Consider the following 42,228-nt stretch of genomic DNA (forward strand, 5'->3'; position numbering starts at 1 on the left):
ACCCGCCCTCCGACGGCGGCTTCAAGTACAACCCCCCGCACGGCGGGCCCGCCGACACCGACGCCACCTCCTGGATCCAGGACCGCGCCAACCAGCTGCTGGCCGACGGCATGAAGGGCGTGTCCAGGATCTCCTACGCCAAGGCCCTCGACGCGGCCGGCCGCTACGACTTCCTCGGCGCGTACGTCGACGACCTGCCGTCCGTGGTGGACCTCGACGCGATCAGGTCGGCCGGGGTGCGCATCGGGGCCGACCCGCTGGGCGGGGCGAGCGTGGCCTACTGGGGCGAGATCGCCGAGCGCCACCGTCTCGACCTGACCGTGGTCAACCCGCTGGTCGACCCCACCTGGCGGTTCATGACGCTCGACTGGGACGGCAAGATCCGCATGGACTGCTCGTCGCCGTACGCGATGGCGTCGCTGATTGCCCAGCGCGACAGGTACGACATCGCCACCGGCAACGACGCCGACGCCGACCGCCACGGCATCGTCACCCCCGACGGCCTGATGAACCCCAACCACTACCTGGCCGTCGCCATCTCCTACCTGTACGCCCACCGCGAAGGCTGGCCCGCCGCGGCGGGCGTCGGCAAGACGATGGTGAGCAGCGGCGTCATCGACCGGGTCGCCGCCTCGCTCGACCGGCGCCTTTACGAGGTGCCGGTCGGTTTCAAGTGGTTCGTCCCCGGGCTGCTCGACGGCTCGCTCGGGTTCGGCGGCGAGGAGAGCGCCGGGGCCTCGTTCCTGCGGCGCGACGGCTCCCCCTGGTCCACCGACAAGGACGGCCTCATCCTCGCCCTGCTGGCCTCGGAGATCCTGGCGGTGACCGGCGAGTCGCCGAGCGCGCACTACCGCCGCCTGACCGAGCGGTTCGGCGAGCCCGCCTACGCCCGGATCGACGCGCCCGCCACCCGCGAGGAGAAGGCGGTGCTGGCCAAGCTGTCGGCCGACCAGGTGACGGCGTCGTCGCTGGCCGGCGAGCCGATCACGGCGGTGCAGACGGCGGCCCCCGGCAACGGCGCGGCGCTCGGCGGCGTGAAGGTCTCGACCGAGAACGCCTGGTTCGCCGCCCGCCCGTCCGGCACCGAGGACGTCTACAAGATCTACGCCGAGTCCTTCAAGGGCCCCGACCACCTGGCCAAGGTGCAGGAGGAGGCCCGTTCGCTGGTCTCGGCCGCGCTGACCTGAGCGACTGAGCGGCGGGGCGGCTCAGCGGGGCAGTTCGCGGGCGGTGGCGGTGGGCATGCCGGTGCGTCCGAGGTCGGCGTGCCGGCCCGCCAGCACGCCCGCGCGGTAGCCCGTGCCGCTGGTCGTCGGGACGGACATGCGGATGCGCGGATAGCGGGCGGCCACCGCCATGTCGACCTCGGCCCGGCGGTCGGCCAGCACCAGAGCGGTGCCGGCCCCGGCGGCCTCGGCCTCGGTCGCGGCGCGCGACTCGGCCTCGCGCAGCAGCCGGTACACCTCGTCGGTGAACCCCAGCAGCCACGAGCGCCGGTAGGCCCGCGCGGCGGCGAGCTCGCCCGGCGGCCGTACGCGGGCCAGGCCGGAGGCCATCTGCAGCAGCAGCGACGTGGCCAGCACGTCGGCGCGTTCAAGGTCGGCGGCGAAGCCGAACACGTGCACCCGCTGGCCGCCGTCGCCGCGGCCGATCAGCAGCGGGCGGCAGCGGACGGCCTGGGCCACCAGGCTGACCAGGCGGGCCTTCTCCCTGGCCCACGGGGCGGGCAGGGTGACGATCCGGTCGCCGGGGGTCTGGCGGGTGCCGGGCGGCGGGAGGGTGTCGATGCCGTACTTGGCCATCAGGGCGGAGGCGGCCGCCAGGAAGGTGGCCCGCTCGTGCTCGTTGTCCGTGCGTTCGGCCTTGGCCAGGAGTTTCCTGACGCGTTCGAGCGTGCGCTCCCGCAACCGAGCTCCCCCTACTTGGCCAGCACCCGCCCGTCGTCGGCGATGGCCGGGAAGGCGCCGGTGTCGACGATGCCGTGCTGCTGGTACAGAGCCTCGATCAGGGCGTGCGCCTGCGGCTCCAGCTTCCACAGGGCACGATACTCGCGCGCGGTGGCCAGCGAGATGCCGATCTCCTGGGCGATGTCCACCGAGCGCGGCACGATGCGCTTGGCGATCTGCCGGTCCCAGAACTCGCGGGCGGCCCTGATCTGGGCGGCGCGCTGGGCGGTGTCGACGACCTGGGGGGTGGCGTCGAAGACCTCGACGTCCTCGTCCTCGTCCTCGACGAGCTGGGCCAGCGCCGGCGGCAGCGCCGGGCGGGCGGGCACGGGACGGTGGTCGGCCTCGGGCTCCCACGGCACGCGCGGGTCGGCGTCGATGAGGGCGGTGGTGTTGTACAGGGCGGCGATCTGGGCCAGCAGCGCCTCCTGACGCTGCTGGTCGACGGCCAGCCCGGTGTGCTCGACGGCCTGGTCCATGGCCTTGTCGAGCCTGGCCAGCGCGCCGCGCATCTTGCGCTCGGAGGCGCCGCCGTCGCGCAGCGCCTTGGCGCGCTTGGCGGCCAGGGCGACGCGGGTGAGCCGGCGGTGGGCGTCGACCTCGGAGGCGGTGCGGTCGCTGACCTCGGCCAGGCCCATGCGGACGAGCAGGCGTTCGGGGGTCAGGCGCCAGTTGATGCGGCCGGTGCCGCGGATGCGGTGGCGTTCGATGGCCATGCCGCGTTCCCAGAGCCAGGCGGCGACCAGCGGGGCGGCCAGGCGGAAGACGGCCTCGGGGAGGCTGCGGGCGTCCATGCTGGACAGGACGGCGGTCAGGCAGGTCAGCGCCCAGACCGCGATGCCGTCGATGCCGGCGGAGAAGTTCTCCCGCATGTTGCGGCGGGCGCGGACGGCCGAGGTGATGATGGCGACCTCGATGAAGGCGAACAGCAGCAGCCGGAGCGGTCCGTCCAGGCCCAGCACGTCTCCGGAGAAGCGCCACATGCCCTGGGCGGACACGCCGGTGGCGATGGAGGCGGCGACGACGGTGAGCACGTCCTCGACGGGACGGGGGGCGACGTAGCGGGCGAATAACCAGGTGCCCGCGCGCCAGGCCATCCTGAGCACCAGGAACGCCAGCACGAGCCCGGCCAGGCCCAGCAGGGCGATGACGGCGGTGGCGAACGGCTTCTCGGCGACGAAGGCTGCTATTTCCTCAAATGTCGGCATCAGTCACTATCCGCGAGGCTCAACTCCAGCTTGTCTTGGGACGAGATCATCGCAGACTGTCGCCCCCTTGTACGCCAAACGCCACCGATTTCCCCTGTCTCCCACCGGTTCCTGTGACACACGCCGTACCAGAAGGGGGTTGTGGCTAGTCGGCGGCCCGCGACCCGGCGCACAATGAGGCGCACCCCGGCCTCCCGCGCGGGATCACGCGGCGGGCGGCGGGACGCGCGGCCAGATGGACGATCGGGCGGGTGGCCAGGTGGGACGTGAGAGTGAGCGGCAATTTCGTCCTTTCGGAGGGCAACAGCCGCCTGTCCGGATGGGACCATCTACCGAGGGATTTATCCCAACATAGTGCGATGTATCCCAGCAGGACGGATATCCATGTCTGACTCAGAGTTCCCCTTCGTCCAGTTCATGCGCGAGGACTTCGACCCGGTCGCCGAGCTCGGCCGCATCCGGGCCGAGCACGCCGTCTTCCCCATGAAGATCCCCGGCGACCAGACCGTGCACCTGGTCACGCGCTGGGAGGACGTACGCGGTGTGCTCGGCGACCACGAGCGGTTCAGCAACGACTTCGCCGGCATCTCCGGCCTGGGCTCCAACCAGGAGGACCCCGGCGGCCTCGGCTTCCGGGACCCGCCCGAGCACACGCGGCTGCGCAAGTACCTGACCCCCGAGTTCACCATGCGCCGCCTGCGCCGGCTGGAGCCGCGCATCGAGGCGATGGTCCAGGAGCACCTGGACCGCATCGAGGCCAAGGGCCCGCCCGCGGACCTGGTCGAGGACTTCGCGCTGCCGATCCCGTCGCTGGTGGTGTGCGAGCTGCTCGGCGTCCCTTACGAGGAGCGCGCCGACTTCGTCAGGATCAGCAAGGACCGGTTCGACCTGTCGGCCGGCCCCGAGGCGTCCCTGCAGGCGATCAACGACGCGATGGCGTACCTGGTGGACCTGGTCGCCCGCGAGCGGCGCGACCCCGGCGAGGGCCTGCTCGGCCAGCTCCTGCGCGAGCACGGCGACGACCTCGACGACCGCACGCTGGCCAGCATGTCCGACGGCCTGCTCACCGGCGGGCACGACACCAGCACCAGCATGCTCGCGCTCGGCGCGCTCTGGCTCATGCGCCACCCCGAGCAGGCCGCGAAGGTGCGCGAGGTGGACGGCTACGTCAACGACGTCGTCGAGGAGCTGCTGCGCTACATGACGGTCGTGCAGGTGGCCTTCCCGCGCTTCGCCCGCGAGGACCTGGAGCTGCACGGCGTGCCGATCAAGAAGGGTGAGATGGTGCTGTGCTCGCTGACCGGCGCCAACCGCGACCCCTCGCTGGGCCCGGACATGGACGAGGTGCGCCCGGGCCGCGAGACCGCCCGCTCGCACCTGGCCTTCGGCCACGGCATCCACCGCTGCATCGGCGCGCCGCTCGCCCAGATGGAGATGCGCATCGCCTTCCCCGCCCTGCTGCGCCGCTTCCCGGACCTGCGCGTCTCGGGCGAGGTGCCGTTCAGGGAGCTGGCCATCGTGTACGGGGTCAAGGAGCTACCCGTCGCCTGGTAGAGCGGTTACGTTCACAGTGTGAACGAGCCCGTCATCGACCTGGCCTCGATCCGCGCCGTGGTGTTCGACATCGACGGCGTGGTCACCGACACCGCCCGGGTGCACGCGGCCGCCTGGAAACACGTCTTCGACGCCTTCCTGCGCGGCCGCTGCGACCCGTTCGACATCCGTGACGACTACCTCCGGCACGTCGACGGCCGGCCGCGGCTCGACGGCGTGCGCACCTTCCTCGCCGCGCGCGGGCTCACCGTGCCCGAAACCGTGCCCGAAGGCGGTCCCGACGACGAGCCGGGCGCGCCCACCGTCCACGGGCTCGGCCTGGCCAAGGACCAGATCTTCCTCGCGCAAGTGGACAAGTACGGCGTGGCCGCCTTCCCCGCCACCGTGGCCCTGCTGCACGAGCTGCGCCACCGGGGCGCCCGCACGGCCGCCGTCTCGGCCAGCCTGCACGGCCGCCGGCTGGTCACCGCCGCGGGCGTGGCGCACCTGTTCGACCTGGTCGTGGACGGCGGCGACGCGGCCCTGATGAACCTGCCGGGCAAGCCGGACCCCGCCCTGTTTTTGGAGGCCGTGCGCCGCCTGGCGCTGCCCGCCGGACGGGCCGCCGTGGTGGACGCGGCGCTGCCCGGCGTCCAGGCGGCCGGCAAGGGCGGCTTCGGGCTGGTCGTGGCGGTCACCCGGGACGGTCCGGGCGACGCCGCCGCGCTGGCCGGGCACGGTGCGCACGTCGTGGTGCCCGATCTGGGCGAGCTCGGCGTGCGCGGCAGGGTCCTACCCTTGAGGGCGTGACGGTTCTGATCGATCCCCCCGACTGGCCGGGGCCGCGCGGCCTGATGTGGTCGCACCTGGTGAGCGACAGCTCGCTGGAGGAGCTCCACGCGTTCGCGGCCCGGCTCGGGGTGCCGGGCCGGGCCTTCGACCGGGACCACTACGACGTCCCCGAGACCGTGCACGCGCGGGCGGTGTCGCTGGGCGCCGAGCCGGTCAGCTCGCGCGAGCTGCTGCGCCGCCTGATCGCCGCCGGTCTGCGCCGCCGCAAGCGCCACGACGCCGGCGCGCCCTAGCCTTCCGCGAGGCGGGCCAGCTCGGCGGTCATGTTGGCGCGGGCGGGTTCCTCCCACAGCTCGCGGGCCCGGTCGGTGCGGTAGAGCCGCGGCGCGGCCAGCAGCCTGCGCAGCACCTGCGTGCGGCCCTGCCGGAACAGGTCGTCGGGCACGTGCGCGTACTCGCGGCGGATGTCGGCGGCGTAGGCGTCGTAGCCGGGGCGGCCCAGCACGGCCAGGTCGGCGTCGCACAGCACGGCCCCGTCGCGGTCGCCGGCGGCCACCGTGTCGTGGGCGGCGGTCAGGCGGACCAGCCGGGCGGTCGCGGCGATCCGGCCGGGCGGCACCCCGCAGCGCGGCAGGCGGGCCTGGGCGAGCTGGGCGCTGCGCTCCTCGTCCCAGCCGGGCCTGCCGTCGTAGACGGCGTCGTGGAACCAGGCGGCCAGGCGCACGGCGGCGGGGTCGGCGGCCTCCTCTGCCAGGTCGTCGACGGCGGCCAGCACGGCGGCGAGATGGGCGAGGGTGTGGTAGCGGCGGTGGGGCTCGGCCCAGCGGGCGATCAGCTCGGCGCCGGCGGCCCGCGCGGCCGGGGAGCCGCCCGCGAGCGCGAGCCACCCGGCGGCGAGCCGGGCCCTCGACGCGGGGTCCGGGCGGTCGTGGATCACGCCTCCACCGTAGTGGCCGGAGCGGGGCGTCCCGGCTTTGTGTCCTTGAATACACCCGGTATTTACCCGGCTGTCCCACCGCTCTGCCTCTCCGTACGGGGACCTGGTTCCCCCCGGAAAGGAGACAGCGACATGGCGACCGGTGAGTTCCAGGTGATGAAGGTTCCGGCCGAGCAGTTGAGCGGCGTGCTGCACGGTCAGGTTGTCGACCCGGGCGCCCAGCCCACGAACGTCGTGAGATGCGGCGAGGGCTGGACCGTTGACGTGAGCTGGGAGGTCGCCGGCGAGCTGGTCGACTGGCTGGCGGGACGGTGGCATGTGGAGATCATCGCCGACCTGCTGGGAGGTGGTGAGACCCGTCATCCCTCGCCTCCCGTGGAGATGACGTTCACCCCTGGCTCGGGACGGTACACCGCGTCGGTCCCGATGCGCGGCCAGCTCGGCCCGGGCACCTATGACCTGGTGGTCAACCTCACCACGACGACGGCCGCCGGCTCCGCGGGGGCGCTCGGCGGCTTCGTCGTGATCAGCAAGATATCGGTGCGGGAATAGCCGGCCGCCGCCCCGGGCCCCTCCCGGGGCGGCGGGCGCTCCGGCAGGGGCTCGGATCGCCCTGCAACCGCACCGCAAGTCGCCCGCCCTACGCTCCGGGCGGCGGTCACGGGGAAAGCGGGACCGCCGCCCTGTATCTCACGTCACCGGACGCGCTCTGACCCGGTGAGGATCGACGGTCCCAGGGGGGACCACTGACGGGAGACCTCATGTCCGAAGTGGAACAAGCGCTTGCGCCAGGCGCTCCGATGACGGCGGACGACGTGCTGCGCATCGCCGCCTGCAAGGACAGGAACCCTGCGCTTGAGGCCATGGTCATCGCCCATGGCTACCACCGTGTCGCCGGGGACCTCGCCCAGCACCTGGGCCGGGACGCGACCAACTGGTACTGCTACGCCAAATGGACCTCCAAGGCGGTCGCCGAGAGCCTCGACCTGACGCCGGGCTCGCCCTTCCTGACCGGTTTCGGCGACCGGCTGCACGTGCCCGCGCGCCTGCGCCGCCTGTTCCGCGCCCTGTTGCTGACCCTGCTCGGCCCCAGCTACCAGCTCGGGCTGGCGCTGGCCAACCGGGCGATCTTCCTGGAGACCGCGAGCCTGGCGGCCAACCTGTGGAACGGCACGCCCGACTGCTACGTCAAGGTGAGCCCGGAGTCGGAGAACACGCCGATGCCGCCGGAGTTCCTGTCCGGGCTGCTGGAGGAGGCCGACGAGCGCTACCTGCGGGACGCCGCCCTGCTGCTGCGGCAGGCGCACGCGGCCACCGACCCCGACGAGCGGGCCGAGCTGATGTTCGGGGCGAGCGTGGCGCTGTCGGCGTACGAGCAGAAGCGCGCGCAGAAGGCTCTGGAGCTGGTGCTGTACCGGCCGGTGCGGTGGCTGACCCGGATGTCGTGGCGGTCGCTGCGCTCGCTGGTGACCCGGCGGCCCTACCCCCGCTTCCCGCTGTTCAGCGCCCGGCACGAGGACCAGCCGTGGCTGACGCGCGTGCTGGAGGCCAAGTGGTCCTCGCTGTACACCCGTCACCTGTTCGCCGTGCGCACGCCGCTCAGCGACGTCAGGGTCGGCCGGCCGCTGGCCCCGCCGCCGGGCGTGGACATGGCGCTCGCCTGGCGGCCGATCAGGAACGAGAAGGTGCGCAAGCTCGCCGAGGAGTTCATCCCGGACGACGTCGAGCAGGCCACGGCCGGGGTGACCGACTGGGTGTCCTACCCCGACCGCATGCGCTTCATCGTCGGCTACTTCCGCACCTACCAGCGGGTGGGCGCGCTCTACGACCCGCCATTCGGGCCGGAGCTCACCGCGGCCCTGGAGGCGGAGACGGCCCGCGGCACGCTGCCGGAGCCGGTCCCCGAGGCTCCGCGGGCCGACCGGCTGCTCCCCGGGATGCGGCGCAAGATGTACGCCTTCCCCGAGGAGACCGATCCCGACGCCCACGAGATGGCGCGCTTCGACTTCGAGCCCTTCCTGGAGGCGATCCCTCTTGACCGGTCAGGAAACTAGGACTCAGTCCAGGAAGTCCCTGGTGATCTCGCGGTCCTGCAGGAGCCCGCGCAGCTTGGCGAAGCAGCGGGCGCGGGTGGGGCCGATGCTGCCGACCGGCCGGCCCAGCCGGCGGGCGACGTCCACGTAGTGCGGCTCGGAGGTTTCCGTGAGTGCTCGAAACAGCACGCGCTGGGCCGCGGGCAGCTCCTCGACCAGCTCCTCCAGCGTGCCGGCCAGCCAGATCCTGGCCAGTTCCCTGTCCACGTCGTCCGTGCTGCCGAGCGTGTCGAGGTCGGGCGTGCAGATCTCCCGGGTGCGCCTGGTCAGCTTCAGGCACTCGCGGAAGGCGATCGTGGCCAGCCAGCCGGGCATGCGCTGGGGGTCCTCGACGCTCCTGAGGTTCTGCCAGGCCAGCAACCAGGTGGTCTGGAGCACGTCCTGGGCGTCCTCGTGGCCGAGCCGGAAGCGCCGGATCCTCGACCGCAGCATCGGCGTGAACTCCTCGACCAGCCGCTCCCACGCCTGGGCGTCGCCCTCCTGGGCGTCCGACACGAGGGTGGCGGTGTCGCGGCGCTCCAACGTATCCAACTGCATCATCGTCTCCCCGCCGGCCGGGGTCCATGGGGGTCAACCTCGTTCGACCGGCCCCCCAACGGTGCTCCCGGCGGCCTTCGCGCACTGTCGCGGACGACACAGTGCGAGTGTGGCGCTCGTCACATTCGGGAGATCGCTTACCACTTACTGCCCGATCGGCGTTCGCGTCCTAAAGTTCTTCCATGAGCGCCAGCAGCGGGGCGGTTCCACACGACGTCCAGGCGGTCGCCGCCGTGCTGGCGGAGGTCCCGCTGTTCCGTGTGCTCGGACCGGACGGGATCACGAGCACCGTGCGCGCCGGGGTGGCGCGCAGATACCGCAACGGGCAGATCATCCTGCACCAGGGCGATCCGGGCGAATCCCTGTACGTGCTGCTCGACGGCCTGGTGAAGGTCGTCTTCACCACCGAGCACGGCGACGAGATCGTGCTCAACATGCTGGGCCGGGCGGAGACCTTCGGCGAGATGGCGCTGCTGGACGACTCGCCGCGGTCGGCGTCGATCATCGCCGTGCGCCCCTGCTGGATCTTCGCGCTGCCCAGGGCGCGGCTGCTCGAGCTGATGCGAGAGCATCCCGGGCTCGCCGACGAGTTCCTGCGCATGCTCGGGCAGATGGTGCGCAGGCTCACCGGGCAGGCCGCCGACCTGGCCTTCCTCGACCTGGGCGGGCGCCTGGCCAAGCTGCTGCTGCAACTGTCGGTCAAGCGCGGCCAGACCCAGGGCCCGGTCGTGGACATGCCGGGGCTGACCCAGTCGGACCTCGCCGCGCTGATCGGCGCGTCCCGCCCGGCGGTCAACCGGGCCCTGCAGTCGCTCGCCGCCCGCGGCCTCATCGCCATGAAGGGGCGGACCATCACGTTGCTGGACGTCGAGGCGCTGCGCAAACGCGGAGGCCTCTGACCGGATCTGGAGTACGGGGAACATGAACGAGCACGACAACGCCCCCGCCGAGCGCTGGCCGGCGGAACGCTTCCGGCAGTTACGGCAGCAGGCCGACCCGGACATCGACAAGATCGTGGCCGGCTACCTGGAGACCAGGCCCGCAGGGGAGAACGCGCTGTCCCTGCTGCGCGCGGTCGTCGTGGAGCTCGGCCGGGCCAAGCGGGAGGCGCGGGCGCCCTCGGGCGAGACCGGCCCCTCGGCCATCTTCGACGCCATCGACTTCAACAAGGACCTGCCCGAGTGGGGCCAGGACGCCGAGCTGCTGGCCCGCGGCCAGGCCGTCTTCTCCGACTACGGGCTGTACCAGTCGGTCGCGCTGTTCTGCAAGTGCCTGCCCATGGCCTACGTCGAGATCTCCAGCGCCAAGGTGCTGGCCGGCGTGTCCGACCTGGCGACGCACAGCCTCACCCGCCGGGTCGCCGAGACCGGCCAGATGCTGGTGGACGTCATGGGCCTGAAGGCCACCGACAGCCTGACGCCGGGCCGTCCGGGGCACACGACGGCGATCGGGCTGCGCATCCTGCACTCGTTCGTGCGCGCGCTGTCCACCGAGCACTTCGGCGACGACTGGGACACCGCCAGGTTCGGCCCGCCGGTCAACCAGGAACTGCTGCTGGCCACCATCTTCGACTTCTCGGTCGTCACGTGGGAGGCTCTGGAGAGCATGGGGGTGCGCCTCAGCGACGACGACAAGGCCGCCCACCTGTACACGTGGAGCGTCTTCGGCCACCTCATGGGCGTCGAGGCGTGCCGCGACCGGCCGCTCACCCTCGACGACGTGCCGCCGGTCAGCGAACGGCTCGGCCGCCTGTACGAGTCGAGCGACGAGGGCCGCAGGCTGATGGCCGTGCTGCTGGCGGAGATGGAGGAGTTCATGCACCTGGGCTGGCGCAAGCTGCCGCGCAGCCTGGTGCACTGGGTCTTCCGCGACGCCCGCTACAACGCCGCCCAGGTCCCGGCGCTGCTCGACGTGCCGCCGCCGGCGTGGTGGTTCAACGCGCTGTTCGCCGCGGCCAGGGCCGGCAACCGGTACGGCCGCCTGATGGGCCCGGTCGACGCGGTGGTGCGCTGGCTGGTGCGCCGGGCGGGCAAGCACATCGTCATCGCCATGATCGACCGCCACTCGGGCGGCCACGCCGCCTTCCAGATCCCCGAGGAGCTGGCCGCCCACTGGCGCGTCCGGCAGTCGAAGACCGCGCGCCGCACGCGCAGGCTCCGCCACAGCGTCCGCAAGGGCGTGCGGAAGGGCGTGGGCAGGGCGGCCAGGGCCCCCGTGCGGAAGGAGGGACCACCCGCGTGAGCACCCCGCACGAGCCGGGCACGCTGACCACCGCCACCATCCTGTTCACCGACGTGGTCAGCTCCACAGCCCTGCGGATCAGGCTGGGCGAGGAACGCGCGAACGTCGTCTTCCGCCGGCTCTACCAGCTGCTGCACTCGGTGGTGACGGCCAGCGGCTCGACGTTCACCAAGAGCCTGGGCGACGGGCTGATGGCGGTGTTCGGCTCGGCCACGGCCGGGCTCGACGCGGTCATCGCCGTCGAGCAGGCCGTCGCGGCCGAGAACGAGCGGGCGCTGGAGAAGATCTCGATCAGGGCCGCGCTGGCGGCGGGCGACGTGTGCTGGGGCGCCGACGACGTCAGCGGGCTGCCCACGGTCGAGGCGGCCCGGCTGGTCGCGGTGGCCGAGGGCGGCCAGGTGCTCTGCACCGACCTGGTGCGCCGCCTGGCCCAGGGCCGCAGCCGGCACGAGTTCAAAGACCTGGGCCGGCTGCCGGGCAAGGGCCTGCGGGAGCCGATGCACACCTACGAGCTCCACTGGCAGAGCGCCGACAACCAGCACGCCGGCGGGCTGGCGCCCTGGCTGGACAGCGGGCACGTGCTGCCGTTCGTCGGCCGGGACGAGGAGCTGCGGGCGCTGGAGGAGGAGCTGGGGGCGGCCGAGTTCGGCAGCGGGCTGGTGATCCTGCAGGGCGATCCGGGCGTCGGCAAGACCCGGCTGGCCTCGGTCGTGGCGCGGCGGGCGCTCAAGCGGCAGTTCACCGTGCTGGCGGGGCGGTGCACCGATCCGGCGCGGCAGGCGTACGAGCCGATCGCCGGGGCGGTCGAGCGGCTGGCCCGCACCTCGCCGGCGCTGTTGCTGCGGGCCGGGGTCGACCAGCAGTGCGGGCAGCTCGTCCGGCTGGCGCCCTCGCTGGCCGCTCCCCCGCTGTCGCTGGCGGTCCCGCCCGCCACCGAGCCGGTCTCCGAGCGTTACCACCTGATGGCCGCGGCGCGCACGCTCATCGAGCGCCTGGCCACCGTGCGGCCGGTGCTGCTGGTGATCGACGACCTGCAGTGGGCGACGCTGGAGTCGCTGCAGATGCTGCACTCCCTGATGTGGGACGCCGACTCGCTGCCGCTGCTGATCCTGGCCACCTCGCGCCCGGTGCCCGTCGAGTCGGCGATGCCCGAGCTGCACAAGCTGACCGCCGACGGCCACCTGGTGCAGGTCTCCTCCTTCGGCATGGACGAGGTCAGCCGGGCCCTGTCGGAGGTGCGCAGCGACGGCGACCCCGAGCTGCTGTACCGGATCACCGGCGGCAACGCGTTCCTGGTCACCGAGGTGGCCAGGGAGCTGGCCGCGGGGGCCGACCTCGACGCGCTGACCGTCCCCGACTCGGTCACCCGCATGGTCCGGGCGCGTCTGGCCCAGCTCCACCCCGACGCCCGCGACCTGGTCAGCCTGCTGGCCGTGGGCGAGCGCATGGAGTCGGCCGCGCTGCGCCTGGGCCTCGGCCTGGACGAGGCGCGCTTCGTGGCCGCCGTCGAGGAGGCCATGGGCGCGGGCCTGGTGACCATGGCCGACGGCGGCCAGTGCCAGTTCTCCCACGAGCTGACCCGCACCGCCCTGTACGCCACGCTGTCGGCCCCCCGCGCCGGGCTGCTGCACGGCCGGGTCGCCGACGCCCTGTGCCAGGCCGACCCGCAGGCCATGGAGTCGCGCCCGTACGTCGTGGCCACCCACCTGCTGGCCGCCGCCGAGCACGGCCGCGACCCGCGCCGGACGGCCGAGGCCGCCGAGGCGGGCGTGCAGGCGGCCCGCCACGCGCTGGCCGGGCTGGCCCACCGCGAGGCGGTCACCTGGTACCAGCGGGTGCTCGGCCTGCTGGCGGACTTCCCCGGCGCCTCCCCGGAACGGCGTGCCGAGCTGCTGATGGACTGCGGCCGGGCGATGTGGCTGGCCGGGCACCCGGAGGCGCGCGAGACCCTGCACCAGGCCGCCGAGCTGGCCAGGGAGTGCGGGCGCGACGACCTGATCGTGGTGGCCGCGCTCGGCGGCGACCGCGGCTTCTCCAGCATCTCCGCCGCCCCCGACCAGCGCCGCATCGCGCTGCTGACCGAGGCGCGCAAGCTGGTCGACTCGACCGACCTCAGCACCCGGGCGCTGCTGGCCGCGCTGCTCGCCTCCGAGCTGATCTGGGCGCCCGACGGCGAGCGGCGCTTCGCGCTGAGCGACGAGGCGGTCGCGCTGGCCCGCAAGTCGGGCGACCCGCGCACGCTGGCCAGCGTGCTCGGGATGCGCAGCCTGACGATCATCCCGGCCGACCCGCTGCACCAGCGCCACCGCGACGGCGACGAGATGCTGGAGGCGGCCCGCCGCACGGGCGACGACCTGGCGCTGTTCCACGCCTACGTCCAGCGCACCCCGCCGGTGCTGGACAGCGGCGACACCGCGCGCGCCGCGACGCTGCTCGACCAGGCCGACGAGCTGGCCCGCCGGCTGGCCCAGCCGCAGCTCAACTGGCTGATCGGCTACTCCAGGGCGGGCCTGACGCTCATGCAGGGCGACCTGGCCCAGGCCGAGACCGAGGCGCTGTCGGCCATGCGGCTCGGCACCGAGATCGGCCGCCGCCTGGAGGCCGTGGCCATCTACTCCGAGCAGATCTCCGAGATCCGCCGGCTGCAGGGCCGGTTGTGGGAGCTGCGCGACCGGCTGCGCCGCGCCGCCCAGGCGCCCCGCGTCGACCCGGTGCACGCCGTGCTGCGCTACCTGTGCGAGATGGGTGACGAGGAGGCCGGGCCGCTGCTCGACCGTATTCTGGCCGACCGCGGCGGCGTGCCGCCGCGCAACATGGCCCACCGGCCCGCCCTGGACAACCTGGCCGTGGCCGCGGCGCATCTGCGCCGTCCTGAGCTGGCCGAACGGCTGTACGCGTCGCTGGCCGCCGACGGCGAGACGTTCGGCCACGGCACGGTGGCCCACCACTGCGGCCACCACTACCTGGCCCACCTATGCGTGACGATGGGCGACCCGGCGCGGGCGAGCGAGCACTTCGAGGCCGCCGCCGAGGTGCACGAACGCAGCGGGGTGCCGCTCATGCTGGCCGAGTCGCTGCTCGACTGGGCCGACCTGCTCGACACCGCCGACGTCGGCGGCCCCCGGCCGGCCGCGCTGCGCGAGTGGTGCGCCTCCCTCCTGCCGGGCCGCGGCGCGCTCCTGCTCGACCGCCGGCTGCCCGCGCACCCCGTTTAACCTGCGGCGACATCGGGCAACCCGGCACGGGGGGCGCGATGAAGAGGTACGGGGTGCACGGATGGCCGGGGGATTTCCACCGATCGGGGCGTACGCGTTCCTGTCGGACTGTCACACGGCGGCACTGGTCGCGCCCGGCGGGGCGGTGGAGTGGATGTGCGCGCCGCGCTTCGACGGCCCGAGCGTGTTCGCGCGCATCCTCGACCGGCGGCTCGGCGGGGCGTGGGAGTTCGACGTGGCCGGCGCGCGGGTCGAGGGGCGCGGCTACGTCGAGGAGACGCTGGTGCTGCGCACCCGCTGGGTCGGGCGCGACTGCGAGGTCGTGGTGCACGACTTCTTCGCCACGTCGCCGCCGGGGACGGGCGGCAGCGGCGTGGTGCCGGTCCGGCTGCTGGTGCGGTGGGCCAAATGCGAGCGGGGGCGGGCGGTCGTGCGCTCGCGGGTGCTGGCCAGGCCCGACTACGCCACCCGCGAGGCCCGCTGGACGCCGCGCGACGGCGTGCTGGCCGAGGAGTCCGGCCTGCTGCTGACCGGCATGGAAGGGGTGACGGACGGGCCGACGGCACGGCCCATGGCCGAGACCACGCTCGGCGAGGGCGAGTCGTGGGCGGTCGCGCTCGACTACGCGGGTCAGGGGCACGTGCCCGTCAGCGACCCCGAGCGGCTGCTGGCCGACACCGTGCGGTCGTGGCGGTCGTGGTCGTCGCGGTCGGCCTACGACGGGGTGGGGGCGCGGCAGGTGCGGCACAGCGCGGTCGTGCTGCGCGGGCTGCTGTTCGACGAGAGCGGCGGGCTGCTCGCGGCGCCCACGACGTCGCTGCCGGAGTGGCTCGGCGGGCAGCGCAACTGGGACTACCGCTACGTGTGGCACCGCGACGCCGCGCTCATGGTGCTGGCGCTGCTGCGGCTCGGCCATCGCGAGGAGGCGGGCCGCTACCTGACGTTCCTGCTCGGCCAGTGCGCGATCCACGAGGGCGACCTGCCGCCGGTGTTCGGCGTCGGCGGCGGGCCGGTCGCCGGCGAGACCGTCCTCGGCCATCTGGAGGGGTACGCGGGCTCGCGTCCGGTGCGGATCGGCAACGGCGCCGCGGGTCAGCACCAGCTCGACGGCTACGGTCACATCCTGGACGCGGCCATGGCCTACCACGGCGTGACCGGCGAGCTGAGCGGCGGCCCGGTGTTGTGGCGGCTGGTGGAGCGGGCCCGCGAGCGGTGGCGGGAGCCGGACGCCGGCATCTGGGAGGTGCGCGGCGGCGAACGCCACTGGACCTACTCCAAGCTGTACGCCTGGGTCTGCTTCGACCGCGCGGTCCGGCTGGCGGAGGCGACCGGCGAGCCCGGCCTGCCCCTGGCGCAGTGGCGGGCCGAGCGCGCGGCCGTCCGCGCCGAGCTGCTGGAGCGCGGCTACAACGCCGACGTCGGCGCCTTCACCCAGTCCTACGGGTCCGACCAGGCCGACGGCTCGCTGCTGCGGCTGCCGCTGCTCGGCTTCCTGGACGGCGACGACCCCCGCGTGCTCGGCACCCTCGACCACATCCAGGCCCGCCTGGGCGAGGGCGGCGCGCTCGTGCACCGCTACGACCCCGAGACCACCCGCGACGGCGTGGACGGGCCGGAGGGGGCGTTCCTGATGTGCTCGTTCGAGATGGTCTCGGCGCTGGTGCTGGCCGGGCGGACGGCCGAGGCCCGCGACCGGTTCGAGACGCTGTGCGCGCGGGCCGAGCCGCTCGGGCTGTTCGCCGAGGAGATGACCGGCGACGGGCACATGGCGGGGAACTATCCGCAGGCGTTCACGCATCTGGCGCTGATCGAGGCGGCGCTCAACCTCGACGCCTCCGGCACCGTCGACGCCCTGCACGACTGGGCCGAACACGGCGGTTGACCCGCTCCGGGGCCCGCGGAGGCCTTCGGCGGGCGGCTGCTGGGGTGCGGCGGGTGAGCGGTCGCGCGGTACTCGTCACGGGAGCGTCCAGGGGCATCGGCAGGGCGGTGGCGACGGCGTTCGCCGCCCAGGGTGACCGGGTCGCGGTCCACCATCGCGACTCGGCGCGGGCGGCCGGGAACGTGCTCGGCGAGCTGGCCGGCTCGGGGCACGTCGTCGTCCAGGCCGATCTGGCCGACCCCGAGGGCGTGCGGCGCATGGCCGACGAGGCGGCGGGGGCGCTGGGCGGGCTCGACGTCCTGGTCAACAACGCATCGTGAACGTCAGCTCCCGCGGCGCCTTTCGCGGCGAGCCCGACGCCCCCGGCTACGGGGCCGGCAAGGCGGGCCTGAACGCGATGAGCCAGTCGCTGGCCGTGGCCCTCGCCCCGCACGGCATCGCGGTCGCCTCCGTGGCCCCCGGCTTCGTCGCGACGGACATGACCACCGAGCACCTCAAGCCGCCCGCGGGGGACGCGATCCGCGCGCAGAGCCCGTTCGGCCGGGTCGGGGAGGCGGACGAGATCGCCGCCGCCGTGCTCTACCTGGCCTCACCGGCGGCCGAATGGGCCAGCGGCACCGTCCTCGACCTCAACGGCGCCTCCTACCTCCGCTGACCGGGGGCGGAGCGACGCCTGACGGCACCGCGGACACCCCGGCCCGTGACCAGGAACGCCCTGGCCGCGGGCCTTTTACGGCTCCGGCCGGTACGGCGTGGTAGCGCGGCACTACATCCGTCGTCGTAGACGCGGCCGGCATTTGATCCCGCTGGGGTAGCGGCAGATGAGTCCGCCGGTGGGACGCCACGAAGCCGCGGCCGGACGACCATTGGCAGACATGAGAACCCGAGTCAGGTACCTCCATGGCGCCGCGCTGCTGGCGACCGGGCTGCTCGCGGGCGCGTTCGGATACGGCGCCGCCAACGTGGTGCCCACGTTCGGCGCCGTGCCGCTGGACGTGCGCCTGACCTTCCACACCACGATGATGAAGGTCAACGAGCCGGTCATGCAGAGCGCGATGGCCCTGGCCATCCTGACCACGTTCGGGCTGGCGCTCGCCGGCCGCGACCTGCCGCGCCGGCTGGCTTCCGGCGCCGCCGCGCTGGCGGTGGCCTCGCTGCTGATCACCGTGTTCGGCAACGTCCCGCTGCACGCGCGGTTCCGCGAGTGGGCCGCCGGCTCCGTGCCGGCCGGCCACGCGGAGGTCTTCCAGCGGTGGGAGCTGTTCCACACCCTACGCACCATGACCGCGCTGGCCGCCTTCGTGCTGGTCGTCGTCGCCGCGGTCGCCGCCCGTCCCTCGACCTCGTCCCGTTAGGAGAACCGTCATGTTCCTGCGTATCGCGCTCGCCGCGCAGACCGTCGCCCTGCTGCTGCAGGCCGTCACCGCCGGGCTGCTGCTCAGCTCGCCGGGCGGCCGGGCCGCCCACAGCGCCACGGCGCTGGCCGTCGCGGCCACCGTGCTGCTGTACCTGGTCGCCGCGGTGCTGACCAAGCAGCGGGCGGCCATCCTGGCCGCCGTCGGCATGCTGGTGGCGACGCTGGTCCAGATGGCGCTGGGCATGGCGCACGTGAAGGGCGTGCACGTGCCGCTCGGCGTGCTGATGTTCGGCGGCAGCATGGTGCAGACCGCGCGCGTCTGGTCCGCCGGCCGCCTCCGGACGACGTCGGCATGACCGGCATGACCGGCATGACCAGACGGCAGGCGCTGCGGCTGCTCGGCGTGGGCGCGGCGCTGGGCGTCTCGGGCTGCTCGCTGCTGACCCGCACGCCGCTGCCCCAGCTGATGACCAGCCAGGCGCCGCTGCCCGCGCCGTACGCCGTGCCGCTCCCGCGGCCCGCCGTGGCCAGACCTGCCAGGACGGACGCGGGCGCCGACTACTACGAGCTCCTCCAGCGCCCGGCCGAGGTGGAGATCCTGCCGGGCCTGCGCACCCCGGTCTGGGGGTACGACGGGCAGTTCCCCGGCCCCACCATCCGGGCGCGCTCCGGCCGCCGGACCGTCGTGCGCGTCGGCAACCGCCTGCCCGCTCCGACGGTCACCCACCTGCACGGCGGGCACACCCCGCCCGAGTCCGACGGCTTCCCCACCGACCTGGTGCAGCCGGGCGCGCACCGCGACCACGTCTTCCCGCTGGAGCAGCGCGCGGCCACGCTGTGGTACCACGACCACCGTATGGACTACACCGGGCCGCAGGTCTGGCGCGGCCTGGCCGGCTTCTTCATCGTGGACGACGACGAGCAGGACCGGCTGCCGCTCCCGTCGGGCGAGCGGGACGTGCCGCTGCTGATCTGCGACCGCGCCTTCCAGGCCGACGGGACGATGCCCTACCCCGGCAGGCAGGACGGCCCCGGCGCCCGCGAGGCGTTCATGGGCGGCGTGCTGGGGGACGTCATCCTGGTCAACGGCGCGCCCTGGCCGCAGCTGGGCGTGGACCGCGCCCGCCACCGGCTGCGGCTGCTCAACGCCTCCAACGCCCGCACGTACGAGCTGGCCCTGTCGCCCGGCGGCACCCTGACCCAGATCGGCAGCGACGGCGGCCTGCTGGCGGCGCCGCGTCCGCTCCAGCGGATCCGGCTGGCGCCCGGGGAACGCGCGGACGTGATCGTGGACTTCGCCGCCTACCGGGTCGGCGACCACGTCGAGCTGCGCAACCTGCTCGGAGAAGGGCCGCAGGCCCGGGTGATGCGGTTCACCGTCGAGCGCGACGCCCGCGACGACTCGGCGATCCCCAAGGTGCTGTCCACCGTCGAACGCCTCGACCCGGCCTCGGCCGCGGTGACCCGCGACTTCGAGTTCAGCAGCGGCGACCTGCGCGGCCACACCGGCTGGCTGATCAACGGCAAGCCCTTCGACGTCCGCCGCGTCGATGCCCGGCCCAAGCTCGGCCAGGTCGAGATCTGGCGGGTGACCAGCGACGTCGCCCACCCCGTGCACCTGCACCTGGCGCCCTTCCAGGTGCTCTCGGTCGGCGGCGAACGGCCGGACGGCCCGCCGGAGTGGAAGGACACCGTCGAGCTGCGGGAGGCGCAGACCGTGGAGATCATCACCCGCTTCACCGGCTACCGAGGCCGGTACGTTTTGCACTGCCACAACCTCGAACACGAGGACATGGCCATGATGAGCACCTTCGAGGTGATCTGACCCCGGGCCGCTTGCCCGATCGGGCTAGCGGGGGTTGGCGGCGCGCCAGGCGACGTAGTCGGCGACCGCCGCGGCCAGGTCGAAGGCCGGTTCGAAGCCGGTGTCGCGGGTGAGCCGGGCGATGTCGAGGCAGGGGTCGTCTCCGTCAGGGCCGGACCGTCCGGGCAGGAGGCCGGGCCGGGAGCCGGGGACGGCCGCCCGTACGGCGTCGGCGAGGTCGCGGTTGGTGAACGGCCGGCCGCTGGAGACGTTGTAGACGGTGTGCGGCAGGGCTCGCGCGGTCATCAGCAGGGCGATCGCGCGCCCGGCGTCGGGCGCGTAGCAGGTGTCGCCGCCGTCGCCGGCGTGAAGCGGCGGCGGCCGCTCGCCCCGCAGGGCGGCGCCGACGTACGGCGGGACGTGGTTGAACGGCGACTCCGGGTCCATCAACGGCCCCCACACGCTGCCGATCCTGAGCACGACCGGCTGGACCCCGCTGCCCTGGAGGCCGTGCGTGGTCAGGGGCTCGGCGGCCTTCTTGAGGGCGACGATCGGGTGCGGCAGGTCCGCGGCGGGCAGCGGCAGCTCCTCGTGCCACCGGGTCTCCGGCCGCCCGGCGTAGACGCCGAGGCTGCTGGCGACGGCGAACCTGCGCACGCCCCTGGCCCGCGCCACCTCCAGCGCGTTGAGCAGGCCGGTGGTGTCCGCGCGGAAGAATTCCACCGGGTCCGCGCCGGGGATGCCGCCGGCCAGGTGGACGATGTCGCCGACGTCGTGGCGGGCGGCCAGGGCCAGGAAGGCGTCCCGGTCGGTGACGTCCAGCGGCTCCACGGCGACCCGGCCGGCCAGGAACGAGGGGACCTCGGCCCGGCGGTGCGCGGTGACGACGACCCGGCGTCCGAGGTCGGCGAGCGCGCGGGCGGTGTGCGCGCCGATCATGCCGAGCCCTCCGGTGACGAGGATCATCGGGCCACCTCGTAGCGCAGGTGGGTCACGCCCGGCGCGGGCACGGCCTCGACCAGGCGCAGGCGTACGTGCTCCGGCAGCTCACCGAAGAACGGCCGGCCGCCGCCGATCAGGACGGGCACCTGGTGCAGGACCACCTCGTCGACCAGGCCCGCCCGCAGCGCCGCGGTGACCACGCCGCCGCCCATGAGGCCGACGTCCTTGCCGCCGGCGGCCTCGCGGGCGGCGGCGATCGCGTCGTGGACGCCGGTGGTGACCAGCGTCTGGCGGTCGGTGATCTCCGGCGCCGGGCGGTGGCTGAGGACGACCAGGCGGGCGCCCGGGTGGGGGCTGCCGCCGCCGAAGTGGTCGGAGTCGTCGTAGGTGCGGCGTCCGGCGACGATCGCGCCGACGCGGGCGGCCAGGGCGTCGAAGAGCCGGGCGCTGGGCGCGCTCAGCTTGAACCCGCCGAAGACCTGGCTGGGGGTGTCGCCGTCGAAGTACCAGTCGAACAGCATGGACGCGTCGCCGAGGCCGCGCCCGGCGCCGGGGTCGCGGCCGGTGATGAAGCCGTCGACCGACACCGCGTGGGCGCAGATGACCTTGCTCATCGGAGTGTTCCCTTCCGGAGTGCTCAGACTTCTGGCCCGTTTCTCCGAGAGGATCCGAAGGGGGCACGAAGTCGCCGTCGCCGGAAAGTCTCCGCCGCGCCGCCGTCCGACCGGCAGATGCGGAAGTGGACGATCGGCGATGACGAACGTCATCGCCGATCGGGGGCACACGGTCCGTACCGGGAGAACCCGCCCACGCGGTCACTCCCCCGCCGGCACCTCCGCGCCGAACTTCACGAAATAGGCGGCGGTCTCGGCGTCGGCCGGGTAGTACGACTCGATCGAGATCTCGTCCAGCGTGATGTCCATCGGGGTGCCGAACGTGGTGGTGGTCGAGAACAGCCGCAGTTCGGCGTCACCGAACCGGAAGATCATCGGGACGGTGACCTCCGACCCGGCCGAACGGCCCGCCTCCTCCAAGCCCGGCGCGAGCAGCTCCTCGTAGATCGCCTGCAGCTCGGCGTCGGGGGCGACGGCGAGCTGGCGGGAGATCCTGGCCCGGAGCACCGCGCGCACCTCGGGCAGGTTGACGATCCGGGGAGCGAGCCCGCCGCGCCCCAGCCCCAGCCGGACGATGTTGACCGGCGCACGCAGCAGGTCGGGCGCGACGTCCACGAGGAACGGGTCGATGGCCCGGTTACTCATCACGATGTTCCACCGGCGGTCGAGGACCACCGCCGGGTACGGCTCGTGGGCGCGCAGCACCCGCGCGATCGCCTCCCCGGCCGTCGACAGCGCGTCCCCGGTGAGCGGCTGCTCGGCGTACCGGGGGGCGAAACCGGCGGCGAGCAGCAGCCGGTTGCGCTCCCGCAGCGGCACGTCCAGCTGCCCGGCCAGCCGCAGGATCATCTCGGCGCTCGGGTTGGACTTACCGGTCTCCACCAGGCTCACGTGCCGGGCCGAGACGCCGGCGGCGAGCGCGAGATCGAGCTGGCTGAGCCGCCGGCGGTGCCGCCATTGCCGCAACATGTCCCCGACAGTCCACATGGCCGCCGAGACTACTGGACGTCCGCCATGAAATCCCTTTTCATCGACATCCCTGGCAGGGCTGGCCAGAGTGTCCCCATGACGAACGACAACAAGGCCATCGTCCAACGCGCGCTGACGGAACTGATCGGGACGGGCGACGTGGACGCGCTCGCGCCCCTGCTGAGCGACGACTTCCGCCACCACCGGCCCGGTTCGGCGGCCTCGACCAAGACGGAATGGCTCGGCGCCGTGCGTGCCGCGCTCGTCCCACTGGCCGGCATGCGCGTGGAGATCGACCACGTGCTGGCCGACGGCGACCACGTCGTGATGCACTCGCGCCGCCAGGCGCCGGACGGCGGCCCGGAGATCGTGGTCGTGGACATCTGGCGCCTGGACGGCGGACGCATCGCCGAGGCGTGGGAGATCATCGAACCGGTGTCCCAGGCCACCGCCAACCTGACCTGGTGGGATCCGCCCGTCCGCTGACGTGCGCGCTGGAGCAGGCGGTGCGCAGGATCACCGCCATCCGCCAGACCGCCCTTGGCGAACTGGACGCCGGCGACCTGGCCGAACGGCTGCCGCGCTTCACCGACCGCGCCCGCACGGTCGTCAAGCTGGCCATCGACCGGGCCCGCGCCGACGCGGCACCGGCCGTCGGCACCGGGCACCTGCTGGCCGGGATGCTGGCCGAGGGGCAGAACCTGGCGCTGCACGTGCTCAGAGCGGTCGACATCGACCCCGCCCAGGTCCAGCGCGACCTGGACCGGCAGCCGGCCGGCGAGGAAGGCGGGGCCGGCGGGAACTCGGCGGTGCACTTCAGCGACGCCGCCGCCGGCGCCCTCGAACTGACGGTCACCGAGGCGACCGCGATGGGCCACAACTACGTCGGCTGCGAACACCTGCTCCTGGGGCTGATCACCGAGCCCGACGGCACCGCCGGCCAGGTCCTGCGGGCGCTGGGCGCCGAGTCCCGCCTGGTCCGCCGGGCCGTGACGGCGGCCCTGGCCGGCTACGTGCACCTGCGTGCCCAGACGTCGGCCGCCGGCGATCCGGCGCAGGCGCTGGCTGTTGCGGTGCAGCAGCAGTTGCAGCCGCTCATCGAGCGCATCGAACGGCTGGAGCAGAACCTGGGCTCCGCGTCCGAGCCGCGGTGACCAGGGCCATGGAGCCGCCGACGCGCCGACGGCGAGCCCCGTCACGCCTCGCCCGCACCCTGATCAGCTGCGCGGCCGTCGCCGTCTTCTGGCTGCTGATCCTGCTGCCGCTCCTCCTCGACGGCCGGTGAGGCGTGCGCGCTAGCCCTGGAGCCGCATGAGCTGCCACTGCGCGAACGAACTGACCTCCTCGTCCTTCACCCTGGCGGCGAGACGCAGCAACGCCGCGTCGTCCTCGGCCATGCGCGTCGCGATCGCCGCGGCGAACAGGCGGGCCACCGGGTCGTCGCCCTCCAGCGCGGCGACGACCTCGCCCGGGTCGGGGTCCTCGGTGTCGGCGGCGACCAGCCCGGCCGCGAGCCGCCCGACCTCGGGGTCGGCCAGCCGGGACAGCCCCGCCATGAGCTGTTCGGTCGAGGCCATCGCCAGGAAGTGCAGGACCTTCCACCGGATGGCGGTGTCGGAGGTCCGGCTCAGGGCGAGGGTCTGGGCGATGACGCCGGCGTGCCGCTCGTCCGCGGCGAGCAGCACGAACTCGACGGCGAAGAACCGCACCTGGGTCCGCGGATGGGCCAGCAGGGCGGGGACCTCGTCCAGCAGCGGCTCGGCCGGCTCGCCCAGCTCCGACAGCAGCCAGGCGCCGGTCTGCACGGCGTCGTCGTCGCCGCTGCGCAGCAGGACGCGCAGGTTCTCGACGGGATAGCCGTCGAACAGCTCGTTGAGCAGGTCGTTGGCGGCCTGGCCGCGGGCCTCGTCGTCGGCGGGGCGGGCGAGGATGCGTGCCATCAGGTCGTCGCCCGTCTGTGTCTGCATGTGGTGCTATTTCCCCTCATTGGCCTTGCGCTCAAGGTCGCTCAGGAGCTTCTGCTCCTGCTCCAGCCGGGCGGCGTGCCCGGAGTCCTTGCCGAGCCGGGCCTCGTTCATCTTCCGCGTGAGGATGCTGTCCTTGACCTCGGCCGCCGCCTGCCTGGCCTGCTCCGGTGTCATCTTGCTGACGTCGTTGCTGTTGGGCAACCTGCCGTGCATCCGCTGCGCGGCGTTGTCGAAGCTCGCCGAGGCGTTCGGGTCGTAGCCGCCGCCCTTCCCGCCCTTGCCGCCGCCGCCCCCGCCGCGCCTGCGCCGGATCTGGAGCATGCCGTCGCGGGCGTGCGGCCGCTTCTCCATCTCCTTCATGATGCGGCGCATGGTCTCGGTCACCCGGCCGCTCAGCACCGGGGCCAGGCCCCTGGCGGTGCCCTCGGCGCCTTCGAGCGCCACCTTGCCCACGGCGTGGCGGGTCATCTGCATGCGGGCGAGGGCGATCATGCCGCCCGCGGCGCCGCCGAACAGCAGCGCCTGGGTGGCGGCGGTCAGTCCGTACGCGGCCTGCGTGCCCACGGCCAGCTTGACCGCGCTGACCACGTTCGCGGTGCCGTCGAGGACGGCCGGCGCGACCTTCGCCGCCGAGGCGGCCTGGGAGATGTGGCCGCCGCCGTCGCCGACCTGGTTCCAGTGGCTGGCCAGGTGCGTGGCCGAGTCGCCCTGGTAGGACTGCCCCGCGTTGCGGACCGACTCGTCGGCCGCGGCGCCCTGGGCCGACGACGCGGCGAGGACGACCCGCCAGTCGTCGGCCTCAAGACGCCACTCGTCCTCGTTGTCGTTCGGCCAGGGGAAACCGATGAGGTTGAGGAAGCCCGCCACGTGCGGGTCGAGTGTCACCGCCATGCGGGGCTCTCGAAGCTCTCGACGGTGGCGCTCTCCGCCGCCCGGGTGTTCCTCGCCACCAGGTGCAGCCCTTCGCCGGTCTCGGCGATCTGCCCGCCGATCCCCGTCAGCGCGTCGAGCGAGGTCTGCAGGCACTCGTTGTAGGTGGCGATGATGGTGGCGAACAGCCCCTCGCCGCCGAACGTCCGGGCGCCGCTCCCCCGCTGCCGCAGCCGCGTGACCGCGGCGTCGTAGTTCGCCCCATGGCCGGTGACGTACGCGCCGTCACGACCCACCGCCCCCGCGGCGATCTCAAATCCCGTCATGCCCAGAAAGCATATCCAGTCAATTCCGGCACAGACGTTTACCTCTACACTGAACGTTCACGTGACTGACTGTCGGGGGTTCGACATGCGTTCACCAGCTCCTGAGGACGACGCCGAGTACCTGCACGAGTACGTCGCCCAGAGCCGCCGCGCCATCCGGGCGCTGCACGACGCGCGGGCGTCCATCGGCCGGGTGGAGGGCCGCGCGGAGAGCGACGACGGGCTGGTCGAGGCGTTCGCCGACGGCGACGGCGTCCCCACCCGCCTGCGCATCGACCCGCGGGCGCTGCGCCTGGACGAGGCCGCGCTCGGCAGGAAGACCGCCGAGGTGCTGCGGGCCGCGCAGGACGACGCCGCGCGGCAGGCGCGGGAGATCGCCGACGGGGTGCGGGACGCCACCGCCGCCGTGCCCGCGCCTCTGGACGAGACCTTCGTGCGCGCGCGGGTCGAGCAGGCACTCAACGACCTTTACTAGGAGGCGAAGCGTGTTCGGGCCGGAGATCGACCCCGCCAACATCAGCGAACGCGAGCTCGACGAGGCCGCCCGCCGGGGCGAGCGCATGCTGGCCTGGCTGGAGTCGGCGCAGGAGGAGTTGCGGGCCGTCATCGGCACCGGCGAGGGGCCGTCGGGCCACGTGCGGGTGACCGTCGACGCCGACAGACGCGTCCTCGACGTCCGCTACGACCAGCGCGCCCTGCGGCTGGGCGGCCAGGACCTGGCCGAGGAGACGCTCGCGGCGGTACGGGCGGCCGCCGCCGACGTCCAGCGGCGCACCCACGACCTCATGCGCGAGGCCGTCCCCGGCTACGACCCCGACCGGACGCAGGCCGAGCTGGAACGGCTGCTCGGCGCCGAGTGGGCCTGAACCCGCACGCCCGGGAAGGTCACTGTGCGGCGGCCCGGCCCCCGGCGCGCGAGCGCCAGAGCAGCCACACGAAGTACGGCGTGCCGAGCAGCGAGGTGACCAGCCCGGCCGGCACCTGGGCGGGCGCGATCACGGTACGGCCCAGCGTGTCGGCCAGGCTCACCAGCACCGCCCCCAGCACCGCCGCCGCGGGCAGGAGCCGCACGTGCCTGCCGCCGACGAGCGCGCGGGCGGCGTGCGGGGCGACGAGCCCGACGAACCCCACCACGCCCACGGCCGAGACCGCGGTGGAGGTGACGAGCACGGCGCCGCCCAGCGCGAGCAGCCGCACGGGTTCCAGCGGCACCCCGAGCACCCGGGGCGTGTCCTCGTCCAGCGCGAGCAGGTCGAGGTCGCGCCGCAGCCACAGAGCGAGCGGGAGGAAGAGCGCGAGCGCCGCGGCGACCGGCAGGAGCTGGGCCGGAACCCGCCCGTAGGTGGAACCGGAGAGCCAGGTGAGCGCCTTGGCGGTGTTCCACGGGTCGGACTTGACGATGATCAGCACGGTGACCGCGTTGAACAGCGCGTGCGCGCCGACGCCCATGAGCACGAGCCGGTCGGAGCTGAGCCCACCGCGCCAGGCCAGCAGATGGACCAGGGCGAAGGCGGCGAGCGCGCCGGCCCCGGCCGCGCCGGACACCGCGGCGATCCCGGCCATGGGCACGAGGGTGAGCGTCGCGACGGCCGCCGCGCCGGCGCCCGCGGTGATGCCGAGCACGCCCGGCTCGGCCAGCGGGTTGCGGGAGACGGCCTGGAAGGCCGCGCCGGAGACGGCGAGCGCCGCACCGGCCAGGACCGCCGCCGCGACGCGCGGCCAGCGCTGGTCGAGCACATACGTCAGCGCCCTGCCGGTCCTGCCCCGCAGCCAGTTGGCGACGTCGCCGAGCAGCAACCAGGTGTCGCCGCCGAGCAGGCCCAGCACGACGGCGAGGACCAGCAGCGCCGTCCCGGACAGCAGGATCGCCGCGAAGGCGGCGCGGCCGGGGCCGGCGGCGCGGACCGTCGGCGGCCGCCGGGCCGGACCGGCGTCGCGGTGCCGGCGGGCCAGCCACATGAGCACGCCCGCGCCCAGCATCGCGGTCACCACGCCCGGCGGCACGTCCACCCCGGCCCGCGCGCCGAGCACGAACCGCAGCGCGACGTCGGCGGCGAGCAGGACGACCACGCCGGCCAGCGCCGAGAGCGGCACCAGGACGCGATGCCGGCCCAGCCCGGGCAGCCGCCGGGCCAGCAGGCGGACGACCACCGGCGCGCACAGCCCCACGAAGCCGACGGGCCCGGCCACGGTGACCGCGGCGGCCGAGAGCAGGACGGCGAGCACGACGACGGTCAGCCGCAGCCGCCGGACGTCCACGCCCAGCACCGAGGCGGTGTCGTCGCCCAGGCCGAGGATGTCGAGGCGGGAGCCGAGGGCGACGGCCGCCCCGACCGCCACCACGATGACCGGGGCCATCTGGGTGACGCCGCCGAGGTCGCTCTGCACGAGCGAGCCGCTGCCCCAGGCGAACAGGCCGGTGTTCTCCTCCCGGAAGAGGATCATGAGCAGGGTGGTCGCCGACTGCAGGGCCAGCGCGGTCGCGGAGCCGGCCAGGATCAGCCGGGTGGTGCCGGTCCTGCCGCCCGCCGACAGGGCGAGCACCAGAGCGGCCGCGGCCAGGCCGCCGAGGAAGGACAGGCCGCCGGACAGGACGGCCGGCAGGCTCAGCCCGAAGGTGGCGGCCAGCACGACCGCCAGGTACGCGCCGTTGCTGACGGCGAGAGTGTCGGGCGAGGCCAGCGCGTTGCGCGCGACCGACTGCAGCAGCGCGCCCGCCGCGCCGAGCGCGACGCCGACGCTGACCGCCGCCAGCAGCCGCGGCAGCCGGGAGGCGACCAGCACGTTCATCGCCTGCTCGTCGAGGGCGAACAGGTCGGTGTCGGAGGTGCCCTGCGTCAGGTGGAGCGCGGCGAGGGCCGCGATGACGGCCAGGGTCACGAGGAAGGCCCCCGCGACGCCGAACCGGCGCAGCGGCGTCGCGGGGGCCTCGACTGCCGTGATCACCCGGCGTAGGCCTTCACCAGGGCGTCGACGTACTGCCGGCACGACAGGGGGCCGCCGAAGGTCCAGATGCCGTCGGGCAGTTTGGTGATCTGGTTCCGCTTGACGAAGCTCAGCGACTTCCACAGGGAGTTGCCCGCCAGATCGGCGAAGACGTCGACGCCGTCGGAGGCGTTGTAGAAGAAGCGCAGGTTCTCGTCCTTGACCGCGGTCATGCCCTCGACGTCGGTGCTGCCCAGGCCCCATTGCGCGTCGACCTCGCCGGTCCAGGCGTTGGTGAGGCCGAGCCGCTCGGCCACGTCGGAGACCAGGGCGCCCTTGCCGAACGGGCGGATGGAGATCTTGCTGCCGTCCTTCCAGCCGTCGGCCATCATGAACTTCTGCCCGGCCGAGCCGGAGGCGGCGATCCTGGCCTTGCCGTCGGCCATGGCGGCGTCGAAGTCGGCCATCACCTTGGTCGCCTGCTCCGTCCTGCCGACGGCGGTGGCGAGCAAAGTGAGGTCGGCGCGCATGCGGGTGAGGTTCGCGGCGGCGTCGCTGCCCTTGGCGACGATGACCGGGGCGATCTTCTCCAGCTGGCCGACGAGGCCGGCGTCGTCGGACTCCATGACGACGAGGTCCGGCTGGAGGGCGGCGATGGAGTCGACGCTGGGCTCCTGGCGGGTGCCGACGTCCTTGACGGAGGCGTCGAGCGGGGCCGCGGTGACCCAGGTGCCGTACCCCTTGACGTCGGCCGCGCCGACCGGCTGGACCCCGAGCGCGACCAGCATCTCGACCTCCCCCCATTCCAGGCCGACGACGCGGGTCGCGGGCCTGTCGAGGGTGACCTGCTTGCCGCGGGCGTCGGTCACGGTGATCGGGGCCGCGGCGCCCGCCGACGGCTCCTGGGCCGCGGGGGGCTCCGTTGTGCCGCAGGCGGTCAGCAGCAGCATGGCGGCCATGACCGCCGGGAGGGAACGCATGGGGATCTTTCAGCCTTTCATCGCCAGGTGGCGGCCCAGCGGCCTGGTGCGGACCAGTCCGGTGAGCGGATCGATCGTGGCCTCGACGCGGATGCCGTAGGCCTCGGTGAGCAGGTCCTCGGTGAGCACCTCGGACGGCGCGCCGTCGGCGCGGACCCGGCCGCCCTGGAGCAGCACGACCCGATCGGCGATCTCGGCGGCCTGGTTGAGGTCGTGCAGGACGACGCCGACGGCCACACCGTGCCGGTCGGCCAGGTCGCGCACGAGTTCGAGCAGTTCGACCTGGTAGCGCAGGTCGAGGAAGGTGGTGGGCTCGTCGAGCAGGAGCACGCCGGCGTCCTGGGCGAGGCACGTGGCCAGCCACACGCGCTGCATCTCGCCGCCGGACAGCTCGTCGACTGCGCGTGCGGCCATGGCGCGCACGCCGGTCAGCTCCATGGCGTGCTCGATCGCCGCCTCGCCGCCGGGGTCGCCCGCGCGCCAGCGGCCGCGGTGGGGGTGACGGCCGTAGCCGACCACGTCCTTGACGCGGACGCCGGTCGGGGTGGGACGGCTCTGCGCCAGCAGCGTCACCCGGCGGGCGAAGTCGCGGGCGGACAGGGCCAGGGCGTCGGCGCCGCCGGCCAGCCTGACTTCGCCGGAGTCGGGGCGGTGCAGCCGGGCCAGGGCGCGCAGCAGGGTGGACTTGCCGCTGCCGTTCGGTCCGACCAGGGCGGTGACGGCGCCGGTGACCAGGCTGATGCAGGCGCCGTCGACGACGGGACGGCCCGCGTAGCCGAGACACAGGTCAGTGCCGGTGAGCGCCGGGCCCGTGAGCGCGAGGCCGGAGCGGTCCGGGAGCAGGGGGTCGGTCGTCATGGCGGGCTCACGCGTCCTCGGAGCGGCCCTGACGCCAGTAGCCCATGAAGGCCACGGCCTTGCGGTCCATGCCGCGCTCGGAGACCAGGTGGCGGCGCAGCCGCTTGATCACGGCCGCCTCGCCGGCCAGCCAGGCGTAGCAGGGGCCGTCGCCGGTCTCGGGGATCTCCCACAGGATCTCGGCGTCGACGTCGATCTCCTCGGGCTCGGCGCCTGCCGCGCCCGCCGGCAGGAGCCTGACGGCGGCCTCCGCGACGGCGGGCTCCAGGCGGGCGCCCCAGGGAGCGTCGCCGCGGGCGAGCCAGGTGACCCGCACGCCCGGCGCGCCGGCGACCGGGAGGAAGTCCTCCTCGTGCGGCACCTCCAGCAGGGCCTCCCCGGTGACATGGGCGGGCAGCCGCTCCAGGATGCCGACGATCGCCGGGACGGCGGTCTCGTCCCCGGCGAGCAGCACGGTGCCGAAGCCGGCGGGCGGCCGGAACTCCAGGCCGCCGTGGAAGCCGTCGTAGAGGCCGTTCGGGCCGAAGATCGCCGCCGCCGAGCCCGGCTCGCAGGCGGCGATCCAGCGGGCGGCCGGTCCGGCGGGCCCGGCGCAGTCGTCGTGCAGGACGACGTCGATGTCGACCTCGGCGGCCTCGGGGCGGACCGCGCGGACGGTGTAGGTGCGCAGCGGGTTGCGCTCGTCGCCCTGGGCGTACCACTGCTTGAACCAGTCGGCTCCGCGCGGGAAACGCGTCACGCCCGCGCCGGGGGTCGGCAGGACCAGCTTGACGCGCTGGTCGTATCCGTTGTCCGCGAACTCGTGCAGGTCGTCCCCGGTGAAGGTGACGCGGAGGAATGACGGGCTCAGCCGCCGCAGGCCCCGAACCCGGACGTCGAAGGCACGAAAAGGATCAACCACCACAGAGCTCCTTAGTTAGGTTAGGCTAACCTACATTGGATCCTCCGATCGGGAAACCCGCCCCCGAGAGCTGTCGCCTTTACAACGTAGATCACATTCGGGGGGAAAATTATCGGCCGGAGTTGTCGGAACCGGGCCGCGTCGTTCGTAGCCAGGGTGAACAGTCGCCCACGAGGGGCTGTCACGACCAGCACGACCGAGGGAGACACCGACCGATGCTGCACCACCCGCAGGCCAGGATCCACCGCATGTTCGAGCTCATCGAGCCGATCGCCACCGCCACCTTCTCCGAGGTGGCGAACGAGGCGTTCCTGGCCGTCGGCATGCGCAACTACTGGGACGGCTACTTCGCCGGCCGCGCCGCCCCGCTGGGCCTGGCACCGGCCGAGGTGGTCCACGCGGTCTTCTACAACTTCGCCGACGGCGAGGTGGCCCGCCACATCCCGTGGGTGTGGGGAAAGATCACCCCGCAGGAGGCGATCACCGTGCGCGAACAGGGCAGCGCCGCCGCCCTGCGGCAGATGATCGGAGAGCTCGCCGGCTCGCCCGGTCTGGCGCGGGCCGCCGACCTCGCCACCCGGGCGGCGCTCAGCGCGCCGGTCGAGGGCCGGCCCCTGTACGCCGGGCTGCGGGCGCTCGACGTGCCCGAGGAGCCGGTCGCCAGGCTCTGGCACGCGGCGACGCTGCTGCGCGAGCACCGCGGGGACGGCCACAACGCCGCCCTTGTCGCCCACGGCATCGGCGGCACCGAGGCCCACGTCCTCGTGGCCGTCTCCCTCGGGATGCGGGCGAAGGAGTTCGGCCGGATCCACCACCTGCCCAAGGCCCGGCTGACCGCCGTGGTCGACGGGCTGCGCCACCGCGGCCTCGTGGACGCCGCCGGCGGGTTCACCGACGCCGGCCGGGAGACCAAGCAGCGGATCGAGGCGCTCACCGACGAACTGGCCGCGCCGGCGTACGACGTGCTCAGTGCGGACGAGCTCGACGAGCTGGCCGCGGAGCTCGAACCGATCGCCGCCGCGGCATCGGCCTCCGACCACTGAAAGGACACGTCGCGGAGGCGACCCGGCCGACGTCGGTGCGCTGGACCGTCGTCGCCTGCCCCTTCCTGCCCGACTGGATCGGCACGAGGCCCACGTTCACCGTCACCCCGCCCGACGGCGACACGCGCCACCGGGGCCTGAGCCGGGACCTGGAGTGCTTCGGCATGTGCAGCCGCAGCCGGCGGCACTACATGACGAGTCTGCGCGACCATGTGGAGGCCCGGGGCGGAAGCCCGTTCGGCAGCCCCGCGGACAGGGCGCGCCGGCGAGCACAGGCCGCCGACCCGGCCTCAGGGGTTCTGGAAGGCCACTTCCGGGTTGGCGGCGGACGGGCCGTCCAGCAGGGGCTGCCGCTCGCCGCGCAGGTGCCGGCCGAAGAAGGCGCCGACGTACGACGTGGTGATCTCGCCTGACCGCTTGCCCGACAGGGGCGCGGCAGGGTCGACGATCCCCACCTGGGCGCCCAGGATGGGCAGGTCGATGAAGGTGAAGTGGCCGGAGTCGGCCACGGTGAGCCAGCGCTTCCAGCCGTCCAGGCGGGGCCAGTCCCGGGTCCAGGTGGTGTCGGCGGCGCCGGGTGAGTGCTGGACCTTGGTGCCGAGCATGAGGAACGGCCGCCCGCCGAGGCCGGAGACCGCGACCGGGGCGAAGAACGACCCGTCCAGGTTCACCCCGGCGCGGACCCGCCGGTCGGCGGCCATGACACCGGCCGCGGCGTTGCCGCCGAGCGAGTGGCCCGCGGCGCCGATCCGGCGCGGGTCGATCATCTGCCAGTGCCGCCAGGCGGGCGCGGACCGTGCGGGACGGGTCAGCCGGTCGATCACGAAGGACAGGTCGGCCGCCCGGTTGACCGCGGCCTTGGCCATCAGCTCCTTCTCCGCCTCGTCGGAGGGGGCGCTCTCCACCGTCTCGCACGCGACGCAGGTCAGGGTACGGCTGCCGGGGAAGGTCGTGCCGAACGACTCGTAGGCGTGATCGACGAGGGCGACGACGTAGCCCCTGGAGGCGAGGTCCTCGGCGAGCGTGGTCAGGGTGGCCCGGTTGAGGGTGAACCCCGGGGAGAGCACCACCAGGGGGTGCCGGCCGCCGACGGGACGGGCGTTCAGGTGCGCGTTGGTGCTGACGTCGGCGAGTTGCTCGGGCTTGAAGACGGCGTCGAGCTTCTGTCCCTTGAGGAGCAGCCGGGCCTCGTCGACGGTCATGTACGGCGCGGCGCTCCCGCCGGTGCGCGCCGGGAAGTACACCGAGACCATCAGCTCGCGCGCGGCTTCCGGCACCCACGGGTCACGGCGGCCGGCGTCGACGAGATGCAGGGTGTCGCGACCCACTTCGAACTGGCCGGTGGGGTGCGGGATCGCGACGCGTACGTCGGAGGTGCCCGCAGTGGAGCCGGTGGAGGCAGCGGCGGCGGGCGCTGCCGCCGCGGCCGCCGCCGGGAAGGCCAGGGTCAGGGCGAGAAGGAGGGGGGCGGGGTTTCGGCGAGTTCTGATCATGCACAGAACTGTAGAAATGACGCCACCACCCCCCACATGCCCGAAAGACAGGCTCGGACCCTTACTTTTGTCAGGGGTCAGGACCGCTGCTTTTGTCAGGGGTCAGGACGGATATTTTGTCGAGGGTCAGGGCCGAGCGGGCCGGTCAGCCGGCTTGGAGCGGGCCATGCGCCTCGATCGACAGGTCCTGCCAGTCGGCCCAGGTCTGGAGCCGGTCGGCGTAGGCCTGCTGGATCAGCGGGTGGAAGCCCTTGCCGAACAGCACCCGCACCGGCGGGTTGGCGGAGTCGACGAGCTTCAGGAGCGCCTGCGCCGCGGCGGCCGGGTCTCCCGCGGGCATCTTCCCCGCCATCGCACCGAGGCGCCGGCGGAGACCGTCGTAGGCCGGGTCGGGGGTGGCCAGGTGGCCGTTGGCGAGCGGGTCGGGGTTGTTGCCGTTCCGGGTGGCGAAGCCGCCGGGCTCGACGATGGTCACCTTGACGCCGAACTCGGCGACCTCGCCGGCGAGCGCCTCGTTCAGGCCCTCCAGGGCCCACTTGGAGGCGTGGTAGGCGCCGCCGAGCGGCATGGCGATGACCCCGGCGGCCGAGGACAGCTGGATGATGTGCCCCGAGCGCTGCTCGCGCAGGTACGGCAGCGCGGCCTGGACCACCCACACCGCGCCGAACAGGTTGGTCTCCAGCTGGTCGCGCAGGTCCTGCTCGGTCAGCTCCTCGACCGCGCCGATCTGGGCGTAACCGGCGTTGTTCACGATGACGTCGAGCCGGCCGAAGTGCTCTTTCGCCCGCCGCACGCTCTCGAAGACGGCGGCCCTGTCGGTCACGTCCATCTCCAGCGGGAGCACCGCGTCGCCGTGGACGTCGACCAGTTCCTTCAGGCTCGCGGTGCTCCGGGCGGTGGCGGCGACCCGGTCACCGCGCGACAGGGCGGCCGCGACGAAGTTGCGGCCCAGGCCGCGGGACGAGCCGGTGACGAACCAGACCTTCTGCATGCTCTGCTCCTTTCAGCTGTTACAACCCCCTGGACGAGACAGCCCCGCACGGATGTGAGCTAGGGCGAGTGTGACCTGCGACACTTTGTCGCCTTTGTCCAGCCATGGTGATACCAATGGTCGGCGTGACCCGCACCGAGGAGTTCCAGGAGCTACGGCCGCTGCTGTTCGCGATCGCCTACCGGATCCTGGGCAGCGTGAGCGAAGCCGAGGACGCCGTCCAGGAGACCTGGCTGCGTTACGAGGGCGCCGCGGCTCAGCCCGACTCCCCCAAGGCCTTCCTGTCGGCGACGGTGACCCGGATCTCGATCGACGTGCTGCGCTCGGCCCGCGTCCGGCGCGAGGCCTACGTCGGGCCGTGGTTCCCCGAACCGCTGCTGACCGACCCCTACCAGGACCCGGAGCGGTCGGCGGAGCTGGCCGACTCGGTGTCGATGGCGGCGCTGATCCTGCTGGAGCGGCTGAGCCCGCTGGAGCGTGCGGTCTTCGTGCTGCGCGAGGTGTTCGCCTTCAGCCACCGGGAGATCGCCTCCGCCGTGGAGCGGTCGGAGGCGGCCTGCCGCCAGCTCGCGGTCCAGGCGCGCCGCCACATGGACGCGGGCCGCCCCCGCTTCCAGGCCGATCGCCGGTCCCGGGAGCAGCTTGCCGGGCGGTTCATCGGCGCGCTCAGGGAGGGCGACGTCGAAGGGCTGCGGGAACTGCTGGCCGCAGACGTCCGGCTGGTCAACGACGGCGGCGGCAGGATCGGCAGCACGCTGCCCGTCCTCGGCCTCGCGAAGGTGGCCCGGGTGCTGTCCGTCGCGGTCGCGCCGTTCGCCCGGATCGGCGCGGTGCTGGAGGCGCACGAGGTGAACGGCCAGCCGGGCGCGATCATCCGCGACCGCGACGGCCGGATCGTCAGCATCTGGACGCTCGACATCCTGGACGGACGCGTCCAGACCATCCGCTCGATCGTCAACCCCGACAAACTCCGGCACCTCGGCCCCGTCGCCGACGCCCACGCGGTCATCCGCGAGAAGAAGCAGCAGGCCCGCGCGGCGGCGCAGGGCGGTGTGCAGGGCGGTGTGCCGGTCACCGGCGCGCCGGACGAACCTCGGTGACCGGCGGCCCCACCGGCGCAGCGGTCCGCCGGGCTTGTGCCAGGACGGCCGGACCGCTGCGCCCGGCGTTCTAGTCGGTGAGCAGGATGTCGTCCAGGCACAGCGTGTACGGCGCGTCCGCACCGCCCACCTGGAACAACACCTGGGCCTCCTGGTCCGAGGTCTTGGCGGTGTTCTGGTAGGAGTAGGTCCTGGACCCGGTGCCGACCTCGGGGTAGCCGTCCACGATCGCGGCGGGCTTCGAGCCGCTGTCCTGGACCACCGACCTGATCTTCACCGGCCTCGTCGCCGACGCCTTGAAGCTCAGCCGGTACGTCTTCCCGGCCTCCACGGCGATGCCGCTCTGCCCGACCATCGAGGCCCACACGTTGTCACCGCCCGCGGGGACCTGGGCGCACAGCCGTCCGCCCGTCACCTCGATCGGCGTGTTCTTGGACGCCCACCAGCCCTTGACCCCGTTGTCCAGCGAGCCGTTCACCACACTCTGGTGCACGGGCACGAGAGAGACATTGTCCAGGCACAAGGTGTACGGCGCGTCCGCACCGCCCACCTGGAACAACACCTGAGCCTCCGAGTCCGACACCTTGGCCGTGGCCGCGTAGGTGAACTTCTTGGAGCTGCCGCCGACCTCGGGGTAGCCGTCCACGATCGCGGCGGGCTTCGTGCCGCCGCCCTGGACCAGCGACCTGATCCTCGTCGGCTTCGTGGCGCTCGCCTCGAAGCTCAACTGGTAGGTCTGGCCGCCCCGGACCTCGATGCCGCTCTGCCCCACCATCGCGGCCCACACATTGTCACCGCCCGCGGGCACCTCGGCGCACAGCCGCCCGCCCGTCACCTCGATCGGCGTGTTCTTGGACGCCCACCAGCCCTTGACCCCGTTGTCCAGCGAGCCGTTCACCACGGCGTCGCCGGCGGGCGCGGCGGCGTACGCGGGTGTGGCCGCCGCGGCCATCGCCACGAAGGCGCCCGCGGCGATGAGACGCATCGGAAATGAATTCATGATCGTGGATCTTAGGGGGGCGACATCAGCGTCAACCTAGAGCCAATTCCCGGTCTTTTGGTTGGGCCAAATCGCCGCGGGCGGCCGTCCCGGCCTGGCGCTCGGGCGGACGTCACCGGCACGTCAGTGCCGCCGGGCGCAGCGTGAATCATCGGGTGCTCCGGAAGCTCCGGGCCCAGCGGCGGAGTTCGGTGGCGGCCTCGTCGCGGGTGAGGGGACCGCGTTCCAGGTGAACCTCCTGGAGATGCCGGATGGCGGCCCCACAATCGGGGAGGGCGGGAGGCCGAGCATCCGCATCACCGTCCTGCCGTCGAGCACGACGGGGACATCGTCACGCCTGGTGTACCTGTCACGTTCGGCGGCGGCGCGGGCGTCGGCCTCCTCCCTGGCGCGGCATGCGGCCTCCCACGCGTCGTAACCGGGGGCGTCCAGGGCCGCCCGGCGCCACCCTTCCATGTCGCGTTCCCGCCCGAGGCCGACCGCGTCGAAGAGGTCCGCCGCACCTGCTCTGACCGCTCCGAGGCGCGCGAGCACGGCGTTGATCGGCCAGTCATCGCGCGGCGGTCCGGCCTGGATCGAGGCGTGCTCGGGCCCCCAGCTGCGACGGCCGTTCTCCCACAGGGCGGCGGCCTGGCTGCCGCTGCCACCCCAGAAGTCCGCTTCCACGTAAGCGACCTGGCCGCCTCGGGACCAGTCCTTCAGTCTCTCGGCGAACTCCGGCGACATGAGCATGGCGCACGCCGCCGTGGCCCGGCCCGTCTAGGGTGGGCGCATGGCCGAACGGCGTCCCTTGATCGCGCGCAGGCTGCGGCCGGGACACTGGGTCGCCCTCGACGTGTTCGCGGCCGTCGCCCTGGCCGCCGGGTTCTCGCTGCCGGCGGTGCTGGCGCCCGAGACCGCCCGGGTGCCGCCCTTCGTGGCCGTGCCGGTGATCGCGCTGGCCTGCCTGCCGACGGCGGTGCGGCGCCGGTGGCCCGTGCCGGTGTGCGCGGCGGTCCTGGTGGCGGCGGTGATCGCGCCGTTCGCCGGCTGGCAGGAGGCGTTCGTGCCCTTGGCCGTCGCCCTGCACGCGGTGGCGCTGCTGCAGGCGCGCAGGACGGCGGTGACGGCGCTGGTGGCCGCGCTGGCGGTGACCGCCGCCGGTGCCGCGATCGGCGCCCCCACCTGGACGGAGGCGGCTTCGGCGTGCGGGTTCGCCTGGCTGCTGCTCGGCCTGGCCTGGACGATCGGGCTCGCCGTACGGGAGCAGCGCGCGTACGCCGCGCAGGCCGTCGCACGGTCGGCGCAGGCCGCGGCGACGGCGGAACGGCTGCGGGTGGCTCGTGAGGTGCACGACGTCGTCGCCCACAGCATGGGACTGATCTCCATGCGGGCCGGCATCGCCAACCACGTCGCCGCCACGCACCCCGAGGAGGCCGGAGAGGCGTTGTCGGTCATCGAGGAGACCAGCCGGAAGGCGCTCACGGACTTGCGCGGCCTGCTGGGCCTGCTCCGCGACACCCCGGAAGAGCGGGACGCCGCGCCGCGCGCGGTGGACACGCTGCGCGAGCTGGTCGCGGCAATCCCGGACGGTCACGTGCGGGTGGAGCTCGACGTCGAGCCCGGCCTCACGCTCGGCGGCGCGACGGCCCTGGTCGTCCATCGCCTCGTGCAGGAGTCGCTGACCAACGTACTCAGACACGCCGGCCCCGCCCGGTGCCGGGTGACCGTCGTCACCCGGGCGCGGCGCGAAGTGGTGGTCGAGGTCGTCGACGACGGTCGCGGGGGTGCGCCGCGTACGGGAGGACACGGGCTGGCCGGGCTGGAAGAGCGGGTGATCCTTTACGGCGGGACGTTCTCGGCCGGGCCGGAGCCCGGCGGCGGCTTCGCCGTCCGCGCGAGACTGCCCTTGCCAAGCGCTTCCGGGTCCGGGTCCGGGGAGGACGACAGGTGAGCACGTTCACGGTACTGATCGCCGACGACCAGGCGTTGCTGCGCGCGGGCCTGCGCAGGCTGATCGACACCGCCCCTGGCCTGACGACCGCCGGCGAGGCCGGGACCGGGCAGCAGGCCGTGGACCTGGCCCGCGACCTGCGGCCCGACCTGGTGCTCATGGACGTCCGCATGCCCGGCCTCGACGGGATCAGGGCCACCGAGCTGATCCGGGCCGACCCGGCGACCGCCGGGACACGGGTGCTGATGCTGACCACGTTCGATCTCGACGAGTACGTCTACGGGGCGTTGCGCGCCGGAGCCAGCGGATTCCTGCTCAAGGACACCGGCCCCGGCGACCTGCTGGAGGCGCTGCGCATCGTCGGGGAAGGGCAGGCGCTGCTGGCCCCGTCGGTCACCACGCGGCTGATCGCGGAGTTCGCCCGGCGCGAGCCCGCCGCGATCCCGGCCGGGCTGGCGGCGGGCCTGGCCCAGGTGTCCGGACGGGAGCGGGAGGTGCTCGTGCTGGTGGCCCGGGGGCTGACCAACCCGCGGATCGCCGAGCGGCTCGGCATCGGGCAGGCGACGGTCAAGACCCATGTCCGCAGCCTGCTGGCCAAGCTCGCCGCGCACGACCGGGCGCAGCTCGTCATCGCCGCCTACGAGGGCGGCGTGGTCACGGCCGGCGGGCGGGCGCCGTCAGCGGCGATAGGAGACCTCGGGGAAGGCGGCTGACGGGCCCCGAAGCAACGCCTGCGGACGGCCGCGCAGCGTCTGCTCGAAGAAGGCCAGCGGGTAGGCGCGCTGGAAGGCCACCGCCCGCTCGGCCGGGATCGTCCCGACGACCTCCTCCAACTGCTCCTTCCCCAGCCCCAGTGGCCCGGCCGACATGGGGATGAGCAGGACGTCGTCACCGAAGGAGTTGTGCGCCGCCCCCTTGAGCGTCACGTTGAGCCGCCATCCCCGCAACCCGTCCCAGAAGGCACGCAGTGTCGGATTCGTGGCCATGCCGCCTTTCCCGTCGGTGTCGACCACCATGTACGGCCGGTCGAGGCCGGACTTCGCCACCTTGCCGAAGACGGCGCCGTCCAGGCCGAGCCCGGCCTTGATCCGCGGGTCGGCGTACATGGCGGAGGAGGTGGCCGCGCCGCCGAGCGAATGCCCGAACATCCCGATCCGCGCGAGGTCGAAGAGCGGCTTCCCGGCACGGCCGGGCACCTTCCCCTCCAGCAGGGACAGGCTGTCCAGGACGAAACGCACGTCGGCCACCCGGACGTCGACCGCCTTGGCGAAGTCGGTCACCTCGGGCCCCGTCTCCACCCGGCCGCCGGGGAACTCCACCACCGCCGCGTCATAGGGGTGATCGACGGTGACCACCGCGTATCCCCGGCTGGCCAGCTCCTCTGCGACGCCGGTCCCGTACGCGCGCGAGGCGTTGGCGCCCGGCGAGTACAGGACGACCGGCAGCTCGCCCAGGCTCGTGTCGGCGGGCGCGCCCTCGTGACCGTCGGTCCTGTCCAGCAGCACCGAGCCCGGCTCCAGGTCGTTCATCTTCAGGTACCGGTCCGCCGCCGCCCTCGGCATCCAGGGGGCGACCGGGTGGTCCTGCACGTCCCGGGCCGGGTACCACAGGCTGACCATCAGCTCCCGCTTCCTGCCGGAGCCGTTCCAGGGATCCGGTCGGGACTGATCCACCAGGTGGACCGAGACGGTACCGACGGGATGCGGTCCCGTCGGCTTCGGGACCGTCAGACGCTGCGGCGGGGTGGAGCCGCAGCCGGCCAGCGCGAGAGCCAGGGCGGTGATGATGAGTGCACGTTTCACCCCTTCACGCTGCCAACCACGGACGGCCGCCGCCTCTGGCCCGAGAAGGACCTCCGACTCAACCCAGGAGGGTAGAGCCCGACGGATCTCGTCTCCAGGGATGACGCCCCGCGATCCCGTCGTCGGTCACCTCGACGGCGCGTTCCACGAACTGGGCCTGGACGCCCAGCGGCTCAAGGCGGTCACCATCTATGGCGAGCAGCCGACGGATCGAGATCCAAGCGGGACGGCTCTCGGATTGGCCCCTCAAAATGAGAGAAGGGGTTTCGGATGATCCCCGCACGCCTTACGAGTGGGCGATGCTGGGATCGAACCAGTGACCTCTTCGGTGTGAAGCAGGCATATTGACTGGGTGATCAGGCGTATTTGGGCCGTCGTCTCACCCGAAGAGGTGGCGGGTCAGCTACGCAGCCTTGCGCCCGGTACCGGGGACCATGATGTTGGCTCCCCTTCCCGCAGTGTGTCCGGATGCGTACGCGGTGACCGTGTCACGCGGAGGGGACCGACACGGCTGGGGGCGCGTGGAGGTCGTGGGCGGAACGGGCCAGCCAGACCACGGCCAGGAGACCGACGACCGCCACGACGTCGTCGTAGAACTCAGGCGGCACTCCACTCAGCCCGCCTGCCATTGTGAGCACGAAGGGCAGAACCAGAGCGAGGATGCCGTACTTGACAGTGGCCCGCTGGAAGCGCTTGTTGTCCCACTGCGCCCGCAGGACCAGCACGTTCCAGATCAAGGACGCCAGGCCGGCGACCAACGCGAGAGCTCCGACTGCGTGCCCGGACAACGCCAACCCCAAGCCGACGGCGGCGCACCCGTATCCCAGGGTGCCGCTGACACGCAGGATGAGGACATGTCTTCGGGTGCGTCCCACGACTGGAGAGAGCAGGAGCACGACCCCGAACATCGGCACGAACATCACCACCGCTGCCCACGAGGACCAGGTCGTCAGGAACGGGGTGACCAGGGTGCACGCCGCCGCGACGTACAGCGCCACGCGCAACCGCATTGTGTCCCGGTCCTGCTCCGACGGCGGCCCAGTCAGCGGCCCGTGCAGGAACTCCCACAACACCCAGGCCACCACCAGTCCCGCCAGGATCAACAGGAGCACGTTCGGCCACGTCACCTGGACGCTCGCGTCCGGTGCCGCGAACAACGTCATCCACCACAGCACCCCCAAGTCACCGGTGGCCAACGCGACCACCACCGCGACGGCCAGCGCGGAGAGGTAGACGCTTGTGGCCATGAGGGCGGGAATGGCTGCACGGTGACGACGGAGCACGTGACACTTCCCGGAGGAGCGAAGGGGACGGGAGGCCTCACCCTAGCGAGCCGGGGCACTCGCAGTCATGCGCGGGCCTCACCGGAGGTCGGCGTGACGATCGGCCCCATTGCCTTGATCCAGGAAGGGGCGTGTGCCTCAGCCCAACCGGTTGGGAGCACGAAGACTTCGCCGTCCATGTCTGGCGGTCGGTGCGTGCCGGCGAGGACACCAGGACTCCCAAGTCGCGCCGCACGCTCAAAACATCGCCCGGCTGATCGGACATGCCGGCGGATCAGCAGTCACCGAGAAGGTCCATCGGCACCAGATCCAGGCCGTCATCCAGGACGGCGCGACTGTCATGGATCGGATCTTTCCTGGTGACGCCCCTGAAGGGGGACAGTCACTCAGTTGGTCACCCGAAAGATCAAAAGGGCCACTTCCCGTATTGGGATGTGGCCCTTGACCGTGGTGGGCGATACTGGGATCGAACCAGTGACCTCTTCGGTGTGAACGAAGCGCTCTCCCGCTGAGCTAATCGCCCGCCCTGCCGGCGCCTTGCGGTGCTGACGGGGAAAACCATACCGCACTCTCGGGGTGGTGGCGAAACGGAGGGGTCTGTCCAGTGAACGGTGTGATTCGATCTTGATTTGTTCTATCGGGTGGTCAAGGTCAGGCGGCCTTCGAAGGTGATGGCGAAGGCGTTC

The 42,228-nt window shown here is 73.2% G+C and carries 43 protein-coding genes, 1 tRNA gene and 1 pseudogene (1 of these 45 running past the window's edge); 23 read left to right on the plus strand and 22 right to left on the minus strand.

All coding sequences use genetic code 11. The annotated features are described in order from the left end of the window. Positions 1-1,187: the 3' portion of a phosphoglucomutase (alpha-D-glucose-1,6-bisphosphate-dependent) gene (gene pgm / locus AB0J46_RS43135; RefSeq protein WP_364340931.1), read on the plus strand. 442 nt of this gene lie to the left of the window's left edge; only the last 1,187 of its 1,629 coding nucleotides appear in the window; its start codon lies beyond the left edge, outside the window; the stop codon is at positions 1,185-1,187. A gap of 21 nt (positions 1,188-1,208) precedes the next feature. Here the strand turns inward: pgm and AB0J46_RS43140 are convergent, their stop codons facing one another. The 3 genes from AB0J46_RS43140 to AB0J46_RS43150 all read right to left on the minus strand — a co-directional run bounded on the left by AB0J46_RS43140 (position 1,209) and on the right by AB0J46_RS43150 (position 3,437). Next, positions 1,209-1,907, minus strand: a complete 699-nt coding sequence (locus AB0J46_RS43140; RefSeq protein ID WP_364340933.1) for a DUF2786 domain-containing protein — start codon at positions 1,905-1,907, stop codon at positions 1,209-1,211. Positions 1,908-1,918: 11 nt separating this feature from the next. Continuing rightward, positions 1,919-3,154, minus strand: coding sequence for a hypothetical protein (locus tag AB0J46_RS43145; protein WP_364340935.1), 1,236 nt, complete (start codon positions 3,152-3,154; stop codon positions 1,919-1,921). 145 nt (positions 3,155-3,299) lie between these two features. Continuing rightward, positions 3,300-3,437 carry a hypothetical protein gene (locus tag AB0J46_RS43150; RefSeq protein ID WP_364340936.1) on the minus strand — a complete coding sequence of 46 codons (138 nt, stop codon included), beginning with the start codon at positions 3,435-3,437 and terminating at the stop codon, positions 3,300-3,302. Positions 3,438-3,538: 101 nt separating this feature from the next. On the opposite strand from AB0J46_RS43150, the gene AB0J46_RS43155 reads away from it, so the two are divergent. The 3 genes from AB0J46_RS43155 to AB0J46_RS43165 are packed head-to-tail and all read left to right on the plus strand — an operon-like array spanning position 3,539 to position 5,772. Then, positions 3,539-4,708, plus strand: a complete 1,170-nt coding sequence (locus tag AB0J46_RS43155; RefSeq protein WP_364340938.1) for a cytochrome P450 — start codon at positions 3,539-3,541, stop codon at positions 4,706-4,708. An 18-nt stretch (positions 4,709-4,726) separates the two neighbouring features. After that, positions 4,727-5,497 carry an HAD family hydrolase gene (locus AB0J46_RS43160; RefSeq protein ID WP_364340940.1) on the plus strand — a complete coding sequence of 257 codons (771 nt, stop codon included), beginning with the start codon at positions 4,727-4,729 and terminating at the stop codon, positions 5,495-5,497. Continuing rightward, positions 5,494-5,772, plus strand: a complete 279-nt coding sequence (locus AB0J46_RS43165; RefSeq protein WP_352361368.1) for a DUF4031 domain-containing protein — start codon at positions 5,494-5,496, stop codon at positions 5,770-5,772. Before AB0J46_RS43160 ends, AB0J46_RS43165 begins: the two co-directional genes overlap by 4 nt. Here the strand turns inward: AB0J46_RS43165 and AB0J46_RS43170 are convergent. Beyond that, on the minus strand, positions 5,769-6,416 hold the full coding sequence (locus AB0J46_RS43170) for a metal-dependent phosphohydrolase (RefSeq protein WP_364340942.1): 648 nt from the start codon (positions 6,414-6,416) through the stop codon (positions 5,769-5,771). The genes AB0J46_RS43165 and AB0J46_RS43170 overlap by 4 nt on opposite strands. Positions 6,417-6,548: 132 nt before the next feature. Between AB0J46_RS43170 and AB0J46_RS43175 the strand changes: the two genes are divergently transcribed. Together AB0J46_RS43175 and AB0J46_RS43180 are read left to right on the plus strand one after the other, a co-directional pair. Further along, entirely contained in the window at positions 6,549-6,968 is a 420-nt protein-coding gene (locus tag AB0J46_RS43175) for a hypothetical protein (protein WP_352361364.1), read from the plus strand. 248 nt (positions 6,969-7,216) lie between these two features. Then, complete coding sequence (locus tag AB0J46_RS43180) at positions 7,217-8,470, plus strand: hypothetical protein (RefSeq protein ID WP_364340944.1); 1,254 nt, start codon at positions 7,217-7,219, stop codon at positions 8,468-8,470. Positions 8,471-8,473: 3 nt separating this feature from the next. Here the strand turns inward: AB0J46_RS43180 and AB0J46_RS43185 are convergent, their stop codons facing one another. Next, on the minus strand, positions 8,474-9,040 hold the full coding sequence (locus AB0J46_RS43185; RefSeq protein ID WP_364340946.1) for a sigma-70 family RNA polymerase sigma factor: 567 nt from the start codon (positions 9,038-9,040) through the stop codon (positions 8,474-8,476). A gap of 188 nt (positions 9,041-9,228) precedes the next feature. Here AB0J46_RS43185 and AB0J46_RS43190 point away from each other — a divergent pair, with 188 nt between their 5' ends. The 8 genes and pseudogenes from AB0J46_RS43190 to AB0J46_RS43225 all read left to right on the plus strand — a co-directional run bounded on the left by AB0J46_RS43190 (position 9,229) and on the right by AB0J46_RS43225 (position 19,566). Further along, positions 9,229-9,945, plus strand: a complete 717-nt coding sequence (locus tag AB0J46_RS43190; protein WP_364340948.1) for a Crp/Fnr family transcriptional regulator — start codon at positions 9,229-9,231, stop codon at positions 9,943-9,945. A gap of 22 nt (positions 9,946-9,967) precedes the next feature. Then, the gene (locus AB0J46_RS43195; protein ID WP_364340950.1) at positions 9,968-11,287 is read left to right on the plus strand and encodes an oxygenase MpaB family protein; all 1,320 of its coding nucleotides are present in this window, start codon (positions 9,968-9,970) and stop codon (positions 11,285-11,287) included. Next, positions 11,284-14,502, plus strand: a complete 3,219-nt coding sequence (locus tag AB0J46_RS43200) for an AAA family ATPase (protein ID WP_364340952.1) — start codon at positions 11,284-11,286, stop codon at positions 14,500-14,502. The genes AB0J46_RS43195 and AB0J46_RS43200 overlap by 4 nt, the downstream gene beginning before the upstream one ends. A gap of 61 nt (positions 14,503-14,563) precedes the next feature. Further along, positions 14,564-16,384, plus strand: a complete 1,821-nt coding sequence (locus tag AB0J46_RS43205; RefSeq protein ID WP_364340954.1) for a glycoside hydrolase family 15 protein — start codon at positions 14,564-14,566, stop codon at positions 16,382-16,384. 53 nt (positions 16,385-16,437) lie between these two features. Then, positions 16,438-17,039, plus strand: a pseudogene (locus AB0J46_RS43210) (SDR family oxidoreductase). Between the two features lie 220 nt (positions 17,040-17,259). After that, positions 17,260-17,739 carry an anthrone oxygenase family protein gene (locus AB0J46_RS43215; protein ID WP_364340956.1) on the plus strand — a complete coding sequence of 160 codons (480 nt, stop codon included), beginning with the start codon at positions 17,260-17,262 and terminating at the stop codon, positions 17,737-17,739. 10 nt (positions 17,740-17,749) lie between these two features. Further along, positions 17,750-18,097: a hypothetical protein gene (locus AB0J46_RS43220; RefSeq protein ID WP_364340958.1), complete on the plus strand. Its 348-nt coding sequence runs from the start codon at positions 17,750-17,752 to the stop codon at positions 18,095-18,097. Next, positions 18,094-19,566, plus strand: coding sequence for a multicopper oxidase family protein (locus AB0J46_RS43225; protein WP_364340960.1), 1,473 nt, complete (start codon positions 18,094-18,096; stop codon positions 19,564-19,566). Before AB0J46_RS43220 ends, AB0J46_RS43225 begins: the two co-directional genes overlap by 4 nt. Before the next feature lie 24 nt (positions 19,567-19,590). Here AB0J46_RS43225 and AB0J46_RS43230 read toward each other — a convergent pair whose 3' ends face one another. From AB0J46_RS43230 to AB0J46_RS43240, 3 genes are all read right to left on the minus strand, one after another. After that, positions 19,591-20,511 carry an NAD(P)-dependent oxidoreductase gene (locus tag AB0J46_RS43230; protein WP_364340961.1) on the minus strand — a complete coding sequence of 307 codons (921 nt, stop codon included), beginning with the start codon at positions 20,509-20,511 and terminating at the stop codon, positions 19,591-19,593. After that, positions 20,508-21,101 (minus strand): dihydrofolate reductase family protein, encoded by a 594-nt coding sequence (locus tag AB0J46_RS43235; protein WP_364340963.1) that lies wholly within the window; start codon positions 21,099-21,101, stop codon positions 20,508-20,510. The genes AB0J46_RS43230 and AB0J46_RS43235 overlap by 4 nt, the downstream gene beginning before the upstream one ends. A gap of 201 nt (positions 21,102-21,302) precedes the next feature. After that, on the minus strand, positions 21,303-22,088 hold the full coding sequence (locus AB0J46_RS43240; RefSeq protein ID WP_364340965.1) for a helix-turn-helix transcriptional regulator: 786 nt from the start codon (positions 22,086-22,088) through the stop codon (positions 21,303-21,305). A gap of 78 nt (positions 22,089-22,166) precedes the next feature. Here AB0J46_RS43240 and AB0J46_RS43245 point away from each other — a divergent pair, with 78 nt between their 5' ends. Genes AB0J46_RS43245 through AB0J46_RS43255 form a run of 3 tightly spaced genes read left to right on the plus strand, consistent with a single transcriptional unit; the run spans position 22,167 to position 23,355 of the window. Further along, entirely contained in the window at positions 22,167-22,556 is a 390-nt protein-coding gene (locus tag AB0J46_RS43245) for a nuclear transport factor 2 family protein (protein ID WP_364340967.1), read from the plus strand. Continuing rightward, positions 22,535-23,224 carry a Clp protease N-terminal domain-containing protein gene (locus AB0J46_RS43250; RefSeq protein WP_364340969.1) on the plus strand — a complete coding sequence of 230 codons (690 nt, stop codon included), beginning with the start codon at positions 22,535-22,537 and terminating at the stop codon, positions 23,222-23,224. The genes AB0J46_RS43245 and AB0J46_RS43250 overlap by 22 nt, the downstream gene beginning before the upstream one ends. Further along, entirely contained in the window at positions 23,221-23,355 is a 135-nt protein-coding gene (locus AB0J46_RS43255) for a hypothetical protein (protein WP_364340971.1), read from the plus strand. Before AB0J46_RS43250 ends, AB0J46_RS43255 begins: the two co-directional genes overlap by 4 nt. A 10-nt stretch (positions 23,356-23,365) precedes the next feature. Here AB0J46_RS43255 and AB0J46_RS43260 read toward each other — a convergent pair whose 3' ends face one another. Genes AB0J46_RS43260 through AB0J46_RS43270 form a run of 3 tightly spaced genes read right to left on the minus strand, consistent with a single transcriptional unit; the run spans position 23,366 to position 25,233 of the window. After that, entirely contained in the window at positions 23,366-24,037 is a 672-nt protein-coding gene (locus AB0J46_RS43260; protein ID WP_358285659.1) for a hypothetical protein, read from the minus strand. Between the two features lie 6 nt (positions 24,038-24,043). Continuing rightward, positions 24,044-24,928 (minus strand): hypothetical protein, encoded by an 885-nt coding sequence (locus AB0J46_RS43265; RefSeq protein ID WP_364340973.1) that lies wholly within the window; start codon positions 24,926-24,928, stop codon positions 24,044-24,046. Further along, complete coding sequence (locus tag AB0J46_RS43270; RefSeq protein WP_364340975.1) at positions 24,919-25,233, minus strand: hypothetical protein; 315 nt, start codon at positions 25,231-25,233, stop codon at positions 24,919-24,921. Before AB0J46_RS43270 ends, AB0J46_RS43265 begins: the two co-directional genes overlap by 10 nt. Before the next feature lie 61 nt (positions 25,234-25,294). On the opposite strand from AB0J46_RS43270, the gene AB0J46_RS43275 reads away from it, so the two are divergent. Together AB0J46_RS43275 and AB0J46_RS43280 are read left to right on the plus strand one after the other, a co-directional pair. Beyond that, a complete protein-coding gene (locus tag AB0J46_RS43275; RefSeq protein ID WP_364340977.1) occupies positions 25,295-25,708 on the plus strand; it encodes a YbaB/EbfC family nucleoid-associated protein in 414 nt (137 codons plus the stop codon). Positions 25,709-25,718: 10 nt separating this feature from the next. Further along, positions 25,719-26,099: a YbaB/EbfC family nucleoid-associated protein gene (locus AB0J46_RS43280; protein WP_364340979.1), complete on the plus strand. Its 381-nt coding sequence runs from the start codon at positions 25,719-25,721 to the stop codon at positions 26,097-26,099. 19 nt (positions 26,100-26,118) lie between these two features. On the opposite strand, the gene AB0J46_RS43285 is transcribed toward AB0J46_RS43280, so the two are convergent. Genes AB0J46_RS43285 through AB0J46_RS43300 form a run of 4 tightly spaced genes read right to left on the minus strand, consistent with a single transcriptional unit; the run spans position 26,119 to position 30,897 of the window. Further along, entirely contained in the window at positions 26,119-28,179 is a 2,061-nt protein-coding gene (locus tag AB0J46_RS43285; RefSeq protein WP_364340980.1) for an iron ABC transporter permease, read from the minus strand. After that, positions 28,176-29,138, minus strand: a complete 963-nt coding sequence (locus AB0J46_RS43290; protein WP_364340982.1) for an iron-siderophore ABC transporter substrate-binding protein — start codon at positions 29,136-29,138, stop codon at positions 28,176-28,178. The genes AB0J46_RS43285 and AB0J46_RS43290 overlap by 4 nt, the downstream gene beginning before the upstream one ends. Before the next feature lie 9 nt (positions 29,139-29,147). After that, positions 29,148-29,996, minus strand: a complete 849-nt coding sequence (locus tag AB0J46_RS43295; RefSeq protein WP_364340984.1) for an ABC transporter ATP-binding protein — start codon at positions 29,994-29,996, stop codon at positions 29,148-29,150. Positions 29,997-30,003: 7 nt separating this feature from the next. Further along, positions 30,004-30,897: a siderophore-interacting protein gene (locus AB0J46_RS43300; protein WP_364340986.1), complete on the minus strand. Its 894-nt coding sequence runs from the start codon at positions 30,895-30,897 to the stop codon at positions 30,004-30,006. A 215-nt stretch (positions 30,898-31,112) separates the two neighbouring features. On the opposite strand from AB0J46_RS43300, the gene AB0J46_RS43305 reads away from it, so the two are divergent. After that, on the plus strand, positions 31,113-31,940 hold the full coding sequence (locus tag AB0J46_RS43305; RefSeq protein WP_364340988.1) for a hypothetical protein: 828 nt from the start codon (positions 31,113-31,115) through the stop codon (positions 31,938-31,940). 290 nt (positions 31,941-32,230) lie between these two features. Here AB0J46_RS43305 and AB0J46_RS43310 read toward each other — a convergent pair whose 3' ends face one another. Next, complete coding sequence (locus AB0J46_RS43310; protein WP_364340990.1) at positions 32,231-33,433, minus strand: alpha/beta hydrolase; 1,203 nt, start codon at positions 33,431-33,433, stop codon at positions 32,231-32,233. 145 nt (positions 33,434-33,578) lie between these two features. Next, positions 33,579-34,424 carry an SDR family NAD(P)-dependent oxidoreductase gene (locus AB0J46_RS43315; RefSeq protein ID WP_364340991.1) on the minus strand — a complete coding sequence of 282 codons (846 nt, stop codon included), beginning with the start codon at positions 34,422-34,424 and terminating at the stop codon, positions 33,579-33,581. Positions 34,425-34,549: 125 nt separating this feature from the next. Here AB0J46_RS43315 and AB0J46_RS43320 point away from each other — a divergent pair, with 125 nt between their 5' ends. Further along, positions 34,550-35,524, plus strand: coding sequence for an RNA polymerase sigma-70 factor (locus AB0J46_RS43320; protein ID WP_364341009.1), 975 nt, complete (start codon positions 34,550-34,552; stop codon positions 35,522-35,524). 70 nt (positions 35,525-35,594) lie between these two features. Here the strand turns inward: AB0J46_RS43320 and AB0J46_RS43325 are convergent, their stop codons facing one another. Then, on the minus strand, positions 35,595-36,524 hold the full coding sequence (locus AB0J46_RS43325; protein WP_364340993.1) for a carbohydrate binding domain-containing protein: 930 nt from the start codon (positions 36,522-36,524) through the stop codon (positions 35,595-35,597). 123 nt (positions 36,525-36,647) lie between these two features. Then, on the minus strand, positions 36,648-37,190 hold the full coding sequence (locus AB0J46_RS43330; protein ID WP_364340995.1) for a hypothetical protein: 543 nt from the start codon (positions 37,188-37,190) through the stop codon (positions 36,648-36,650). Positions 37,191-37,296: 106 nt separating this feature from the next. Here AB0J46_RS43330 and AB0J46_RS43335 point away from each other — a divergent pair, with 106 nt between their 5' ends. Together AB0J46_RS43335 and AB0J46_RS43340 are read left to right on the plus strand one after the other, a co-directional pair. Continuing rightward, the gene (locus AB0J46_RS43335) at positions 37,297-38,457 is read left to right on the plus strand and encodes a histidine kinase (protein ID WP_364340997.1); all 1,161 of its coding nucleotides are present in this window, start codon (positions 37,297-37,299) and stop codon (positions 38,455-38,457) included. Further along, positions 38,454-39,170 carry a response regulator transcription factor gene (locus AB0J46_RS43340; protein ID WP_364340999.1) on the plus strand — a complete coding sequence of 239 codons (717 nt, stop codon included), beginning with the start codon at positions 38,454-38,456 and terminating at the stop codon, positions 39,168-39,170. Before AB0J46_RS43335 ends, AB0J46_RS43340 begins: the two co-directional genes overlap by 4 nt. Here the strand turns inward: AB0J46_RS43340 and AB0J46_RS43345 are convergent. The 3 genes from AB0J46_RS43345 to AB0J46_RS43355 form a co-directional block, all read right to left on the minus strand. Then, a complete protein-coding gene (locus AB0J46_RS43345) occupies positions 39,135-40,259 on the minus strand; it encodes a lipase (protein WP_364341001.1) in 1,125 nt (374 codons plus the stop codon). The two genes, AB0J46_RS43340 and AB0J46_RS43345, sit on opposite strands and share 36 nt — an antisense overlap. A 488-nt stretch (positions 40,260-40,747) precedes the next feature. Next, the gene (locus tag AB0J46_RS43350) at positions 40,748-41,506 is read right to left on the minus strand and encodes a hypothetical protein (RefSeq protein ID WP_364341003.1); all 759 of its coding nucleotides are present in this window, start codon (positions 41,504-41,506) and stop codon (positions 40,748-40,750) included. A 484-nt stretch (positions 41,507-41,990) separates the two neighbouring features. Next, positions 41,991-42,065 (minus strand) — tRNA-Val (locus AB0J46_RS43355). Positions 42,066-42,228: the final 163 nt, after the last annotated feature.

Source organism: Nonomuraea sp. NPDC049758 (assembly GCF_040674635.1).
Taxonomy (GTDB): Bacteria; Actinomycetota; Actinomycetes; order Streptosporangiales; family Streptosporangiaceae; genus Nonomuraea.

Coding starts and splice junctions, on each gene's coding strand:
- AB0J46_RS43350 (WP_364341003.1), bottom strand. CDS start 41,506: ATGGCCACAAGCGTCTACCTCTCCGCGCTGGCCGTCGCGGTGGTGGTC.
- AB0J46_RS43230 (WP_364340961.1), bottom strand. CDS start 20,511: ATGATCCTCGTCACCGGAGGGCTCGGCATGATCGGCGCGCACACCGCC.
- AB0J46_RS43215 (WP_364340956.1), top strand. CDS start 17,260: ATGAGAACCCGAGTCAGGTACCTCCATGGCGCCGCGCTGCTGGCGACC.
- AB0J46_RS43265 (WP_364340973.1), bottom strand. CDS start 24,928: ATGGCGGTGACACTCGACCCGCACGTGGCGGGCTTCCTCAACCTCATC.
- AB0J46_RS43310 (WP_364340990.1), bottom strand. CDS start 33,433: ATGATCAGAACTCGCCGAAACCCCGCCCCCCTCCTTCTCGCCCTGACC.
- AB0J46_RS43195 (WP_364340950.1), top strand. CDS start 9,968: ATGAACGAGCACGACAACGCCCCCGCCGAGCGCTGGCCGGCGGAACGC.
- AB0J46_RS43205 (WP_364340954.1), top strand. CDS start 14,564: ATGGCCGGGGGATTTCCACCGATCGGGGCGTACGCGTTCCTGTCGGAC.
- AB0J46_RS43220 (WP_364340958.1), top strand. CDS start 17,750: ATGTTCCTGCGTATCGCGCTCGCCGCGCAGACCGTCGCCCTGCTGCTG.
- AB0J46_RS43240 (WP_364340965.1), bottom strand. CDS start 22,088: ATGTGGACTGTCGGGGACATGTTGCGGCAATGGCGGCACCGCCGGCGG.
- AB0J46_RS43260 (WP_358285659.1), bottom strand. CDS start 24,037: ATGCAGACACAGACGGGCGACGACCTGATGGCACGCATCCTCGCCCGC.
- AB0J46_RS43155 (WP_364340938.1), top strand. CDS start 3,539: ATGTCTGACTCAGAGTTCCCCTTCGTCCAGTTCATGCGCGAGGACTTC.
- AB0J46_RS43290 (WP_364340982.1), bottom strand. CDS start 29,138: ATGCGTTCCCTCCCGGCGGTCATGGCCGCCATGCTGCTGCTGACCGCC.
- AB0J46_RS43335 (WP_364340997.1), top strand. CDS start 37,297: ATGGCCGAACGGCGTCCCTTGATCGCGCGCAGGCTGCGGCCGGGACAC.
- AB0J46_RS43190 (WP_364340948.1), top strand. CDS start 9,229: ATGAGCGCCAGCAGCGGGGCGGTTCCACACGACGTCCAGGCGGTCGCC.
- AB0J46_RS43270 (WP_364340975.1), bottom strand. CDS start 25,233: ATGACGGGATTTGAGATCGCCGCGGGGGCGGTGGGTCGTGACGGCGCG.
- AB0J46_RS43245 (WP_364340967.1), top strand. CDS start 22,167: ATGACGAACGACAACAAGGCCATCGTCCAACGCGCGCTGACGGAACTG.
- AB0J46_RS43325 (WP_364340993.1), bottom strand. CDS start 36,524: ATGAATTCATTTCCGATGCGTCTCATCGCCGCGGGCGCCTTCGTGGCG.
- AB0J46_RS43225 (WP_364340960.1), top strand. CDS start 18,094: ATGACCGGCATGACCGGCATGACCAGACGGCAGGCGCTGCGGCTGCTC.
- AB0J46_RS43175 (WP_352361364.1), top strand. CDS start 6,549: ATGGCGACCGGTGAGTTCCAGGTGATGAAGGTTCCGGCCGAGCAGTTG.
- AB0J46_RS43145 (WP_364340935.1), bottom strand. CDS start 3,154: ATGCCGACATTTGAGGAAATAGCAGCCTTCGTCGCCGAGAAGCCGTTC.
- AB0J46_RS43180 (WP_364340944.1), top strand. CDS start 7,217: ATGACGGCGGACGACGTGCTGCGCATCGCCGCCTGCAAGGACAGGAAC.
- AB0J46_RS43305 (WP_364340988.1), top strand. CDS start 31,113: ATGCTGCACCACCCGCAGGCCAGGATCCACCGCATGTTCGAGCTCATC.
- AB0J46_RS43295 (WP_364340984.1), bottom strand. CDS start 29,996: ATGACGACCGACCCCCTGCTCCCGGACCGCTCCGGCCTCGCGCTCACG.
- AB0J46_RS43315 (WP_364340991.1), bottom strand. CDS start 34,424: ATGCAGAAGGTCTGGTTCGTCACCGGCTCGTCCCGCGGCCTGGGCCGC.
- AB0J46_RS43235 (WP_364340963.1), bottom strand. CDS start 21,101: ATGAGCAAGGTCATCTGCGCCCACGCGGTGTCGGTCGACGGCTTCATC.